This is a genomic window from Streptomyces sp. NPDC056480 (assembly GCF_042795405.1).
GTDB lineage: Bacteria > Actinomycetota > Actinomycetes > Streptomycetales > Streptomycetaceae > Streptomyces.
Genome location: NZ_JBHTSA010000052.1, coordinates 1 through 57440, shown reverse-complemented (window position 1 = coordinate 57440; position 57440 = coordinate 1). Strand labels below are relative to the sequence as shown.

The 57440-nt window shown below is 69.7% G+C and carries 40 protein-coding genes and 1 pseudogene; 24 read left to right on the top strand and 17 right to left on the bottom strand.

What is annotated here, in order from left to right; translation table 11 throughout:
• The first annotated feature begins 564 nt into the window (after positions 1-564).
• The 4 genes from kdpB (at position 565) to ACFQ79_RS22775 (ending at position 4865) form a co-directional block, all read left to right on the top strand.
• The gene (gene kdpB, locus ACFQ79_RS22790; RefSeq protein WP_383586288.1) at positions 565-2775 is read left to right on the top strand and encodes a potassium-transporting ATPase subunit KdpB; all 2211 of its coding nucleotides are present in this window, start codon (positions 565-567) and stop codon (positions 2773-2775) included.
• Between the two features lie 262 nt (positions 2776-3037).
• Positions 3038-3847 carry an SDR family NAD(P)-dependent oxidoreductase gene (locus ACFQ79_RS22785; protein ID WP_383586286.1) on the top strand — a complete coding sequence of 270 codons (810 nt, stop codon included), beginning with the start codon at positions 3038-3040 and terminating at the stop codon, positions 3845-3847.
• A 38-nt stretch (positions 3848-3885) separates the two neighbouring features.
• Complete coding sequence (locus ACFQ79_RS22780) at positions 3886-3963, top strand: 50S ribosomal protein bL37 (RefSeq protein WP_383380455.1); 78 nt, start codon at positions 3886-3888, stop codon at positions 3961-3963.
• 65 nt (positions 3964-4028) lie between these two features.
• Complete coding sequence (locus tag ACFQ79_RS22775; RefSeq protein ID WP_383586284.1) at positions 4029-4865, top strand: GNAT family N-acetyltransferase; 837 nt, start codon at positions 4029-4031, stop codon at positions 4863-4865.
• Here ACFQ79_RS22775 and ACFQ79_RS22770 read toward each other — a convergent pair.
• Both ACFQ79_RS22770 and ACFQ79_RS22765 read right to left on the bottom strand, forming a co-directional pair.
• A complete protein-coding gene (locus ACFQ79_RS22770; protein ID WP_383586282.1) occupies positions 4811-5569 on the bottom strand; it encodes a DUF4118 domain-containing protein in 759 nt (252 codons plus the stop codon). The two genes, ACFQ79_RS22775 and ACFQ79_RS22770, sit on opposite strands and share 55 nt — an antisense overlap.
• A 125-nt stretch (positions 5570-5694) precedes the next feature.
• Entirely contained in the window at positions 5695-7533 is a 1839-nt protein-coding gene (locus tag ACFQ79_RS22765) for an APC family permease (protein ID WP_383586280.1), read from the bottom strand.
• Positions 7534-7693: 160 nt separating this feature from the next.
• On the opposite strand from ACFQ79_RS22765, the gene ACFQ79_RS22760 reads away from it, so the two are divergent.
• A complete protein-coding gene (locus ACFQ79_RS22760) occupies positions 7694-7876 on the top strand; it encodes a hypothetical protein (protein WP_383586278.1) in 183 nt (60 codons plus the stop codon).
• Between the two features lie 246 nt (positions 7877-8122).
• Positions 8123-10078 (top strand): amino acid transporter, encoded by a 1956-nt coding sequence (locus ACFQ79_RS22755; RefSeq protein WP_383586277.1) that lies wholly within the window; start codon positions 8123-8125, stop codon positions 10076-10078.
• Between the two features lie 146 nt (positions 10079-10224).
• Here ACFQ79_RS22755 and ACFQ79_RS22750 read toward each other — a convergent pair whose 3' ends face one another.
• Positions 10225-10641 (bottom strand): arsenate reductase ArsC, encoded by a 417-nt coding sequence (locus ACFQ79_RS22750; RefSeq protein WP_383586275.1) that lies wholly within the window; start codon positions 10639-10641, stop codon positions 10225-10227.
• A 149-nt stretch (positions 10642-10790) separates the two neighbouring features.
• Between ACFQ79_RS22750 and ACFQ79_RS22745 the strand changes: the two genes are divergently transcribed.
• Together ACFQ79_RS22745 and ACFQ79_RS22740 are read left to right on the top strand one after the other, a co-directional pair.
• On the top strand, positions 10791-11099 hold the full coding sequence (locus tag ACFQ79_RS22745) for an ArsR/SmtB family transcription factor (RefSeq protein ID WP_383586273.1): 309 nt from the start codon (positions 10791-10793) through the stop codon (positions 11097-11099).
• Between the two features lie 34 nt (positions 11100-11133).
• Positions 11134-11904, top strand: a complete 771-nt coding sequence (locus tag ACFQ79_RS22740) for an aquaporin (RefSeq protein ID WP_383586271.1) — start codon at positions 11134-11136, stop codon at positions 11902-11904.
• A gap of 217 nt (positions 11905-12121) precedes the next feature.
• Here the strand turns inward: ACFQ79_RS22740 and ACFQ79_RS22735 are convergent, their stop codons facing one another.
• From ACFQ79_RS22735 to ACFQ79_RS22715, 5 genes are all read right to left on the bottom strand, one after another.
• Positions 12122-12439 carry an ArsR/SmtB family transcription factor gene (locus ACFQ79_RS22735; RefSeq protein WP_383586269.1) on the bottom strand — a complete coding sequence of 106 codons (318 nt, stop codon included), beginning with the start codon at positions 12437-12439 and terminating at the stop codon, positions 12122-12124.
• 282 nt (positions 12440-12721) lie between these two features.
• Positions 12722-13294: a GNAT family N-acetyltransferase gene (locus tag ACFQ79_RS22730; RefSeq protein WP_383586267.1), complete on the bottom strand. Its 573-nt coding sequence runs from the start codon at positions 13292-13294 to the stop codon at positions 12722-12724.
• A gap of 92 nt (positions 13295-13386) precedes the next feature.
• Positions 13387-15111, bottom strand: coding sequence for a pentapeptide repeat-containing protein (locus ACFQ79_RS22725; RefSeq protein WP_383586265.1), 1725 nt, complete (start codon positions 15109-15111; stop codon positions 13387-13389).
• Positions 15112-15440: 329 nt separating this feature from the next.
• Positions 15441-16850: an esterase/lipase family protein gene (locus ACFQ79_RS22720; RefSeq protein WP_383586263.1), complete on the bottom strand. Its 1410-nt coding sequence runs from the start codon at positions 16848-16850 to the stop codon at positions 15441-15443.
• Between the two features lie 77 nt (positions 16851-16927).
• Positions 16928-21496, bottom strand: coding sequence for a peptidase C14 caspase catalytic subunit p20 (locus tag ACFQ79_RS22715; protein WP_383586261.1), 4569 nt, complete (start codon positions 21494-21496; stop codon positions 16928-16930).
• Positions 21497-21571: 75 nt separating this feature from the next.
• Between ACFQ79_RS22715 and ACFQ79_RS22710 the strand changes: the two genes are divergently transcribed.
• Positions 21572-22567: a translation initiation factor 2 gene (locus tag ACFQ79_RS22710; protein ID WP_383586259.1), complete on the top strand. Its 996-nt coding sequence runs from the start codon at positions 21572-21574 to the stop codon at positions 22565-22567.
• 212 nt (positions 22568-22779) lie between these two features.
• Entirely contained in the window at positions 22780-23697 is a 918-nt protein-coding gene (locus ACFQ79_RS22705; protein ID WP_383586257.1) for a YncE family protein, read from the top strand.
• A 98-nt stretch (positions 23698-23795) separates the two neighbouring features.
• Here ACFQ79_RS22705 and ACFQ79_RS22700 read toward each other — a convergent pair whose 3' ends face one another.
• The 3 genes from ACFQ79_RS22700 to ACFQ79_RS22690 form a co-directional block, all read right to left on the bottom strand.
• Positions 23796-25061 carry an acyltransferase gene (locus ACFQ79_RS22700; protein WP_383586255.1) on the bottom strand — a complete coding sequence of 422 codons (1266 nt, stop codon included), beginning with the start codon at positions 25059-25061 and terminating at the stop codon, positions 23796-23798.
• A gap of 2 nt (positions 25062-25063) precedes the next feature.
• Positions 25064-27139: a bifunctional polysaccharide deacetylase/glycosyltransferase family 2 protein gene (locus ACFQ79_RS22695; protein WP_383586296.1), complete on the bottom strand. Its 2076-nt coding sequence runs from the start codon at positions 27137-27139 to the stop codon at positions 25064-25066.
• 234 nt (positions 27140-27373) lie between these two features.
• On the bottom strand, positions 27374-27607 hold the full coding sequence (locus ACFQ79_RS22690) for a hypothetical protein (RefSeq protein ID WP_383586254.1): 234 nt from the start codon (positions 27605-27607) through the stop codon (positions 27374-27376).
• A 352-nt stretch (positions 27608-27959) separates the two neighbouring features.
• On the opposite strand from ACFQ79_RS22690, the gene ACFQ79_RS22685 reads away from it, so the two are divergent.
• Positions 27960-28922, top strand: a complete 963-nt coding sequence (locus ACFQ79_RS22685; RefSeq protein WP_383586252.1) for a glycoside hydrolase family 16 protein — start codon at positions 27960-27962, stop codon at positions 28920-28922.
• On the opposite strand, the gene ACFQ79_RS22680 is transcribed toward ACFQ79_RS22685, so the two are convergent.
• Positions 28895-29422, bottom strand: a complete 528-nt coding sequence (locus ACFQ79_RS22680; protein ID WP_383586250.1) for a contact-dependent growth inhibition system immunity protein — start codon at positions 29420-29422, stop codon at positions 28895-28897. The genes ACFQ79_RS22685 and ACFQ79_RS22680 overlap by 28 nt on opposite strands.
• A 524-nt stretch (positions 29423-29946) precedes the next feature.
• On the opposite strand from ACFQ79_RS22680, the gene ACFQ79_RS22675 reads away from it, so the two are divergent.
• Both ACFQ79_RS22675 and ACFQ79_RS22670 read left to right on the top strand, forming a co-directional pair.
• Entirely contained in the window at positions 29947-34731 is a 4785-nt protein-coding gene (locus ACFQ79_RS22675) for a DUF6531 domain-containing protein (RefSeq protein ID WP_383586248.1), read from the top strand.
• 30 nt (positions 34732-34761) lie between these two features.
• Positions 34762-35841, top strand: coding sequence for a hypothetical protein (locus tag ACFQ79_RS22670; RefSeq protein ID WP_383586246.1), 1080 nt, complete (start codon positions 34762-34764; stop codon positions 35839-35841).
• 661 nt (positions 35842-36502) lie between these two features.
• On the opposite strand, the gene ACFQ79_RS22665 is transcribed toward ACFQ79_RS22670, so the two are convergent.
• Complete coding sequence (locus ACFQ79_RS22665) at positions 36503-37252, bottom strand: transposase family protein (protein WP_383586294.1); 750 nt, start codon at positions 37250-37252, stop codon at positions 36503-36505.
• A gap of 94 nt (positions 37253-37346) precedes the next feature.
• On the opposite strand from ACFQ79_RS22665, the gene ACFQ79_RS22660 reads away from it, so the two are divergent.
• Positions 37347-37688, top strand: coding sequence for a hypothetical protein (locus ACFQ79_RS22660; protein ID WP_383586244.1), 342 nt, complete (start codon positions 37347-37349; stop codon positions 37686-37688).
• 380 nt (positions 37689-38068) lie between these two features.
• Here the strand turns inward: ACFQ79_RS22660 and ACFQ79_RS22655 are convergent, their stop codons facing one another.
• Both ACFQ79_RS22655 and ACFQ79_RS22650 read right to left on the bottom strand, forming a co-directional pair.
• Entirely contained in the window at positions 38069-41518 is a 3450-nt protein-coding gene (locus ACFQ79_RS22655; RefSeq protein ID WP_383586242.1) for an AAA family ATPase, read from the bottom strand.
• 80 nt (positions 41519-41598) lie between these two features.
• Positions 41599-42948: an esterase/lipase family protein gene (locus ACFQ79_RS22650; RefSeq protein ID WP_383586240.1), complete on the bottom strand. Its 1350-nt coding sequence runs from the start codon at positions 42946-42948 to the stop codon at positions 41599-41601.
• A 373-nt stretch (positions 42949-43321) separates the two neighbouring features.
• On the opposite strand from ACFQ79_RS22650, the gene xerC reads away from it, so the two are divergent.
• From xerC to ACFQ79_RS22630, 4 genes are all read left to right on the top strand, one after another.
• Positions 43322-44134: a tyrosine recombinase XerC gene (gene xerC, locus ACFQ79_RS22645; RefSeq protein WP_383586238.1), complete on the top strand. Its 813-nt coding sequence runs from the start codon at positions 43322-43324 to the stop codon at positions 44132-44134.
• Position 44135: 1 nt separating this feature from the next.
• Positions 44136-44513, top strand: a complete 378-nt coding sequence (locus ACFQ79_RS22640; RefSeq protein WP_383586292.1) for a hypothetical protein — start codon at positions 44136-44138, stop codon at positions 44511-44513.
• A 457-nt stretch (positions 44514-44970) separates the two neighbouring features.
• Positions 44971-48129, top strand: a complete 3159-nt coding sequence (locus ACFQ79_RS22635; protein WP_383586236.1) for an ATP-binding protein — start codon at positions 44971-44973, stop codon at positions 48127-48129.
• A 417-nt stretch (positions 48130-48546) separates the two neighbouring features.
• Positions 48547-48864 (top strand): hypothetical protein, encoded by a 318-nt coding sequence (locus ACFQ79_RS22630; protein WP_383586234.1) that lies wholly within the window; start codon positions 48547-48549, stop codon positions 48862-48864.
• A gap of 316 nt (positions 48865-49180) precedes the next feature.
• Here the strand turns inward: ACFQ79_RS22630 and ACFQ79_RS22625 are convergent, their stop codons facing one another.
• Positions 49181-49672: a hypothetical protein gene (locus tag ACFQ79_RS22625; RefSeq protein ID WP_383586232.1), complete on the bottom strand. Its 492-nt coding sequence runs from the start codon at positions 49670-49672 to the stop codon at positions 49181-49183.
• Between the two features lie 316 nt (positions 49673-49988).
• Between ACFQ79_RS22625 and ACFQ79_RS22620 the strand changes: the two genes are divergently transcribed.
• On the top strand, positions 49989-50558 hold the full coding sequence (locus tag ACFQ79_RS22620) for a hypothetical protein (protein ID WP_383586230.1): 570 nt from the start codon (positions 49989-49991) through the stop codon (positions 50556-50558).
• Positions 50559-50577: 19 nt separating this feature from the next.
• Here the strand turns inward: ACFQ79_RS22620 and ACFQ79_RS22615 are convergent, their stop codons facing one another.
• Entirely contained in the window at positions 50578-51162 is a 585-nt protein-coding gene (locus ACFQ79_RS22615) for a hypothetical protein (RefSeq protein ID WP_383586228.1), read from the bottom strand.
• 713 nt (positions 51163-51875) lie between these two features.
• Here ACFQ79_RS22615 and ACFQ79_RS22610 point away from each other — a divergent pair.
• The 5 genes and pseudogenes from ACFQ79_RS22610 to ACFQ79_RS22590 all read left to right on the top strand — a co-directional run bounded on the left by ACFQ79_RS22610 (position 51876) and on the right by ACFQ79_RS22590 (position 57381).
• Complete coding sequence (locus ACFQ79_RS22610; RefSeq protein WP_383586226.1) at positions 51876-53276, top strand: tyrosine-type recombinase/integrase; 1401 nt, start codon at positions 51876-51878, stop codon at positions 53274-53276.
• Positions 53277-53803: 527 nt separating this feature from the next.
• The gene (locus tag ACFQ79_RS22605; protein WP_383586224.1) at positions 53804-54772 is read left to right on the top strand and encodes a hypothetical protein; all 969 of its coding nucleotides are present in this window, start codon (positions 53804-53806) and stop codon (positions 54770-54772) included.
• Between the two features lie 714 nt (positions 54773-55486).
• Positions 55487-56143 (top strand): annotated as a pseudogene (locus tag ACFQ79_RS22600) (hypothetical protein); the annotation flags it as partial.
• Positions 56144-56293: 150 nt separating this feature from the next.
• On the top strand, positions 56294-56992 hold the full coding sequence (locus ACFQ79_RS22595) for a caspase domain-containing protein (protein ID WP_383586290.1): 699 nt from the start codon (positions 56294-56296) through the stop codon (positions 56990-56992).
• Positions 56989-57381, top strand: a complete 393-nt coding sequence (locus ACFQ79_RS22590; protein ID WP_383586222.1) for a hypothetical protein — start codon at positions 56989-56991, stop codon at positions 57379-57381. The genes ACFQ79_RS22595 and ACFQ79_RS22590 overlap by 4 nt, the downstream gene beginning before the upstream one ends.
• Positions 57382-57440 lie beyond the last annotated feature (59 nt).

The window sequence follows — 57440 nt, the reverse complement described above, 5'->3', positions numbered from 1 at the left end:
GTCGCGGACCGGGACGGCCCACCGGTCGCACAACCGTCGTGGGTGTCGTGGTGGCGGTCCCGGCCGTCGTGTCCGGACCGTGCGTGCCACCGGTGGCGGTCGACACGCATCCCTCCCACCCCGACGCCTCGGACGGTTGTCCGATCCCCCGCAGTGAGGAGTCTGTGGTTCGTTTCGGGCTCCGCCCGACGGTGTTGACGTGGTCCTGACGCTCCGTCGGTCCGATTTGACGGGCCTTTGACGACCGGGACCGACACCCGTCAGAGAGACGTCAATTCGGGCGTCCCGGTGCCGCCGACGGCTTCCCGTGCGCCTAGTTTTCTTCTCGGTCGCTCACCGGCCCGTGGACGTCAGTGGCCTGATCGTCCCTGGACCGCGGGGGCACGGCAGTCCTCCCATCCGACTCCTGTGCCCCCGCTCCGCGAGCGACGCTGTCCGTCCACAGCCGTCCTGTGGGAGCCGGAGGTCTTCTCCGGCACCCACGGACGCGGACGAGGGCGGCCCTGCCGTGCTCTCCCGGCCTGCGCCGATCGGGCGGCCGGGCTATTCAGAAGGTCTTCCGCGATGCATTTCCGCGCGCCCCAGCAGGCGCCCTCCGCTCCTCCGACGCCGACGCCGACGCCGACCGATCCGACAGCACCGAGGACTCCGACCGCTCCGGCCGCTCCGCCCCACAACCCGGCCGCCGCACCCCAACGGCGACGCTCGGCACAGGGCGGGCTGCTCGACCCCGTACAGCTGGTGAAGTGCTTCCCGGAGGCCGTACGCAAGCTGCATCCGCGGGCCCTGGTACGGAATCCGGTGCTGTTCGTCGTCGGCGTCGGCTCGGTGCTCACGACACTGTCGGCGGTCTTCGACCCGTCCGTGTTCACCTGGGTGATCAGCGCCTGGCTGTGGCTGACGGTGGTCTTCGCCAACCTCGCCGAGGCCGTGGCGGAGGGCCGCGGGAAGGCTCAGGCCGCATCGCTGCGCAAGGCGCGTACGGACACGGTGGCGCTGCGGCTGAGGCACTGGCGGTACGGCACGGACCTCGACCGGGCCGAGACGGAGGCCGTGGCCGCCACCGACCTCCGGCTGTTCGACTTCGTGCTCGTCGAGGCGGGCGAGCTGATCCCCGCCGACGGCGATGTCGTCGACGGCGTCGCGGCGGTCGACGAGTCCGCCGTCACCGGCGAGTCCGCGCCGGTGATCCGCGAGTCGGGCGGCGACCGGACGGGAGTGACGGGCGGGACGACGGTGCTGTCGGACCGGATCGTCGTACGGGTCACCTCGCGCCCCGGCCACTCCTTCATGGACCGGATGATCGCCCTGGTCGAGGGCGCCTCCCGGCAGAAGACGCCGAACGAGATCGCGCTGAACATCCTGCTCGCCGCGCTCACCGTCGTCTTCGTCCTGGTCGTCGTCGCGATCCAGCCCATGGCCGCCTACGCCGGCGCCGCCCCCTCCACCACCGTCCTCGTCGCCCTGCTCGTGACCCTGATCCCGACGACGATCGGCGCGCTGCTGTCCGCGATCGGCATCGCGGGCATGGACCGGCTCGTGCAGCGCAACGTCCTGGCCATGTCGGGCCGCGCGGTCGAGGCCGCGGGCGACATCGACACCCTCCTCCTCGACAAGACCGGCACCATCACCCTCGGCAACCGCGAGGCCGCCGACTTCGTCCCGCTGCCCGGTGTCGAGGAGGCGCAGCTCGCGAACGCCGCGCAGCTGGCCTCGCTGGCCGACGAGACGCCCGAGGGCCGGTCCGTGGTGATCCTCGCGAAGGTGAGGTTCGGTCTGCGGGCCCCGGCCGAGGGCGAGTTGGCGAACGCCCGGTTCGTGGAGTTCAGCGCACAGACCCGGATGAGCGGTATCGACCTGCGCTGGGACAACGGCGCCGCCTGCCACATCCGCAAGGGTGCGACGGCGCAGGTGATCGCCTGGGTCGAGATGTACGGCGGTACGGTGCCGGGCGAGGCGCGCGCCTGGAGCGACCAGATCTCGGCGGCCGGCGGCACTCCCCTCCTGGTCGCCGTCAACGACTGGGACGGCCCCCGCGTCCTCGGCATCGTCCACCTCAAGGACGTGGTGAAGGACGGCATCAAGGAGCGGTTCGCGGAACTGCGCCGTATGGGCATCCGTACGGTCATGATCACCGGCGACAACCCGCTGACCGCGCGCGCCATCGCCCACGAGGCCGGGGTCGACGACTACCTGGCCGAGGCGACCCCCGAGGACAAGCTGGCGCTGATCAAGAAGGAGCAGGCGGGCGGGAAGCTCGTCGCGATGACCGGCGACGGCACGAACGACGCGCCCGCGCTCGCGCAGGCCGACGTCGGTGTCGCGATGAACACGGGCACGTCGGCCGCGAAGGAGGCCGGCAACATGGTCGACCTCGACTCCAACCCGACCAAGCTCATCGAGATCGTCGAGATCGGCAAGCAACTCCTCATCACCCGGGGCGCCCTGACCACCTTCTCGATCACCAACGACGTCGCGAAGTACTTCGCGATCATCCCGGCCATGTTCACGGGCGCCCATCCGGGCCTGGAGGCGCTGAACATCATGGGGTTGCACAGCCCGACCTCGGCGATCACCTCGGCCATCATCTTCAACGCCCTGATCATCGTGGCCCTGATCCCCCTCGCCCTGCGCGGCGTCCGCTACCGGCCCGCCTCCGCGCACCACCTGCTCCGCCGCAACCTCACGGTGTACGGCCTCGGGGGACTCGTCCTGCCCTTCCTCGGCATCAAGGCCATCGACCTGATCGTCTCCACCGTCCCCGGCCTCGGGTGACCACTCGTCAGGAGGGCGTCAGGGAACCGCCGTTCGCCTTGCCCGGGGCGTCCGTCGCGGGTTCGATGGGAAGCATGAACAGCGCATGGCTCCTGCTCGACCGGCCGCCCCATCGGGCGCCCCGTCGTGAGCCCCGCTGTCCGGAGACGTCCGCCCACCGCTGACGTGCCTCCGCTTCGCCCCGGGGCGTCGTGACATCCCCTGTCCGGCGCCCCTTCCTCGTACCCGTACACACCTTTCACTCCTGAGGGACTGACCCGTCATGTCCGTATCCGACCTTTCCTCCCGTACCGTCCTGGTCACCGGTGCCACTTCCGGCATCGGCCACCAGACCGCCCGGCTGCTCGCCGAGCGCGGGGCCACGGTGCTCGTCCACGGCCGCACCGCCGAGGAGGCGCTCGCCGCCACCGACCGGCTCGTCACCCTCGCCGGCGTCGACGGGTCCCGACTGTGCGCGTTCGGCGCGGACTTCACCCGCCTGGAGGAGGTCGAGCAGCTCGCCGTCAGGGTCCTGGCCGAGCACCCGCGCCTCGACGTCCTCGTCAACAACGCGGGCATGGCCGCGCCCGAGCGGCACACCGTGACGGCCGACGGCAACGAGATCGCCTTCCAGGTCAACTTCCTCGCCCACTACCTGCTCACCCACCTCCTGGAGCCGGCCCTCACCGGAGGGAGGGGCGGTCGAGTGGTGAACGTCTCCTCCTCTCTCCACCGCAGCGGCTCCATCCAGTGGAACGACCCCCAGCGGGCCCGCCGCTACTCGCGCCTCGCCGCCTACGCCCAGTCGCAGCTGGCCCTGACGGTCTTCGCCGCCGACCCGCGGGTCACCGCCGTCTCCGTGCACCCGGGCGTCTGCACGACCAGCCTCCTCTCCCTGTACGCCCACGAGGGCGTCGCTCCGGCCGAGGGCGCGGCGCATGTCGTACGGCTCTGCGACCCGGCCGTCGAGATCGTCAACGGCGCCTACTACGACCGCGAACACCGCGTCGCCCCCGCGCCCGCCGCCTCCGAGGAGCGCACCGTCAAGCGCCTCACCAAGCTCGCCGACCTCCTCGTCGGCCAGAGCGCCTGACTCGTCGGCCGGAGCACCCGAAAGGAACGACACCACTCATGTCCAAGCGCGCCCGCAAGAAGAAGGACCGCCGCAGGAAGAAGGCGAACCACGGCCGCAGGGCCGGCGCCCGCTGAACCCCCGGGGGCGGCCCACACCCGGGCCGCCCCCTTCCTCGTCCTCTCCCGCACCAGGAGCTGCCGTGATCCCGCACCCGCCCCACCAGCCTCCCGCCCCCGCCCGCGTGTTCCTGTCCGGCGCACCCGGCGCCAGGGCACTCGCCGAGCACGTCCTCACCACCGGCCACGGCCAGTGGTGGACCGACCGCGCCCGGGAGCCGCGCGTCGTGGCGGTGACCTGCGGCGGACACGCCCTCCTCGCCGGCGACCCCAGCGCCGTCACCCCGGACGAGCTGGCCCCGCTCGCCGGGCACTACGTCGAGACGCCGGGCCGCTTCCTCCCCGTCCTCGGAGCCGCCTTCGAGCAGCTCGTCCCCTGGGACCGGATGCACTACGTCCACCGCGCCTCGGCCGTCGCGCCCCGCGTCCCCCGGGGCGTCGTCATCCGCAGGCTCTCCCCCGAGGACGCCCCGGCGCTCGCGGCGCTCGACCCGGCCATGGCCTGGATCCACCAGAGCTGGGAAGGACCCGCCGCCCTCGCCGCCTCGGGACTCGGCTGGATCGCGACACGCAGGGGAAGGGTCCTCGCAGTGGCCTGCTCCCGGTACCTCGGCAGCCGCTCCGAGGACGTCGCCTGCGCCACCGCGCCCGACGAACGCCGTCAGCACCTGGCCCTGGCCTGCGTCGCCGCACTGACCGCCGACATCGCGGCCCGCGGCCACCGCGCCGGCTGGAGCTGCTCCCGCGACAACCGCCCGAGCCGCCTCCTCGCCTGGACCGCCGGCTTCCGCCTCGACCACGAGTACGTCCACCACGTCGCCGGCCCCGTCAGCCGCGCGTCACGGTTGCCCGAGGGCCTCCGTCCTCACGGTCTGCGGCCCGCACCGACGCTGTCGTCGTCCAGCGCGGCGGCGGCCTGAGCGGCCAGGTCGGCCGCGACCAGGCGCGCCTCCAACGACGGTGGTGCGCAGCCCGGTTCGGGGCTCAGCAGGAAGCGGCCCTGGTACCGGCCGCGGACGACGGCGCGCAGCTCGATCTCGCCCTCCGGCCAGCCCTGGCGCTCCAGGTCCCAGATCCAGCCGTCCACCTTCACCGTCCCGTCCGGGTCCAGCCGCGGCGGACGCCCGATGAGCGTGCCGTACTCGAAACGGCACGCCCTCAGCTCCAGCACCTCGATCAGCTCGTCCCGCACCCGTCGGAGGATGTCGTCCGAGGAGGAGGTGCCGGTCCGGGCCAGGCGGGTCGTGCCGTGCAGCCGCTCCAGGTGCGTGGCGTCGGTGACCGCCACCCGCCTCATCGTCCGGGCGTGCGCGGCCAGCTGGGAGACGATCAGGCCGACGACCAGGAGGAGGACGGCGGTCTCGACGTCCGCCCGGTCCTCGATGTGGAAGCTCCCGTACGGCTCGGTGTGGAAGAAGTCGAACCACGCGGCGGCCGACAGCGCGGCGAGCGCGCCCGCGAACCGGTTGCCGAACGCCGACACGGCGACGACCACGACGACCAGCAGCAGCGCGAGATTGGTGTGCGTGACGGACGCCCGCAGCGGCATCAGCACAAGAGCCGCGGCGAACGGTGCCAGGACTCCGGCGGCGACGGCGGCCGTGTCCCGAAGCGGAAGCCTCATGATCCACCTCGCAGGATCCAGCCCCCCGCGATCCCCCTCCGACACGTCAAGCCTCCGCCCGGTGCGGCGTGGGGGGCACCGGGCGGAGGGGTCTCATACGGATTCCTGACGGTCGGCGGACGTGGTCAGCAGCGGAAGCGGAGCCGGCAGACGACGGCGTTCGTGTCGCGGCGGACGGCGTGGGCGACGACCGCGCCCCGCTGGTTCTGCAGGGCCCGCTGCCACAGGTGCTCGGGTTCGGCCTCGGGGACGAGGACGGTGACGCGGGTGCCCGGTTCGGTCGCCGCCAGGTCGCGTACGTACGCGGTGATGGGCCGGCCGAGCGAGCGGCGCTCGGAGGGGAGCCGGACGAGCGGGACGCCCGGGTTCCACAGGGCCCAGTCGCGTTCGAGGGCCTCGGTGACGGCCACGTCCTCGGGGTCCGGGTGGCAGACGGTGACCGCGCGGACCTCGTCGCCGAGGGAGACGGCGGCTGTCAGGGCCTCGCTGGTGAGGCGGGTGAGGGACGAGACCGGGACGAGGACGAGAGAGCGTTCGCGGTGCGGGGGTTCGGGGATCCGGCCGACGCCGAGACGCTCGCCGATCCGCCCGTACGCCCGGTGCACGGCCTCGAAGGCGAGGACGAGGACCGGCAGGGCGATGACGATCAGCCAGGCCCCGTCGTGGAACTTGGTGGCGGTGACGACGACCGCGGAGACACCGGTGAGAACGGCGCCGAGACCGTTGAGCAGGGCCTTGGCGGCCCACCGGGGGCCGCGCTCGCGGCGCCAGTGCAGGACCATGCCGGTCTGGGCGATCGTGAAGCCGACGAAGACGCCGATCGCGAAGAGCGGCACGAGCGTGTTCGTGTCGCCGCCGGAGAAGACGAGCAGACCGGCCGAGACGACGGCGAGCCAGACGACACCGTGACGGTGGACCTGACGGTCGGCCTTCAGACCGAAGACGTGCGGCAGGTAGTTGTCGCGGGCCAGGAGCTTCAGCAGGACCGGAAGGCCGCCGAAGGAGGTGTTCGCGGAGAGCGCCAGCAGCACCATGGTGGCGAACTGCACGACGTAGAAAGCCCAGTTGTGACCGAGGGAGGCGTCGGCGAGCTGGGCGAGGACGGTGACGCCCTCGACCGGCTGGAGCCCGAAGCGGGAGATCAGGACGGACAGGCCGATCAGCATCACACCGAGCAGCGCGCCGAGCGCGACCTCCGCGCGCATCGCCCGGCGGGCCGCAGGGGCGCGGAACGAGGGCACGGCGTTGGCGATCGCCTCGACGCCGGTGAGCGCCGAGCAGCCCGAGGCGAAGGCCTTCAGCAGGAGCAGGGCGCCGACGGTGGTGGCGTTGTCGGCGAGGACGGAGGCGTGTCCGGCGGACGCGGCCGTGGAGACGGGGGCGTCGCGGAAGAGGCCGACGACGATCAGCACCAGGATCGCGCCGATGAAGACGGCGGTCGGGGCGATGAACGCGCGGGCCGAGTCGACGATCCCGCGCAGGTTCACCCCCGTGATCAGCACGAGGACCGCCAGGCAGATCCACAGCCGGTCGCCGTACAGCTCGGGGAAGGCCGAGGTCAGGGCGGCGACACCGGCCGTCACGGCGACCGCCACGTTCAGGACGTAGTCGAGGACGAGCGACCCCGCCGCGACCAGGCTGGTGCGACGACCGAGGTGCGCCTTGGCGACCGCGTACGAACCGCCGCCGTCGGGGAACGCGGCGATGACCTGCCGGTACGAGGCCACGAGGACGGCCAGCAGGCCCGCGATGGCCAGCGTGACCGGGAGCGTGAAGCCGAGCCCGTATCCGCCGGCCGCCGCGAGGACCAGGACGATGGCCTCGGGGCCGTACGCCACCGAGGCCATCGCGTCGAGCGAGAGCGCGGCGAGTCCGGTGACGGCCGTCAGCTTGTGGCGCGCACCGGTGTCCGGCGGTTCCCCGACGACGGGTGTGGCACCGTTCTCGGTGGTCAGTGCGGACATGCGAGTGTTCTCCTTCGTGCTCAGGTCCGCTCAGGGTGTGCCCTGGTCAGGGCCCTCCCAGGAGTTCCTGGCGCGTTCTTGGCGCCCGACGGCACTCTCTTCACACCTTCTTGACGCGAGTGCCCGGGAACACGGGCGTCCACGGCGCTACGGTCGTGCCATGAGCCGAAACAGCGCGCGGACACCCGCCGACAGCCGCGTGCGACGCATGTCGATGTCGCTCGCCGCCGCGGCTCTGCCCGTGTGCGTCCTCGGCGTGTTCCACGACGCCCTGTGGCTGCTCGGCGCCGGAGCCTGGCTCCTCATCGCGGCCTTCCTGATCGAGCTCGTCTACCGCCCGTGACCGCTCCGGCGGCGCCCTGCCGTCCGTGTCGGCACGCTCCCTCGGAGGCACGGGGCGTCGTCTCCCGGTCGCACTGAGCGCCCGCTCCCCCACTCGGTCGATCCCGGGGATGAGCCCGACCGGTGCATCTTGACGCTTTCCTGACGCGCCCGGCCCGATCGGTCGTTGACGCGTTGCTTACGCTGGCCCGGCCCGTCCGCACGACGGGCGGAACCCCTCATCCAGCAGCAGCTCAGGAGCACCCCCATGGCCACCACACCGGACGCGCGCACCGGACGACTGCGCGCGTGGATGCTGGAGGGCCTCTCCGACATGGGGAAGGGCAAGCCCTCCCGGCCCAAGGAGTCGGCGCCGGACGCCGGCCACAAGGGGCAGCGCTGGTGGCGGGTCATGTGCCTGACGGGCGTGGACTACTTCTCGACCCTCGGCTACCAGCCGGGCATCGCGGCCCTGGCCGCCGGTCTGCTCTCCCCCATCGCCACCATCGTCCTGGTGATCGTCACCCTGGCCGGCGCGCTCCCCGTGTACCGGCGCGTGGCGGAGGAGAGCCCGCACGGCGAGGGCTCGATCGCGATGCTGTCGCGGCTGCTGTCCTTCTGGAAGGGCAAGCTGTTCGTCCTGACCCTGCTCGGCTTCGCCGCGACCGACTTCCTCATCACGATCACCCTGTCGGCGGCCGACGCCTCCACCCACCTGGTGGAGAACCCGCATCTGGAAGAGGCCCTGCACGACAAGCAGGTCCTGATCACCATGATCCTGATCGCGATGCTCGGCGCGGTGTTCCTCAAGGGGTTCCTGGAGGCGATCGGCGTCGCCGTCGTCCTCGTGGGCATCTACCTCTCCCTCAACGCGGTCGTCGTCGTGACCGGCCTGTGGCACGTCCTGACCGAGGGTCATGTGGTCACGGACTGGACGGCCGCACTGACCGCCGAGCACGGCAACGTCTTCGCCATGATCGGCGTCGCCCTGCTCGTCTTCCCGAAGCTCGCGCTGGGCCTCTCCGGCTTCGAGACGGGTGTGGCGGTCATGCCGCACGTCCAGGGCGAGCCGGGCGACACGGAGGAGAAGCCCGCCGGACGCATCCGGGGGACGAAGAAGCTGCTGACGACGGCCGCGCTCATCATGAGCGTCTTCCTGATCTGCACCAGCTTCATCACCACCGTCCTCATCCCGCACGAGGAGTTCGAGTCCGGCGGCAAGGCCAACGGCCGCGCCCTCGCCTATCTGGCGCACGAGTACCTCGGCAACGCGTTCGGCACCGTCTACGACGTGTCGACCATCCTGATCCTGTGGTTCGCTGGCGCCTCGGCGATGGCCGGCCTGCTCAACCTGATGCCGCGCTACCTGCCGAAGTACGGCATGGCCCCGCACTGGGCCCGTGCCGTCCGCCCCATGGTCATCGTCTTCACGCTGGTCGCGTTCCTCGTGACATGGATCTTCGACGCGGACGTCGACGCCCAGGGCGGTGCGTACGCCACCGGTGTCCTCGTCCTGATCTGCTCGGCCGCGATCGCGGTGACCATCGCGGCCCGCAAGGCCGGCCAGCGGGGCTGGACCATCGGCTTCGGCGTCATCTCCGCCGTCTTCCTCTACACCACCGTCGTCAACGTCATCGAGCGCCCCGACGGTGTGAAGATCGGCGCCTGCTTCATCGCCGGCATCATCCTCATCTCGCTTCTCTCCCGCCTCGGCCGGGCCTTCGAGCTCCGCGTCACCCACGTCGAGCTCGACGAGATGGCCCAGCGCTTCATCCAGGACATCTCCCGCCGCACCCCGCGCTTCATCGCCAACGAACCCGACAACCGTGACATCGCCGAGTACCGCGACAAGATCGAGCAGATCCGCGCCGACAACGACCTGCCGACCACCGAGGACTTCGTCTTCGTCGAGGTGACGGTCACCGACCCCTCGGAGTTCGAGGCGGGCCTGACGGTGCGGGGCGAGGTCCTCCACGACCGCTTCCGCGTCCTCACCGTGGAATCCTCCTCCGTCCCCAACGCACTGGCCGCCCTGCTCCTCCACTCCCGCGACATGACGGGCGTCAGCCCCCACATCTACTTCGAGTGGACCGAGGGCAACCCCTTCGCCAACTTCCTCCGCTTCTTCCTCCTCGGCCAGGGCGAGGTCGCCCCGGTCACCCGCGAGGTCCTGCGCGAGGCGGAGCCCGACCGGAACCGCCGCCCCCGCGTCCACGTCGGCTGAGACACGCGCCGGCCCGCGGCGGCAAGAGGGAGCGGAAGCCGGTGGGGCCCCTGGGGCGTGCCCAGGGGCCCCACCGGCCGAGAGCCGCTCTCAGCTTCGCGCTGTCGCGGGGGTCGGTGCCGTGCGGACGGCGGCTTCGATCCGGGTCACCGCTCCCGCTTCGCGTCGATCTCGGCGACGAGGCCCTCGACGAGGGCCTTGATCTCGTCGCGGATCGGGCGGACGGCCTCGACGACCCGGCCGGCCGGGTCGTCGAGGGACCAGTCCAGGTACGTCCTGCCCGGGAAGATCGGGCAGGCGTCGCCGCAGCCCATGGTGATGACGTAGTCCGACGCCTGGACGGCCCCGGTCGTGAGGACCTTCGGCTTCCGGTCGGAGATGTCGACGCCGACCTCGGCCATGGCCTCGACGGCGGCCGGGTTGACCCGGTCACCGGGAATCGAACCCGCGGAGCGGACCTCGATACGGTCCCCGGCCAGGTGGTCGAGGAATCCGGCGGCCATCTGCGAGCGGCCGGCGTTGTGGACGCACACGAAGAGCACGGAGGCGAGCGGAGCGGTCATCGGTTCTTCCTTGGGGGCAGGGACGGCGTCACGGAGGGAACGCGCGAGGACGCGGTCATTCGGCGTCCGCCGGAGGCGAGAACCCCCTTGGACCCGGGGAGGTCAGCCCAGGCTGGTATCAGCCCCGGGTGATGTGACAGTATCAGCCCATGATGACGTCAGTCGATACTGATCTGATCCGGGTGCTCGGAGACCCCCTGCGCCTTCAGATCGTGACCCTGCTCGCCCGCGAGACGCTCTGCACCACCCACCTCGTGGAGGAGACCGGCGCCAAGCAGACCAACCTCTCCAACCACCTGAAGGTGCTGCGCGAGGCCGGCGTCGTCGAGACCGAGCCCTGCGGCCGGTTCACCTACTACCGGCTCAAGCCCGAGGTCATCGAGCAGCTCGCGGGACAGTTCGCCGCCCTGGCCGCGACCGCCCGCGCCAACGCCGACACCAAGAGAGCCTGCCCGTAACCTCTCGCCCCCGCCTGCCGAGGAGCATCCGCCCGTGACCGCCACCGAGCCCGCTGCGGGCGAGGTCATAGCCGACGGCACATCGCCGCGGCCCGTGCCCGCCGCCGCCCCGTCCCGTACCCCGCTCGCCGCACGAGCCGCCGCGGAACTCGTGGGCACCGCCGCCCTGGTCGCGATCGTCGTCGGCTCCGGCATCCAGGCCACCCGGCTCACCGACGACGTCGCGCTGCGGCTCCTCGCCAACTCCACCGCCACCGTCTTCGGCCTCGGCGTCCTCATCACCCTGCTCGGGCCGGTCTCCGGCGCGCACTTCAACCCGGCCGTCACCCTGGCCGAGTGGTGGACCGCCAGGCGCGGCGGTGCGGGTGTGAACGCCCGTGAGCTCGCCGTCTACGTCCCGTCCCAGACCGTCGGCGCGATCGCGGGCGCGATCCTGGCGGACGCGATGTTCGGCGAGCCGCTGGTGAAGTGGTCCACGCACGACCGCTCGGCCGGGAACCTCCTCCTCGGCGAGGCCGTCGCGACGGCCGGCCTGATCCTGCTGATCTTCGGCCTGGCCCGTACCGACCGACTCCGCTTCGCGCCCGTGGCCGTCGCCTCGTACATCGGCGCGGCCTACTGGTTCACCTCGTCGACCTCGTTCGCGAACCCGGCCGTGACGATCGGCCGCGCCTTCACCGACACCTTCGCGGGCATCGCGCCCGCCTCCGTGCCGGCGTTCGTCGGCTCGCAGATCATCGGAGCGGCCGTGGGTCTCGCCCTGGTCGCGGTCATCTTCACGCGAGGGAAGGCGGCCGCCGAGTGACCGGCGGCGTTGCGGCGGCCATCAGTCGACACGGGGGCTGCGGCGTTCGACCAGGACGGTGATCGCCAGAACCTGCGCGGCGTGGTCGGCGGTCGGCGGCGCCACGGAGATCGCAAGCACGGGGGCGCTCCTCATACGACGGAGCCCGGTGCAGGCTTCCGGTACCCGGCAGTCAAGGTGACCCCTTCCGTCGACGTCGGCGACGCCCCTGCCGGGACTACGCGGTGGCGGCCTTGGTGAGGAGCGCGCCCATCGCGGCGAGGACGGCGGGCTCGACGCGGTAGTAGACCCAGGTGCCCCGCCGCTCGGAGGAGAGCAGCCCGGCCTCCTTGAGCTTCCTCAGGTGGTGGGAGACGGTCGGCTGGGAGACGCCGACGTCGGAGAGGGAACCGCCATGAATCGGCGCCCGGGTCACCGGCGTCTCCCGCTCGGGCCTCGACCGGATCGTCGACGCCGACCGCGAGACCCGGCCCTCCGCCGTCCACGTCACCCACGCCGACGGCCGCGAAGAGCGGATCCTCGCCCACGCCGTCATCGACGCCTCCGGCACCTGGGCCCTACCGGGCCCGGCCGGCGGTGACGGGCTCCCGGCGCTCGGGGAGCGCGCGGCGTCCGACCGGATCTCGTACCGCGTCCCGGACCTCGACGACAGCGCGGTCCGCGCCCGTTACACCGGCAGGCACACGGCCGTCATGGGCTCCGGGGCCTCCGTCTTCACCGCACTCGCCTCCCTCGCCGACCTGTCGAGGTCCGAGAACGGCAAGGGCACGCACACCGCTCCGACGCCACCCGCACAGCAGGAGCGCGGGCGGTTCCGTCAGCGCAGGTCGAGTCGCACCAGGACCCGGGGGTGGCCGGCGAGCACCGATGTGGTGTCGGCGGCGTGGGTGAACCCGGCGCGTTCGAAGTTCTTCCGGATCCCGGCGTACGCCATCGTCATGTCGACCTTGGCGCCACCGCTTTCGATCGGGTACGCCTCGATCGCCGGCGCGCCGTTGTCGCGGGCGAACTCGACCGCACCGGCGATGAGCGCGTGCGAGATCCCCTTCTTGCGATGACCCGGGCGGACGCGGATGCACCACAGCGACCAGACCGGCAGGTCGTCGACGTGCGGGATCTTACGGCTGCGCGCGAAGGAGGTGTCCGAGCGCGGCGCCACGGCGGCCCATCCGACCGGCTCGTCACCGTCGTACGCGAGCACGCCCGGAGGCGGTGTCGACCGGCACAGCTCGGCGACGTACTCACCGCGGGCCGGCCCACGGAGCTCGTTGTTGAGCTTGGACGGGATCCGGTAGCTCAGGCACCAGCAGACGTTGGCACCGGGCGACTTCGGACCGACCAGGGTGCGGACGTCCTCGAAGGCGGAAGCCGGGCGAACCACGATGCTCATGCCACCCACGATGTCACGGGCACGGGTCGGGCGCCGCTCAACGGTCCGGTGTCGTTCCGCTGCCGCTGCCGCCACCACGACCGCCACCGCCGCTACCGCTTCACGCGACTGCGCACCGCGAGGACGGTGAGGCCGATCAGGGCGGGTTCGAGGATGCGGGAGGTCATCTCGATGTAGGTTCCGGCGGCGGTCAGGTCCTGACCGGAGGACCGGAAGACCACGGAGTTGATGACCACCCTCAGAGCCTTCTCGAACCGTTCGTCCGACAGGCGCCGGCCGTACGGGCCTTGCGGGTTGACGGGATCCGCCGTGTCCGTGGTCACGGTGAAGCCGGTGCCGGTGATCTGCCCGGTGCTCCGCGCCGTGGGGTCGTCCTTCGGCAGGCCCCACACCATCATCGCCAGTACGGTCGCGGTCATCGCCAGCAGCAGCCAGCCCAGCGCGCGCGTCGCCCGCAGGCCGTACCCGGAGGCCGCCCAGTACAGCAGGAGCAGTGCCCTTTCGCCCCGCGGCGATTCGCGGTCGTGGCGCCGCATCTCCATCTCGCCGTAGTAGAAGTCGGCGGCTCCCGGTTCGTTCTTCCCGTCCTCGAGGGCCTTGCGGAGCTGGCGGTAGACCGGCGCCACGGCCGCGGGTTCGCGCACGTCCGTGCCCGCGGGTGCCGGCGTCCATCCGTCCGTGTGCCGCCTGGCGGCTCTCCAGTGGTGCTCCTCGATCAGGGTCCTTCGGCGCGTCCAGCGCACGGGCAGCCAACCGCGCCGCTGGATCCCCGCCGGGACCTCGGGGAGGGGGCAGCGTCCCGCCAGTCCGAGCTGGTCGAGGTGCACGGTCTCGGCGAACAGACACCCCGTCAGGTCCACGTCCGCGAGGACCAGGTGTGCGGCGTCGGTGCCCCGGAGGGAGGTGACGCGGACCCGTGGATCGGTGAGACCGGACTCCTCCGGCTGCGTGCCGTCGTCCGAGACGAACGGGCGGGAACGGCCCGCGATGCTCACCGGGAACTCCAGGACGGCGTCGCCGAAGTCCACCGTGGCATGACGGAGCCGGAGCGCCGCGGTCGATCCCCATCGGGTCCGCCGGCAGCGCAGCTCCTTCACCGCCGCCTCGATCGTCACCGCGGAGTGGAAGGAGGCCTCGGACAGGTCGAGCAGTCCCGCGAACACCAGCGGTCCCAGCCGCGCCGTGCGCAGGAAGGTCGCCTTCCGGAAGACGACGTCGCCCACGATGCCGGTCCGGTGGAACTCCGCGTCGCCCCCGATCGTCACCTCGCGGAACCCCGCGCCTCGCTCGAAGCGCGCGTCGCCGAAGGAGACGTCCTGCCCCAGCGTCGCCCCGGCGAAGTCGGCGGCCTGCCGGAACACGGCCCCGTCGAACCACGCCTTCCGGGCGATGCCGGCCCCGTCGAACCGTGCCTCCTTGTGGAACACCGTCCCGTCGAACCAGGCTTCGCCGTCGACGGCCACCCCGCTGAACCCGGCGACCTCCCGGAACTCTACGCCGGTGAACTCGACGTCCCCGGCCGCGGTCAGCCCGTCGAAGACGGCGCGGCCGCCGACCTCCGCGACCTGGAACCGCAGGGCGGCGCCGAGGACGGCCTGACGGAACCAGACTCCGGCGCACAGGTCCGATCCGTCGAACCAGGTGTCTTCCGCGACCGTCGTCTCCCCGAAACGGGCGTCCGATCCGAAGCGGGTCGCGCGGAAACACACGCCTCCGTCGAAGCGCGCTCGCCCGAAGGACACCACGTCGGTGAAATCGACCTGGTCGAACTGCACGTCCCCGCTGAACCTCGCCTCGTCGAACTCGGCGCGCCCCACGAGGCACCGCCCGCTCACCGGGTCCCGGAGGGCGCCGAGGAGTTCGTCCAGGAGGCTCTGTGTGAAGGGCGTGCCCCGGTGGTCCAGGTCGGCGCCGGGTGCCAGGGCCGCGTGGTGCGCGACGCGCTGGACGGCGTCGAGGTGCGCGAGGCACGTCGCATGAGGTTCGGTCCTGCGGCCTCGGCACCGGCCCGTGGCACCGTGGTGGTCGCACTGGGGCCAGTCGGGTCCGTCGGTGGCCGTGGCGTTCGATGGCGTGGCGATGTCTGCGCTCCTTCGGCTGCGGACCCGGATGCGGCGTGGACGTACCGGACCCCGGTGGTGGCGACTCAGTGGGCGAAGAGGGTGACGAGTCTGCGGTCCGTCCGGCTCGGGCTGTCGGCCATGGCCTGCACCACCCATTTCCCGGGGCCGGCTTCGAGTTCCGCCCCGAAGAGGTCGGGCCGGGTCGCGGTGAAGGCGACCGGCTGCTTGACGTTCCGTCCGACGCGCCACATGACGGCGCGTACGTTCCGCTCCTGGAGGCCGGTCCCGACGACGGAGACCCTGAACGGTTCGCCGGCGAGTGCCGATTCGGGGGCGTAGACGGAGATCTGTTCGTCTCCGGCGAGCATGCCGCCCGGCGGGTCGCCCTTCCGGACGGCGGCGAGGATCTCGCCGACAGCGGCGGCACTCGCCATGTCGCCGTGCCGGCATTCGATCCAGTGCGTCGCCGTCCCGTCCTGGACGGCCCACTCCGCGACGGCCGAGTCGCCGGGCACGGTTCCGTCGCCGGGCGCGACGAGGCCGTCGTCGTGCCGCGTGACCAACCGGGCTCCGTCGGAGGAGAGCCGCACGGTCCGTACGGTGGTGAACGCCCTGCTGCCCACGGTGTGGACCCGGTAGGGGAGGCGGCCGTCGGTGTCGGTGTGACGATGCGCCTCGCGTGCCTCGTGGAACCGCCGGTCGAAGGACAAGGCGTCCTCGACCAGAGCGGTGGGCAGGTCGGGAACGGGATACCGGCGGTCGTCGACGGTCCGTGGCCGGCTCTTCCCCTCGACGCGCACCGCTTCGTAGACCGGGAGGAGCTGCGCCATCGACGGCAGGGTGAGGGCGAGGTCGCGCAACGCCTCGTTCACCGGCCGGGCGGCCACTCCCGGCGCCTCGTCGTCCCCGATCGCGTGGCCGGTCAGGAGCCGGAGGGCCTGCGCCAGGCCCCGCTGGGGCGTCCCCAGCGTGACGAGTGCGCGGGCGGTCTCCCGCCCGCCGGCGCACTCGAGGTAGGTGCGGCCGATCAGCCCTCCCGTGGAGTGACAGACGAGCAGGACCTTCGGTTCGTCGGGGCGGTCCGGATAGTGACGGTCGACCTGCTCGCGCCACCGGGCCAGTTCCCGCTGGACCCGTACCTTCAGAAGGCCGGCCACAAGGCGGTGGGACAGGCGCCAGTCGTACGGGAAGGGGAGGTACTGGCCTTCGACGGGATCGCCGAGGGCGGCGCGCAGGTCCGGATACCCCATGCAGGAGAGGAGTCCGGGCATCGCGTCGGGCACCGTGAGGAGCTCGTCCGCCGTCAGCCGGAACCGCTCGTCGGGCAGTGCGTCGCCGAGGCCGGCGGGGAGGGCCAGCGCAGCAAGGGCCGGTGCGGCGGGCGGCCCGGAACCGAGCAGGGCCTCGCCGTACTCGCCCCAGACGTCCCTGCCGTCCCTCCGCAGCCGTGTGCCGAGCAATCCCGGCACGAACACCACCAGGTCGTGCTCCATCGCGTCCTCCTCGGTCCTGCGTGGGGTACGGGTGTGCTGCTCCTGTGCCGCCCTGCGCGCGGCTTCCGTGCGCCGTCTCACGGCCGGTCGCGGTGGCGGGCCGTCCCGTGCGTGAGGGCCGTCCCGTGCGTGAGCAAGGTGCCGGGCAACCGGATCAGATCGCAGCGGTCCCGCCCCTGGAGCGCCACGACCGGGCCCGCGGGATCCTGGGCGGCGTCCACCGCGTGCACGGCGTATCCCCGCCATGGGACGCCCTGTTCGCTCGACCACCTCCGCGCGGTCACGTCCCAGACGCGCGGTGCCGTCCGTTCGTCGCACACCAGCAGTACGGGATGCTCCGGAGGACCGGCGAACGCCAGTGCCGTCACCTTGGACACCCCGCCCGGCAACCGCTGGGGGGCCATCCCGAATCCGGCCGAGCAGTCCTTCACGTAGACGCCGCCGTCCGCCCAGGCCAGTACGGGGAAGGACTCCTCGTCCTCGGGGTCGTACCGCTCCCCCAGCGTCAGATGGGCCGGTCGGAAGGACGTGAGGGGATGCTCCGTCGTGCGGCGCTCCTCACCGGACTTCCACAGGCGCAGTCCGTCACTGAGGTCGGTGGCCAGCCAGTACGTCCCGTCCCGCATGACTCGGGTGTCGACCCCGAGACACTGCAGCCCCACCCACATCGGTTTCCCCTCGCTCCACCCTGCCGAGCCGTCGGCCGGCGCGTCCGCGTGGACGACGCTCCCTCCGTCCGGCACACAGAGCCGGAGCTTGGCCGATGCGGGGTCGACCACGAGCCCGAGGGAGGGGACCTGATCCCCGGCGTCCCCTCCGAGCCGGAGGTCGTACCGGGCACCGGTCGACCGTGCGTCCTCGGACAGCCGCCACATCCGTACGGTGCGCTCCGCGGCGGCGACGACCGCCCACCCGCCCGCGGTGTGGACCGCCGCGAGGGCGGTCACCAGCCCCCGGTGGGTGAGCGTGGTGACCGGGGCGCCGGCCGGAGCGCCCTGCTCCGGGCGGGACACCAGGACGCGGTCGCCCCAGGTGCGGCACAGGAGCGGCGGCCCGTGCGGCGCCTCGGCCAACACGACCGCCGGGCTCTGGTTGCTCGGGCGCCGCCGGGTCCCGTGCCCGGTGTGCAGCGCCGAGGCCACGTCGAGCATGCGGATGTCGGGGCCGTCGGCGACGGCGAGGAGTCCCCGGCCGTGGGGCTCGAAGGCCATGGCTCCGTCCCGGGGCGCGTCCAGGGGGAAGGCGGCTTCCCGCTGCGTCCCGCCGACCTCCCAGACCCGGACGGCGACCTCCTCGTATCCGGCGATGAGGAGTTCGGCGTCGTGGCGCCCGAAGACGAGCCCCCGGGCGGGGGATTCGAGTTCCCGGACGAGCCGTACCGTGGGCGGCGCGAGGGGCGCCGCCGGGTGCGTCTCGCAGCACCAGACGCGGATGCGCCGTCCGTCGGCGACCGCGATCCAGCCCTGTCGTGCCTCGCCCCGCACCCCTCCTGCCGACGGTCCGCGCAACGCCCGGGAGGGCACAGGCGCGGCGAACGCCGTGGCGGCACGGGCGGGCTCGTCGAGGGCGCCGAGATCCGTCCGTGCCTGAAGCCTGTCGGCCCCGGTGCCCGCCGGACGGACTTCGAACAGCTCGGCCCGGCTTCCTGCGGCCAGGACGAACAGACGGGATCCGATGGGCAGGGCGGCGAGCCGGTCGACGTCCATACGGCGGATGTCCGTCAGGGGACTGCCGTGCCGGGGCAGGTCGCTCTTCCAGGACCACATCCACATCCGCCGCCCGTCCGCCGCGAGCACGACGGTCTCCGACGCCCGCTCGCCCGCGGCGAGGGCGCCGACGGCACCACCCCAGCGATAGACCTGGTCGGGCAGACGGGATCCGGAACCCCAGAAGTACACGGCCTCCGCGTCACGGGCGACGGTCGTCCGGTGCGCTCCCGTCCCCACCTCCCGCGCCTCGGTCAGGGCGCTCTCCCGTGCGCCCGCCGATCCCCGGGCACGACGGGTCATCAGCCGGGCGCCGGTCTCCGGGTGCAGGACCAGGAGTTCCCCGCGTCCGCCGGCGGTCAGCGTGTCACCGGGCATGGGGTCCCCCGCTCCCGTGCGGGCGCGCCAGCTCAGCGTCATGGCCCCGCCCTGGGGTGCGGCACGCCGCCATTCCACCGGTTCGGGATTCCTGTCCGTCCAGTACTCCTGCCAGGGGAGGAATCCGCCTGCCGCCGACAGTGCCCGGTAGGCCCCGTCCCGGTGGCTGACGAAGGCGGTGGCGCTCAGCAGTGACCTGCGGGCCAGCAGGGCGTCCGGGGAGGGCGGGTACGACGTGGAGCCGAAGGAGCCGGCGACCCGGCCGTAGAGGGCGGCCTCGTCGCAGTCCCTGGCGAGGGCGGCCACGAACGGGACCATCACGTCGGGGTCGGTCCGCAGCAGGAACTCCACGTCCTCGAACAGGCTGTACAGCTCCTCCCGCCCCGCCTGCGCCGCGTGGGACCCCAGGTAGGCGGCGGTGTACGCGTCCGCGTCGCCCCAGTCGCCCGCGACGTGGTCGCGGAGTGCCTCGAGGACCTTCCGATGGGCTTCCCGGGTGCCGAGCCCGGCGCCGGTGAGGAAGAACTCGCCGTAGCCGGGATGGGCCAGCTGATGGATCGTGTACGCCGTCCCGTCGGCGTGCCGAGCCGTCTGCGGGGCGACGATGCCGCCGCCCGCGCTCGCGCACACCTCCCGCAGATCGCCGAGGGTGATCTCCGGGGTGCGCGGTTCCCGCAGGGCGTTGGCCATCGCCAGCCAGGTCCGCCCCGGCGGCAGACCCGGCCCTTGGAGCACGGCCAGGGCCCGGAGCACTTCGTGCGCGCGTCTCGCGCCGGGCTGCTCCCGGAGGTGGCGGACCTCCACGGCGAGACGCTCGTGCAGGTCCATTCCGCCGGAACCCATCCAGGACGCCAGGTCCCGCTCGGTGACGGCCCGCGGCCGGCGGGCGAGTTCCGCCGCGGCCAGTCGTGCCACGAGGAACGAGCCGTGGCTGCCCTCGGCGATGAGCCGGGCGGTCGTGTCCCGGGTGTCGGTCCTGTCCCGCCCCTCGTAGGGAGAGCCTTCCGTGTCGAGCACCGACCGGGCCATGGCGGTGATGCTCCGCCGTGCCTCCTCGTCGTCCCCGAGGACCACGGGGTCGACGGTCTGGTCCAGCGTGTCGAGGAGCGATTCCTCCTCGGTGGGCGCGGTGGTACGTCTCCTGGGCTGCGCCCGGGTTCCCACGACGACGCGGACGCCCGGGAGTCCGGCCAGCGGGTTGAGCAGGTGCCGGGCGATCTCGTGGGCCTGGTCCGGAAGCGCTTCGTCGAGGGCGTCGAAGAGCAGATTCAGCGAGCCGGCCCTGGCCACGAGACGGTCGACGGCGCGACGGCACTGCTCGGGCGTGACCGGCCCTTCGGACGACGGCGGCGCCTCCATCTCCTCGAAGTGCGACAGCACCTGCCACAGCGCCGTGGTCAGTGAGTGGACCGAGCGGCCCCGGCAGCTCAGGGCGGCGTGCACCGTGCCCGTCCTCGGCAGTGTCGCGGGGTCGGTCTCCGCCCCGAGGGCCTCCCGCCGTTCCGGCGTCGAGGTCAGGGCGAGGCGCCCGAGCAGAGCGGTCTTCCCCGCCCCCGCCAGGCCCGTCACGGCCAGCAGCCCCTGCGGGTGGGTGTCCATCCACCGTACGATCCGCGCCAGGGCCCGCTGTCTGCCCGCGAAGTGGCGGCGGAGGTGGCCGTCCTCCCCGAGTCCGAACTGCTCGGTCTCGTCCCAGGGTCTCCGTCCCACCAGCGTCGCGGGGGTGTAGATCCGGCGCTCGGCGTCCCGGAAGTGCGGGTTGAGGAGGAAGCTGTTGGGCAGCGAACGCACCTCGGTGAATCCCGGGCGCTGCGTCGGCTCGTCCAGCCCGGAGGCCGCCGCCTCGGCGTCCACGGCCTCCCGTAGGTACGGCAGGGGCAGGTAGAGGGCCGAGGGCTCGAAGGGGCGGGCGTAGTCCGGTGCGACGAAGTCCGGTGTGACCAGGGCCTCTTTCAGCCACCTCACCCATCGGCCTTCGGCGACCTGCGCGTCCAGTCCCGAGGTTCCGATGACGGCGAACCCGGCACGGCGATGCCGCCGCGCCCAGCTCACACTCCCCTGCTCCAGGCCGAGCGCGTGGCGCAGCGCGGCGGTGAGGTGGTCGTGGGAGGAGCAGGCGTCGATGATCAGAAGGGTGTCGGTCTCGCAGTCGGGACGCAGCAGACGGTCCACCAGGTCCGTGACGGACAGGGCACGTTCGGGGGCGAAGCGGCCGGACTCCCAGGAGTCCGCGCAGGCGAGGAAGTACCCCTCGGGCCCCCGGTGGACACCGTGCCCCGTCCAGTAGAGGATCTTGCGCTCGGCGTCGTGGGCGAGGAAGTCCTCGAGCCCGTCCCAGATGCGCCGGCGCTCGGTCCCGCCTCCGTCGATGGCCAGATGGCTGCCGAAACCCAGTTGTTCCCGGGCGATGCCGGCGAACTCGTCGCGGACGTCCGCGAGGTACGGCCGGCTCAGCTCCTGCCGCCTGCCCTCGTCGGGATGCGCGTAGCCGGACACCGCCACGGTGCCCACCAGCGAGGAGGACTGCCGCGCGGACCTGACCGACGACAAGTGGGTGACCACACCACTCCGTATCATGAAGATGCTTGCGACCGTGGCTCAGTGCAGTGTCAACGGAGCTTACTTGAGGGGAAGTTGATGATGAACAGGGATAGGTTCACCGTGGTCTCCCGGGAGACCGGCTGTCACATCTACGAGGGTGACGGTACCCGTCCCATCCTGGAGGAGAACGTCCGCGTCAGGTACCGGCCACAACGCGTCGAGTTCCCGGGCGAGATCGGCGACTGGCGGCATGCCGTCGAGGCGGAGGAACTGCGCAAGGCGGCTCGCGGGCTGCCGCATCGCTGGAACAACGACCGCTTCGCCGTCGAGCGGGTGGTCGTGACGCGGACCCATCTGGACGAGGAGGCCGTCGTCACCCTGTCCCTGCAGGACGCCGACTACTACGACTTCCTCACCACGTCGCTCAACCTCGGGCGTCGCCAGGACAACGGCCGCACCCTGCGCGAGCAGTACCTCGAGAGCCAGGACCCGGCCCACGCGCCGGCCTGGATGAACTGCAGCTTCGGAGTCAACGTGGCCGTGGAGACGGGCAAGGACGGCAGGATGCTGTTCTCCCGGCGCAGCAGCCATGTGGCCGGGCCGAACAGTTCGCGGTGGAACTCGTCCGCCAACGAAGGTCTGGCCCGTCAGCACGACCTGCCCGAGGACGGCCGTCCGGTCAGCCTGCACGCCGTGGCCCGGCGGGCCCTGAACGAGGAACTCGCCGTCCTCGCCACCGACACGCTCGACCTCGAACTCCTCGGCTTCGGTCTCGACCTGGACAACCACCAGTGGGCGGCCTTCTTCCGAGCGGTGCTGCCCGACCTCGACGAGAAGGCATTGCGGCTCCGCTGGACACGGGGCGTCACCGACAAGTGGGAGCACGACCGCTTCGAGTTCGTGCCCGCCGACCCGGCCTCCGTGCTCGGTTTCATCGCCGACGAGCCCGAGGAGCGATGGTCTCCCTGCGCACCGGCCCTCTTCTACCTCGCTCTGGTACGCGGTGCCGTACGGCGCGAAGGGGGCGACTCCACCGCACGCTTCGCGGTCGAGCGGGCAGAACAGGAGGTCATCGAGGCCAGGAACCTGTGAGCGGGTTCCCCGCCTGACCGGACCGTCCCCGCCTGACCGAACCGTCCCCGGAAACGCGATCCGACTCGCAGGGCGCAACGTTCGCGCCCATACTTGAATGCAGGGTCTGATGTGGACCACTGGCGACCGGGGGCGGTCGGGGCGGCGGTCGGGTCAGCGGTCGGGTCCATGCGTTCGCCCGGGGTCGTCGGGGTCACGAAGGTCATGTGGTGATGAACGTGCCCAACGCCGAAGAGCTGCGTGTCGTAGCCGACATCCCGGTGGGAGCGAAGCCGGCCGGAGTGGCCGTGAGTGTCCACGACCGCGTCTTCGTGACCAACAGCGGCGCCGACACCGTCTCGGTCATCGACTCCTCGACCAACACGGTGACCGCCACCATCGATGTCGGAAGGCGCCCGGAGAGCGTCGCGACCGATCCTCAGTTCGGCGTCTGCGTGGCCAACGGCGGCGACAACACGGTGACGATGATCGACAGACTCAACGCCGTCATCGGCACCGTCAGCGTCGAAGGCCCGTTCCACCCGCCACCCGCCGTGGTGGGGGTGGCGACCGATCACCAGCTCAGTCGCGCGTACGTGACCAACCGCGGCTTCGGCAGGGTGTCGATCATCGACATCAGCGGCGCGCCGCCCCCGTTCGCGCCCCACTTCATCGAGGTCCCCGGTGCCCTCGGCGTGGCGGTCGACTCCGTGAGTCACCTCGCCTTCGTCACCCGGCCCGACTTCGACAGCGTGGCGGTGATCGACCCCGCGACCGACGGGGTCGTGGCGACCGTCCCGGTACGCCGGCAGCCCACCGGCATCGTGGTGGACGCCCAGAGGCATCGTGTCCTCGTCGCCAACTCGGGCTTCGACACGGTGTCGGTGATCGATGCCGGTGGGGGTGGCGTCGCCGATGTCGACGTGGCAGCGGGGCCCGTGGGCGTGACGGTCGACTCTCGAGGCAACGCGTATGTCACTCACGTCGACGGTACGGTGCAGGTGATCGACGCCGCGTCCCACAGCGTGAGCGCCACCCTCCCGGTGGGCTCCCGACCAGAGGGCCTGGCCTTCGAGCCCCACAGCGATCGCGTCTATGTCGCCAACAGCGGCGACGACACCGTTTCGGTCATCGATCTCGCCGCCGGTTAGACGTCGCCTCATGCCGCCGACCCCTCCGGGGGGGACGGCGTCATCTAGGTCGCCCCGGCCCGCGTCAGCCGCAGGCCCGCGTCGGCAGACGGCCCGCGTCAGGCGCCGGCCCGGCGCCTGCCCCGCACGCGGCGCGAGTACGGGAAGAGCCGCGGAGAGCGCTTCGCTGCCACGTCCTCGACCCAGCCGAAGGTCAGCACCAGCAGTCCGGTCAGCGGGATCGCCACCAGCAGCGGGAACCACGGGCTCATCAGCAGCCACTGGAAGTGCTCGTAGAAGAAGCCGACGGACCAGAGGGGGTCGATCAGCGGGATGGCGGCCACCAGCGCGGCCTGGTGCCAGAGGTAGACGCTGACCGCGCGTGCGTTGAGCAGGCTGATCAGACCGTTCCAGCGTTCCAGCGGTCGGGGCCACTGTTCCCAGGAGGGACTGACGTGGAGCAGGATCGCGACGAAGCCGAAGGACCACAGTGCCTGGGCGATCGGCCAGCTCTCGATGTCGGTGGGCACGGTCGGGTCGACCGGTCGGGTCTGCAGGTACCACCAGCCGGCCACCATGATCAGCGGCGCGACGGACGGCACGATGTACTGAGGGATCTTCTTGAGCAGACCTTCCTGGTGAGCCATGCCGAGGATCCAGCAGGAGCCGAACATGGCGAAGTCGCTGAGGTTCTCCCAGACCCGGCCGTAGAGGAACTCCTGGTCGGTGAAGAACGTGTTCATCGCGATCGTCGCCGCGAGCGGCACGGACAGCGTCACCACCGGCATCCGCCGCAGCGCCCACAGCATCAACGGGGAGAGCAGGACGTACCAGAGGTACGCGCGGAGGTACCAGAGCGGGACGACGACCTGCACCGCCCAGCCCTGCCCCACGAGGTGGTCGAACCCGTTCAGCGATTCGGCGTACGGCGGGGTGCTCAGCGGCACGAGCCAGAAGAGCAGCTTGCCCCACCACCAGTCGGGGTGTCCCTCGGCCTCGGGCCCCCAGCCGTCGACGATCTGGAGGGTGAGGACGACCGCGCCGAACAGCCACATCGGCGGCAGCAGCCGGCGCATGCGGCCCCGGATGACGCCGAGGGCGGGCCGGCTGAGGGACCGGGCCATCAGCGACCCGGCCAGCGCGAACATCACGCCCATCGACGGGAAGACGACGGGCAGCCAGAACCAGCCGAAGTTGTGGTAGAGCACCACGCGAACCAGTGCCAGGGCGCGCAGCAGGTCGAGATAGCGGTCCCGGCCGCCCTTGGCCCTGGACGGTGCCGTGGGGTCCGGCTCCGGCTCGCGCGCCGGTTCCCGCCGCAGAGCGGCGGGGACGCGCAGCCGGAGGGTCTCCTGGTTGCCCCCGAACTCGAAGGACGCGGTCATGGTCAGGCCTCCACCGGTGCGGCGACCTCGCCGGTGCGCCGGAGCTTCTGCCAGCGCAGTCGGCCACCGGTCAGCGCCGTGATCGTGGACTGCAGCAGGACGATGTACATCAGCTGCCGGTAGACCAGTTGCTGGATCGGCAGGCTGATCAGATGCAGGGTCTTCTCGCCGTCGAGCCGGAAGGCGTACCAGGACAGCGCGGCCTGGAGCAGGATGAAGCCGCCCCAGCTGGCGAGGGTGATCGGGGCGTCCGCGAACAGCACGCCGTACAGCAGGAACATGTCGACCAGCGGCGCGAGCAGCGGGGCGACCACGCCGAACATCACGACGAGCGGCAGCCCGAGGCGGCCGAAGCGTCCGGCCGGGCCGCTGGAGATCACGGCGCGGCGGTGCTTCCACATCGCCTGCATGGAGCCGTAGCTCCAGCGGTACCGCTGGGACCAGAGCTGCTGGAGGCTTGCGGGGGCCTCGGTCCAGGCACGGGCGCGCTCGGCGTAGACGATCCGCCAGCCGTCGCAGAGCACGGCCATGGTGATGTCGGTGTCCTCGGCGAGGGTGTCGTCGCTCATTCCGCCCACCCGCCGCAGGGCCTCCTTGCGGAAGGCGCCGACCGCGCCGGGGATGGTCGGGATGACGTTGAGCATGTCGTACATCCGGCGGTCCAGGTTGTGGCCGAGGACGTACTCGATGTGCTGCCAGGCGCCGATGAGGCTGTCGCGGTTGCCGACCTTGGCGTTGCCCGCGACCGCGCCGATCCCCCGGTCGCCGAACGGCTGGACCAGCTCGCGCACGGTGGACGGCTCGAAGACGGTGTCGCCGTCCATCATCACGATGATGTCGTACGACGCGGCCGCGATGCCGACGTTGAGCGCGGTGGACTTGCCTCCGTTGGCCTTGCGGATCAGCCGGACGAACGGCAGTCCCATCTCCTCGACGATGTCCGCGGTGCCGTCCGTCGAGCCGTCGTCGACGACGATCACCTCGATCGGATAGTCGCTGGCGGCGAGGGAGTTCAGGGTGTTCGCGATGCACTCGCGCTCGTTGTAGGCCGGGACGAGGACGGTGACCGGCTCGGTGACCGGCGGTCCCCACGCGTCCCGCCGCCGGGAGCGCCGGGCGTGGAGCGGTGCGAGGACGAGCATCAGCGCGAACCGTCCGAAGTTGAGGAAGCCGACGACGGCCAGGAGCGCGACCAGCACCGGCAGGGTGAGCACGGCGGCCTGGGTGGCCCAGATGAAGCACTTGCCCGCCCACAGCTGGTAGCCGTGCACCGGCACGGTGGCGTTGGTGGCGCCGAGTGCCTCGGAGATGGTGGCGAAGCGGTACCCCTCGCCCTGCAGCTTCTCGATGATCTGCTCGAGCGCGGCAAGGGTCTCGGTACGGTCGCCACCCGCGTCGTGCAGCAGGATCAGCTCGCCCGCGCCGGGCTTGCGCGGCATCGCCGCCTTGACGATCGCGTCGACGCCGGGGCGCTTCCAGTCGTGGGTGTCGCGGTCGATGAACGCGGTGAGGTAGCCGTGGGAACCCACGTACTTGATCACCGGGTAGTTCCAGTCGTCGAGCGCCGAGGCGTCGGAGGAGTACGGAGGGCGGAACAGCGCACTGTGGACGCCCGCGACGCCGGCCAGGGCCAGCTGCGTCTGCGCCAGCTCCCAGCTGATCCGGGCTTCGGACTGGTACACGAGATCGGGGTGGGTGAAGGTGTGCACGCCGATCTCGTGGCCGCCCGCGACGATCTGCCGGATCAGCTCCGGGTGGCGCGTGGTCATCGCGCCGGTCACGAAGAAGTCCGCGCGGATGTCGTGGGCCGCGAGCACGTCCAGGATCTTCGGGGTCCACTCCGGCGAGGGGCCGTCGTCGAAGCTCAGGACCACGGTGCGGTCGGGGATCCGGTAACTCACGGGGCGCTCGTTCCTGGCGCCGCGCGCGTCGATGATCGGGCCGCCCTTGAGCAGGTTCTCCGGCACGGTCGTCTTGTCGACCGAGGTCGCGATCCGGGTGTCGTGGAACGCCTCGTTGGTGGCGAGGCCCCGCAGGACGAGGAGCGCGAGCAAGCAGGCCAGCAGGGACAGCGGCATGAAGAAGCGCAGCGGTGGCGCAGCCAGTCGGCGCGGTCTCAGCAGGGACTGCCGACGACGCTGGTGGCGGGACAAGGGCGCTCCTGGAGATGGGTGGTGCGGACGATCAGGCGCGCTCGGCCCGGCCCGCAGGTGTTGCTCCGGGCGGCACGATGGTCGCCGTATGCCATGGAATGTCGCGATGTCCGGCGTGATGCCCGAACGTCTGGGGTGGGGTGTCGCAGACCGCGCCCTCTAGGAGGAGGGCGACAGGGGCCCCGTGGCGGGCAGGTAGGAGGGCTTCGGCGGTATCCCCATCGCCGGGGCGTCGGACTGCACGCCGATGAGGCTGCCGCCCATGGCGGCCGCCAGGATCGCGCCGACCACGGAGACCGGCCAGCCGAAGCGCCGCAGCAGACGGCTGCGCAGACCGGACTGGTCGACGAACACCGGTGCCGGAGCGGGCTCCACCTGACGTGATTCGGCCACGCCGGGCTGTGCCGGGTGGACCGATCCGCGCCGGGAAGATGTGGCGGCATGGCGCATTGATTGTGGCCTTTTTGTGCAGGGTGTGGAGACCGCTGAAGCGTAGAGCGGACCGTAGCGCATGACCCGAATCGATTGGCGCACGATGTGCGTATTTGGCATATTCCGATCGGGCGCCGTAACCGGATCGGTATGTCGACGAGCAGGTCCCGACCCTTGGGTGACCGGGTCGCGAACACGAGGCGGGATGGCTTGAATCCTTCGCTAGGATGACCGCTCGATTCATGCGGCCGGCGATCGCTCCGCATGACAACGGGCGTGTCCAGTCACCGCCTCTACGCCCCAAGGAGCCCGTGTGAGCCAGTCCCGTCGCACCTCTCGTCGCGCCTCCCGCCGCCGAGCATGGACCGCGCTCACGCTGCCCGCCGTCCTGTGCGTGCTCGCCGCGTGTTCCGCCACCCCCGCGACCGGCGGGGGCACCGACGCCGCCGGGCCCGCGCCGACCGCCTCACCGACGCCCACCGGACCGCCGGGCACCCTGTTCGACACCTTCGACTACACCGGCGTCGACGACCCCTCCCTCGCCGCGCACGGCTGGGAGATCCGTACCGGCGGGGGCGGCCCGGGGATCAAGGACACCTGGAGCGCCGACGGCGCCGCCTTCCCCTCCGACCCGACGGCCAAGGGGGGCAAGGTCCTACGACTGCGCTCCTCCACCGACGGCACCGCGCAGGGCACCACGCAGGCCGAGGTGCAGACCACGAGCCGGAACTTCTTCACGGGAACCTACGCCGCCCGGGTCCACCTCAGCGACAAGCCCACGAGCGGACGCGACGGCGACCACGTCGTCCAGACCTTCTTCCCGATCTCCCCCGCGGACTCCTCGGAGAACTACAGCGAACTCGACTTCGAGTACCTGCCGAACGGCGGCTGGGGTTCGGTGGGTCCGCAGCTCGACAACGTCAGCTGGTTCAAGGCCGACCCGCCGGACCGGGTCCACAACACCCTCAAGCGGCGCCTCGGGGGCTGGCACACCATGGTGATCACCGCCATGGACGGAAAGGTCACCTACTCCCTGGACGGCGAGGAGCTCTTCACCAGCTCCGGCAGGTACGTCCCGCGCGAGCGGATGGACATCCATTTCAGCAACTGGTTCATCGACCTCCCCTTCGCCGGTGGCCCGCGCAGCTGGGACATGAAGGTCGACTGGGTCTACTACAAGGCCGAAGAGGCCGTCTCCCCGTCGGACGTCCAGAAGACGGTGAACGGCTTCCACAGCACCGGCACCGCCTACATCGACACGGTCCCGAAGCCCTGACCCCACCCGCCGCAGCACGGCCGTTCCCCTCGACGTGCCGGGGGTTCCGCCGGACCGTCCTCGTCGCGACCGAGGGCGAGGAGGTCGTGCAACTCCCCCGCCAGCCGGGCGACGAGCCCCCTGCCGGTGCCCGCCGGGTAGTCGGCGAGCGCGGCCTCGTGGTCGCCGAACTCGTCCGGCACGTCCTGCGAGAACCACCCGCCGAGCAGCTGCGCCGGCGCGGGGAAGCGGGCCCGCCACTCCCAGGACGTCGCGGGCGCGGCAGGCGGTGGCGCCTGTCCGTTCGCCAGGCTCCCGTAGAGCCGGCCGGCGAGGCCCGTGAGCCGGTCCCGGATCTCCTCGGGCGGTGGCCCCACGTCGGGCAGCCGGTCGTACTCACCGAGCCGCAGCCGCAGCCGCAGCCGCCCCGGCGGACTGTCCGCGTACACGCGCAGCTGCTCGGCCGCGACGGCGATCGCCCAGGGTCGGGTGCGCCACGTCTGCCGCAGGTAGCCGGCCACCGCCTCGGGAGCGTACGGTCCGAGGCCGAAGTGGGCGCGGACGAACCGGAGTTGGCGTGCCCCGTGATGACCACGGCATGCGGCCACTTCTGCGCGGCCTGCAGATCCTCCATCTGCCGTTCCCAGCGGTCGAGTTCGCCCACGAAGGCCTCGCGGGCCTCGCCCTGCCGGGCCAGGACGACCGGCACCGTGCGGTCATAGAGCGCGGTCAGGCGCTCGTTGAGCGTCTTCACGATGTCCTCGAGGTCGCCGCCCATCCGGTACGCCGCCGCCTCGCTGCGCCACCGCGCCTCGGCCCGGCCGACGATCGCGTCCGGCCGGCCCTCCGGCGTGAACTCACTGTCCTGGAACGGGTCTCCCCATGGACCGGCTTCGGCGGCGCGGAAGCAGGCCGAGCTGCCCGACACCGCGGCGGTGGGAGCCGATTCGGCCGAGACGTCGCGTTGTTCGACGGCGGCTCCCCATGGCAAGGTATTCGCACTCGCATTCTGCGAACAGGCTTGCGCACGGGGGGATTCTCGAACATGGCTGTCACGGTCCCGGACTGGGCGGACACGCTTCTGGATCTGGTGGGGGTGAACTGGCCCAACGTCGACGAGGACGCCTACCGCGAGATGGCGGATGCCCTGCGCGAGTTCGCGGACGACCTCGCCGATGACGGCCAGCTCGCCAACAACCACATGGAACGCCTGCTGTCGTCGGGGCACGGCGAGGCCATGGACGCGCTGAACGAGCACTGGGGCAAAGTCAAGGGCAAACACCTGAAGGACATGGTGTCCGCGGCCCGGACGATCGCCGGTGCACTCGACATGGCGGCCGGTGCCATCGAGGGCATGAAGTGGAAGGCGGTCGCGGAGCTCGGGGTCCTGGCCGGCCAGACCGGTCTCGCCATGGCGCTGATCCCGGTGACCGGTGGCCTCTCCGCCTTGCTGGGTGCCGGAGCGATCGCCTTCACGAAGAAGCAGCTGCTGAAGCTCATCACCGGTGCGATGGAGGAGGCGGTCGGTCACATCGTCGGGGTGATGACCGAGCCGGCCGTCTCCGCGCTGGAGAACATGGCGGCGGATCTCGTGGTCCAGATCGGCATGGATGCCCTGGGCGTGCAGAACGGTGTGAACCTCGACCAGACGAAGCAGGCCGGCAAGGACGGTTTCGACGAGGGTGTGCAGGGCGCGAAGGAGGGCCTGAACCTCGCCTCGGCAGGAGGAAGCGGCGCTCGCCCCGGCGGCAAGGGCTTCCACATCGAGCACGACGAGCACGACAGCGCCGGTACGAGACTGAACGGCGTGAGCGCCGGCATCCACGGCAGGACGACCGGCAGACTGACGAAGGCGAAGACCGCTCAGGGACGCAACAAGGGCCGCGACGACATCGCCGACGCCCTCGACCCTGTCATCGAGAAGGCCATGGGCGCCCTTGTGAAGTCCGCCAAGGCCATGGGCGACCACGTCGGCAGGACGCTGCCGAAGGCCGTGAAGCAGATATCCGTCGACCACAAGAACAACGACGACGCCATCCGCGACCGCCTCGCCCGGCAAGGCGGGAAGGGTGACGCCGACGACCGCGAACGCCCCGCGGGGAGCCGCGGACCCCGCCGCGACGACCCCGGTCACGACACACGGACGCGGCCGAACTCGGTGCGCGACGCGGCGGACGATCCGCGCCGCAACAGCGTCTCGCTGGACAAGACGGTCTGCAAGAACGACCCCGTGGACGTCGCCACCGGCAAGATGCTGCTCCCGCAGACCGATCTCACCCTGCCCGGCGTCCTGCCGCTCACCTTGCGCCGTACGCACCTGTCGACCTACCGCTACGGCCACTGGTTCGGCCGGAGTTGGGCCTCCACCCTCGACGAGCGCATCGAGGCGGGGCAGGCCGGCGAGGGAGCGATATGGGTGCGTGAGGACGGTTCCCTGCTCTTGTACCCCCGCCTGCCACGGCCCGACGGTGAGAAGGTGCTGCCGGTCGAGGGCGACAGACTCCCGCTGGTGCACGGCGGCCTGGCCGGCGACGAGACCTCGTACGAGATCAGCGATCCGCACACCGGCCTGGTGCGCACGTTCACCTCCAGCCCCTACCGCGGCTCGACCGCGTACTGGCTCAGCGCGATCCAGGACCGCAACGACAACCGTGTCGAATTCTCGCGCCGCCCCGACGGCGCACCCACCGCCGTGTCGCACTCGGGCGGCTACGTCGTCCAGGTCACGGCCGACGACTCACGGGTCGCCTCGCTGGCCGTGCGTGGGCCTGAGGGACCGGTCACGGTCGTCGGCTACGGCTACGACCCGGCCGGCGATCTCACCGGCCTGACCGGTCCGGAGGGACCGGACGGGCCCGCCATGTCCTTCGCCTACGATCGGGACGGCCGCGTCACCTCCTGGACCGACCGCAACGGCGCCACGTTCCAGTACGTGTACGACGCCGAGGGCCGTGTGTCCCGCACCGTCGGACCCGATGGCATTCTCTCCTCGCACTTCTCCTACGGCACGCACCCCGAGACCGGGCACCACATCACCCGGTACACCGACTCCACCGGCGCCACGTCTCTCCTCCACCTCAACGACCGGCTCCAGGTCGTCGCCGAGACCGACCCGCTCGGGCACACGACCCATCTGACCTGGGACGCCTACGACTGCCCGCTCAGCCGCACCGACCCGCTCGGCCACACCACCGAGCTCACCTGGGACGAGGCCGGCAACCTCACCGCCGTCCGGCTGCCCGACGGCAGCACCGCCACCGCTCGCTACGACGACCGGAACCTTCCGGTGGAGGTGACCACCGTCGACGGCGCCGTATGGCGGCAGACCTTCGACGACCGCGGCAACTGCACGGGCACCCTGGGCCCGGACGGGGCGCTCACCCGGTTCACCCACGATCGCACCGGAGCGGTCGCGACCGTCTCCGATCCCCTGGGGGACACGACCACGATCCGCTCCGACCGCGCCGGGCTGCCCGTGGACATCACCAACCCCGACGGCGGAGTCACGCGCGTCGAACGCGATCACCGCGGCCGGCCCACCCGCGTCATCGACCCCCTCGGAGCGGTGGAGAAGTTCGACTGGGACGCGGACGACCGTCTTCTGGCCCGCACGGGCGCCGACGGCAGCCGCGAGACCTGGGCCTACGACCCGGAGGGCAACTGCCTGACGTACACCGACGCCGCCGGAGGACGCTGGGCGACCGAGTACGGCCCCTTCGACAAGCCGCTCGCCCGCATCGCGCCCGACGGTGCCCGCCAACAGCTGCGCTACGACACGGAACTCCGCCTCGCCCAGGTGACGAACCCGCTCGGCCAGAACTGGCACTACGGCTACGACGCGGCCGGACGACTCGTCGTGGAGACGGACTTCGAGGGCCGCTCCACCCACTACGCCTACGACGCGGCCAACCGCCTGACCGAGCGGACCACCGCGCTCGGCCGGACCATCACCTACTCCTGGGACGCCATGGACCGCATGGTCGCCCGCGACGCGGACGGGCGCGTGACCCGGTACGGCTACGACCGCGCCGGCGCCCTGACCGAAGCCAGGACCGCCGCCTCCACCCTGACGATGGAGCGGGACGTCATGGGCCGGCTCATCGCCGAGACGCTCGACGGCCGCACCCTCCGCCACACCTACGACCTGGTCGGCCAGCGCACCTCGAGCACCACCCCCACCGGCGTCCTCACCCGGCTGTCCTACGACGTGTCAGGCCACCGCACGTCCCTGACGATCGGCGGCCACGCCCTCGACTTCACCCATGACGGACTCGGCCGGGAGCTGACCCGCACCTGGGGAAGTCCAGGCTCCGCCACGACCCTCACGACCGTGTGGGACCAGGTCGGCAGGCCCCTCACCCAGACGCTGACCGGGCCCGGCGGAGAAGGTCCGCTGCGCACACGGGACTACGCCTACCGCCCGGACGGATACCCGGTCTCCCTCGGCGAACGACCGTCCGGCGCCGAGCGCCGTGACAAGCGGATCTCGCTCGACCCGGTGGGCAGGCCACTGATCGTGGAGGCACCCGGCTGGACCGAGAGCTACGCCTACGACGGCGCCGGAAACCAGACCGCCGCCCACTGGCCCGACGCGGCCGGGCACGCCGATGCCCGCGGCTCACGCGTCTACGACGGCGGCCGGCTCGTCTCCGCGGGCGCTGTCCGCTACGAGTACGACGCCGCGGGCCGGGTCGTCGAGCGCCGCCGGTCCCGCATCTCGCGCAAGCCCGACGTCTGGCAGTACGCGTACGACGCCGAGGATCGCCTGGTCTCCTGCACCACGCCCGACGGCACCCTGTGGACGTACGCCTACGACCCGCTCGGGCGGCGCAGCGCCAAGCACCGCATGTCCTCCGACGGCTCCACCGTCGTCGGGACCGTCCGGTTCACCTGGGACGGGCCGCTGCTCGTCGAGCAGTACGACGAGTCCACCGAAACCGTCCTCACCTGGGCGTACGAGGGCCACCGTCCGCTCACGCAGTACGAGCGCAAGACGCTGAGCGACCAGGAGGTCGACGCCCGCTTCTTCGCCATCGTCACGGACCTCGTCGGCACCCCCACCGAACTCGTCACCCCTGCCGGGGAGACGGCCTGGCGCAGCCGGTCCACCTGCTGGGGGACCACCGGGTGGAACACCTCCGCCACCGCGTACACCCCGCTGCGCTTCCCGGGCCAGTACGCGGACACGGAAACCGGTCTGCACTACAACTACTTCCGCCACTACGATCCCGACACCGCCCGGTACACCAGCCCCGACCCGCTCGGACTCGCCCCGGCGCCCAACCCCACCACGTACGTCGTCAACCCCTGGGCGTGGACCGACCCGCTGGGTCTGGCGCCCAAGCGCTGCCAGATGGACGCCTACGACTGGGACGGCAGCATCCGCTACGGCCGCCTCGACCATCTGGGCCGTCCCACAGGCGTGTACGCCTGCCTGCGCCCCGACATCATCGATGCCAAGAAGGGGACGGAAGCGGGCAGGCTTCGGCCCCCCGGCTGGCGCGGTGACGGCAACGCGTTCAACGAGGCCCGCGGCCATCTGCTGGCCGACAGGCTGGGCGGCGCGGGCAAGGGACGGCTGGCCTGGCACAACCTGGTGACGCAGACCAACAACCCGACGAATTCCCCGGACCAGCGCGACCAGGTCGAACAGGTCATCTACGACCAGGTGAACAAGCACAAGGAAGTCGTCCAGTACCACATCAAGCCGATCTACGAGGGCACCAACCCGATCCCGATCAGATTGGAGTTCACGGCCTTCGGCAACAAGGGCTTCACCTTCAGCCACAGCCTGGAGAACCCCGCCGGCTACGTCAGAACCGGCATATAGCATCGTTGCCGAACCGCCATGGAGGACCGCATGACCCGCACCACACCCCCGCGCCCCGTCGACGTCGAAGCCGTTTTCCCCGCCCTCTCCGCCCACCGGCGCACGGCCACGCGCCTGCATCCCCGCCACGGCGTGGCGAAGGCCGAGGAGAGCTCAGTGGCGGGACCGCTGTTGTGGCCGGCCGACGAGCCGTGGCCGGTGTGCACCACGGTGCACCCCAAGGGCACCGGCCATCGGCTCGACGACGTGCGGCTGAAGCGGCGCATCCTCGCGGAGGCGAGAGGACGCGACTTCTCCGACGAGGAGCGGCGCGTGCTCGACGCCATCACACGGGGACAGCACGCCCCGGATCTCCGGGACGAGGATCCTCTCCCGCTGCTGGCCGTCGCCCAGCTGTACGCCCGGGACATCCCCGACCTCGTCGGCCCGGAAGGCCACGACCTGCTCCAGGTGTTCTGGTGCCCGTTCGAGGTCCATGGCCCCGACCGCACCATCGACGTCGTGCTGCGGTGGCGGCGCTCGCAGGAAGTCGGCGAGGTCCTGACGCACCAGCCCGAGCCCCCGGTGGCGGGCCGCGAGGAGTGCGTCCCCACCCCGTGCGTCCTGCACCCCGAACAGGTCGTCGAGCACGAGTACCTGGGCCTGCTGAGCGAAGAACTCCAGGACGCCATCGCGGACTGGGAGGAGGGCCTGCTGGACGAGGACGACGAGGACGCCGACGACTCCTCCGAGCCGCAGGGCTACGACACCTACGAGGAGTACGAAGCCGCGATGGCCCGGGCGCGGGCGGAGGAGGAGTACGAGGTCGACTACATGGGCGACCTGTCCATCGCCCCGGGATGGAAGGTGGGCGGCTTCGCGTCCTGGCACCTCACCGATCCCGCACCGGTCGACTGCGCGGTCTGCGGCACACCGATGCCTCCCCTGCTCACGGTCGACAAGTGGGAATGCGACGGCGGTTCGAGGAGCTGGCTTCCGCTCGAGGACCGCGATGCGGCCGACGACCCGGACGCGATCGACCCGGTCGGCGTCTACCTCGGCCGCGGCTTGATGCGCGTGCACACCTGCCCCGCCGACCCGACACACCCGCAGCGGCTCAGCTTCCAGTAGGCGCCACCGCATCCGCCGCGACCCGAACGGCACCCGCCGGCGGCACGTGTACGACGTCCTGGGCCGCCGCGCCGCCGAACGGCGCCTCACGGACAACGGGGTCACGGTCCTCGAGGAGACCCACTCCACCGGGGACGGCGACACCCTCCGCCCACGCACCTTGAGCGGGTCAAGGTGCGCTTCGCCCTGGTCAGGTGCGTTGGTCCCCAACTGGCCGCAAATGACACCAACTGGCCCCAGCTTGCCCCAACTGGTCCCAACTGGTCCCAACTGGTCCCCGAAAACGAGTCAGAGGCCGTTTCAGATTGCTCTGAAACGGCCTCTGACCTGCGACTCTTTCGAGTCGGGACGACAGGATTTGAACCTGCGACCCCTTGACCCCCAGGAGTGAGGGTCAAGGGTATTTTCTGGATATAGCGGACTTAATCCGGGCGCATACGGTGCGCATGACGGTTCGTCGTGCACCGTCGCGCACACCGTGTGGTCCCCATCTGGTCCCCAACTCACGTCCGGGCTCAGCCTCATGCCCCTCCGCGATCCGGGCGCCGGCGTGATGAGTGGACCACTACGCCGACGATGAGGGACCCTGCCTCCTCGCCACACCCGTCGGCCAGCCCGTTTCACCCGCCAGCAGAGGATGAAAGAGGCTCATTAAGGATCTTCAGCGTCGCCTCTCGAGGGTGAGGACAGCCTTGGTGATTGACGTGAGTCGGTTGGGGCTGACCCGCGCTTTGCGGAAGATCCGCCATGCCTTGAGTCGGGCGAAGGCGCGCTCGACGGGGAAGCGGAGGCGTGCGTGTGCTCTGTTGACGGCTGCGTGTCTGGTGGTGAGAGGTCGTCCGAGGTGGCGTTTGAACGGCACTTGGAAGGTTCCGCCGGCTCCGGCGTAGGCCCTGTCGGCGAGGACGGGGATCCGCAGTCGTTCACAGATGGTGACGATGCGGTGGGTGCGGGCTGCGGTGATGTCGACAGTGCGGCCGGGCAGTGCGGGTGAGTACCAGATCAGGACGCCCGCGGGATCGGTGACGGCCTGGATGTTCACGCCGTGCCTTCTGGCCTTGCCGGAGTAGTCGCGTTCGTGGTCGCCGACCCGGTCGCACTCGGCGATGGCGCCGTCCACCAGGACGTACTCGGGACATGATCGGCGAAGGGCCCGGGTCAGGGACGGTGCTCTCGAAGCAAGGAGTTTGATCACGGTCTGTACGTAGGCGTGGGCGGTGCCTTCGCTGATCCGGAAGCCCGCGGCGAGCTTTGCGTAGGTGGTGTGCTCGCGCAGGTAGACCAGGGTGATGATGGCGCGTTGCGAGGGACGCAGCTTGCACCGGCGGTCACCCTCGCGGGTGACGATCAGCATCGTGACCCACTCCACAAGCGCATGCGGCAGGTCGAGTGCGGCAGGATAGGGGACCAGCGAGGCCTCCAGTCACAGCGGTTGAGACGTCAGACATCTCGAACCACTGCCCGAAGGCCTCGTCTGCTATCCGCCCTCGGCCATCACCCGATCGGTGACCACTCTGAAGATCCTTATTGAGGTTCCTGCCCCGCCATACCAAGGAGACCTGGACCGCTCCGGTCGCGCGCCCATCAAAATACGAAACGGCCGGGCCGACGAAGCAGTCCGGGGGATCCGGCTCCTCGCCGAGCGGGTCGACATCGATCTGACCTGTCACGGCAAGCACAGCAAGTACGGCGCTGGACATGGCCACGACTTCGACCCGCTCCCTGTTTCTAGGTTCGTGCACATCACCGCCCCGTGGACGGACGCCGATCAAGACGAGTGGGGAGGGGGCGCCTCAGCTCCTTCGGCGAGGAGTTACGCCGACGCCTCCACGCTGGGCATCTCATGAGGTCCGATCCCTCACCGGATTCCCGGCAGCATGGATCAGCTGGTCGTCGAGGCTCCTATAGACACGCCTCCCCATCGCCTCACTGGCCAGGATCAGGCAACCGCTTTCGATGAGAAGAAAAACTTGGTCGATCGGGGCGCTATGCCCATAGAAGGAAGCGAGCAACCGACCAGATCCGTTCCATAGGCGCACAATACGGTCTTCTCCTCCGCTGGCGATGACGACTGAACCCTCATAGAGGGTCACATCGGAACAGCGGACGCGCGTCGGATGTACAAGCGGGACGGGCCTGCGTGACGGATTTCGATCTTCCTTGAACAAGAGGACGCGCCCCTGTCGTGTGAGGTCTGCCGACGGCAAGGAACGTTCCAAGTAGAGATTCAACGATTTCTGCCAGATAATCCTCTCCAACCTCTGCTCAGGTCAAATGCATCCTTGTAGCGCGCGGATCCAACATCACTCTCTAGCGGCGCCGCTGGTCCCTGCCATGTTCTCCAGGTGGTGGCGAGATCACTCTCCTGACGTGGTTGTCCGTGCTGTTTCCCTCTTTGGGCGTCCCAGAGGAAGATGGCACCTTCATCCCCACCAGTGGCTAGGTAATGCCGACCAGCGTGCACTCCGATAGCGACGGCGCGAATGCGCCGTGAATGCCCTTGAAATGTCGCACCGGGTCGCACTTCTCGACTTTTGACGAACATGCGAGCTGTGGCGTCAGCTGTTCCGACGGCAAGCATTGGGACGCCACCGATCACAGCGGAACGTGCGCTCTGGATCGCGCTTCCCAGATCCGAATCGCCGATGCACTTGCGGGTTTCAAGGTCCCAGAGCAAGAGCCGCCCCCCATCCGTTCCAACGGCGATGAAGGTCGCGGAGGGAGTGTCGAGAAATCTGACGGTCCGGCCGGTGCCACTGCCGGGAGGCAACTGCAGTTCTGAATCGAGACAGCCGGTAAGCGGGTTCCACAGTCGGACTGCCGCACGCCGGCCATCGTCTCCGACCGAAGCGAGGAGCAGACGGTCGTCGATACGACCGAAGGCCGTATCGAGCACCCAGCCCCGATGCGCGGGCCTCTCGAACAGCATGCTGCCGTTGCACTCCCAGACCCGAAGCTTGCCGTCGCCGCACGCTGTGGCGAGTAGGCCGGACGGCGCGACGGCCACCGCCCACAAGCGATCGGGATGGGCGAGGACAGCCTGTTGCTCCGCTGTGTCCGGATCCCAGACCCTAGCGGTCCGGTCGAAGCTCGACGTGGCGAGGACCCTGCCGTCCGGGGTCTCGGCGAAGACAACCCCCGTCACCGGTCCCGTATGGCCGGAGATACGTCCCTGCGGGTCTCCCGTGGCAAAGTCCCAGATTCCCACGCTGTGGTCATCGCTGGCGGAGTAAATGACGACGTCGTCCGTGATCGTCTTCCCGAAGGAAAGGGAACGCACGGGTGCGGTGTGGCCAACGATCCGGCGGTGGAACGTGGCTGGGCGCCCGGAATGCGCCAGTGGCAGCCATGGCACGACGGGCATGGCGGAGGAGTGAAGTACGGGCAGGGCATCAGGTTCATCCACCAGTGCCGTGTCCAGGAGCACGGAGGCCCGCTCGTCGACCGTCCGAGTCCGCAGCCGGTCCAGGCAGCGCAGGTAGAGGCGGATCAAGGGGTCGTGACGTGGAGACGTGCGGGTCAGCGCTGGGGCGAGCGTGTCCGGCTGAGCATGGACGAGGAAGCCGGGGTCGTGCACCAGTTCACGGAAGTCGTTCCCACCTGATGGAACGTGGTTGACGAAATGACGCAGAAGGTACAGGTTGGCTAGTCCCCACAGACGCCGTCCCGCCTTGTCCCGCGGGACCGTCCCCATCAGGGCGTGTCGAAGTTTCCGGTTCTTGTCCTCGGCCTCGTCGGGCTCGAGGTCGGCCAGGAAATACGCCGAGAACTCCTGGTGGTAGAGCCGGTAAGTGGTCTGCCCGTCCTCGCCAGACTGAGTAACGTGGGCGCCAGCGTGCTCCAGCACCCAAACGATGTCTTCGTCGGTGTAGGGCCGTTCCGAAAGGGCGTTGGCGGCTGTGAGCCACAACTCGCGTCGAGGCCATCCGTTCCCCTGAGCGTACGCGAGAGCCGCGAGCAGGTCGTGGACGCGTCCCGAATCAGCGCCGTAGCGGTCAAGGTCCGCAGCGAACGCCGGACGGATCTCGGTCTTGATCAGGTTGTCCACCTTCGGGTTTTCGGGGTGGAGCACCTGTCCTTTCCTGACCAGGGCGCGGGTCGCCAACCGGGCGAGGAGGAAATTCCCCTGTGCCATCGCCGCGATCGTCTCGGCCAGGGCCCTGCGCGTCACATCCCACTGGTCGTCGGCATAGGGGCTGCCGGGTAGCTTAGAGAGCCGTAGCGAGGCGTATGCGAGGACGTCGTCATGGGCGTCGAAGTCGTCGACTCGTAGTAGGCGAGCCGGTTTAAGCGTCCGAAGGAGCGGGCCGGGGCTTTGCCGGGTATCGCTGTCGCGGTATGGGCGCCCCGCGAGATCGGGCCGCGTCCCCACGAGGACGAGGGCTGCACCTGATTCAGCCAGAGGCCGCAGCAGGTCACGGGCGATGGGAACAGCGTGCGCGGGACTGGCTTCATCGAGGGCGTCCAGGACGACGTGGAGCTGCTTGCGACGCCGGTCACCGCGCGCTCGAATCACATCGAGGAGCTGCTCGGGGCTTTCCCACCCAGAGGCGGGCGGCGGGATCTGCAGGGCGTGGGCCAGATCCTGGACGCAGTCCAGGACGGTCTTGTTCTTCGCGTGGAGAGCCGCGTCGATCGGCACTTCTCCTCCGCTTGGCCAGGCGCTCTCGGCAGAAGCCTGCGCGCCGAGAACGACCATGCGTCCCAGAAGTGCCGATTTACCGGATCCTGGAGGACCAGTCACCACGAAGACGCCCCGGTGTCGGGGACGACCTGTGAACCAATGGCGCATCTCGGCGAGCGCTTGAGTGCGGCCCGTGAAGTACCAATTGACGTCTATGTGCAACTCGGACGTATCGATACCACGATACTTCGCCAGAAAGTGCTCGTCGATGGGGATCCGGGGCATCTGCAACAGGCGTTCACCGTCGATATTCAACTCGACCGGTCGATAAGCAGGGTTGAGGAGTCGAATCGCGCCTCCTGGGTGGCGACTGATGCCGTCTGTGACGAGCTGCGGCGTCTGCTGAATCGGCTGGCCGGCCAACAAGTGCCGGAGCGCCTGGGTGAGTTCGGTGACCTCGATTTCCCGTTGCTGAGGTCCCCAGAACCCTGGCGGGGGGCCCTGTTCGAGGATACGGCGGAGCGCTGGACCGAACGCCTTCTCCTGCGCGTTCTCGCCCGGCCCGGCGGACGTGATGACAGCGAGGGCGGGCCGCCCGGCGGCTCGGGGCGACGCGTTGGCCTCCGTACGGAAGCCTTCCTGAATCTGGTTGTAGCCACCACCCGATGAACACGCATCGACGATGACGAGTACCTCGTCGGCATCCATGGTGCCGAGCAGAACACCGAGCCACTCACCCGAGAAAGCGGTTAGCTGCAGAGGCCTTCCGGACGGTGTGTCGGACGCGATCAGATAGAAGTCACCGTGATCGAGCTCGCCGTGCCCCGTCCAATAGACGATGAGCTGGCGCGCCTGTGATGGCGTCCAGCTCTTGCTCCACACCTGGATGGCCGAGTGCCCCGTATCAGTGAGTCCTGACGGGGCTAGCTCATATCCGGCCTGGGCGAGGAGCCGGGCGATCGCTTCGACCTGCTCTCGAACGAGGGAGAGTTCCTCGTGACTCTCGTAAGTGTCCACGACCACGGTGGTGAGCAGCCGTCGTTCTTCTGTCATGTTGTGCCTTCTCGGCCACCGGCGCGTAGAACATCAAGCCGCCGACGTGTGGGGTGCGGAGCGGTCGGGGGGAAACAAATCTAGACCAGAGTGATGGGTTGCTGTACGAGGACGTCTGGATTCTTCAGAGACTGACCCTCCAGTATCCAGATTCCCGCAGGGGCCTGTAGCTCGGTGCGGTAATGGCCGCCACCTTGGGGAACGAACTGACGTTGAGCGACGAGCCCCATGTCGCGTGGATCAAGCAGCCTTGCTTGGAAGGCGTGACGTTCGTGATTGCTCAGGGCGCGGACCTCCAGCGGAGCGCCCGACGGCGCGATGTCAGGCAGATCCAGACCCAGTTCGACTGGGACGCTCATCGTGGCTCCCGTCTCCACGGCCAGGATCTTGCACCACACTTGCTCGAGGGAGGACCGCTTGTTGGGGAGCGCGGTGTGCCCGAAGGGCAGGTGGGTCGCGTGCGCATCATCGGGCCATTCCGGAGGGAAGGCCGAGAGCCGAGGGACGGTGCCGTCCCCCGCATATCGCCGGTCCAGCGGACGTTCCGCGTACACCCAGCGGCCACCGGACGTCGCCGCGGCGGCCTGGGGCGTACCCTGCCTGACACCGACGAAGACGTGATGGGTGTACGGCGGCGCCCCGTTGGCGGCAACGGCGTCAGCGATCTCCTTGTGGAATCGCACCGCGTCCGCGAGCTTCCCCGCGTCCAGGCCGGGGAGCCTCGCCTCCGTAAGACCAATGGGGGTATCGGAGCCACTGGGGCTGAAGCAGGGGTAGGTTGGGAGTAGCTGCCACAGCCCCGGCATGCTGACCGCGGCCCGGTGCAGTCCCTCACTCACCCGGCCGGGAACCCACTCCGGCATGTGCCCGGTCACCATGCCCAATGCTTTCACAGACCCCCGGTAAGGCGTCCCCAGGGTGATGAGCCTGCGGACCCGGTCGCGGACGCCGAGCACCTCCAGGCAGTAGCGCGCGACCAGACCCCCCATGGAGTGCGCGACGATCACCGCCTTTGCGTCCGGCTGCTCGCTTTCCTGCCGCCAGTGGCTCAGTTCGTCGTCGATGAAGTCCCTCAGCCGCAGGGCGGTGTACCGGTTGGACAAGCGCCAGTCGTAAGGCATCGTTACGACCTTGACCCGGGATGCCGTCTCCTGCTCCCGGAAGTGATCCAGGAGCTTGGCGTACCCCTCCGCGACGAGAGACCCGGGCCATACGCTCCAACCCCGCATGAGGTACGGAGCCTTCAGCGCTTCCCGACCGTGCGGGGCGCTGTCACCAATGTCGTCAGGCAGGGCGAGACCAGCAAGGGTCTTAGTAATGCCACCGAGCCCGCGGACCAGGGCAGCCGTTTCCGTAGACCACACCGGTTTGCCATCTCGCGACAAGACGCTGCCCATGATGCCCGGCACCACCACCACCAGATCCCGCATGTGACCAGTCCCCTCGAGACGCTCTTGCTCGTCGGCACTGATCATGCCGCGCCCACGTGGCTCGTGTCTCGCAGCAAGAGGGCATCCGATTTTGGTAGTTGGTGTTTAGCGATGTTCTTGTGACTGTAGGCCTTGGCAGTCGTTGCCCGGTATACGAGTGATCGACCTATAGCATAGTGATGCCTCGGATGCCCGCTGGGCGTTGATCGAGCCGGTGTTCGTCGCCTGGCGGGCCGCGCGGTCAGGGCCTGGGACTGCGGGCGACAGCACTCACGGGACCTGGGGGTTCGCCGTCGACGTCCCCGCCCTGGCGCACCGTCGATCGACGGTGCGCCAGGGCGGCTTCGCCAGTCAGGACTCGGCTGAGGATGCCTTGCGCCGGTTCCTCGAGGGTAAGGCCGGCGGGTTCGATGCGGACCCGAACCAGACCGTCGCCGCCTACCTGGACGCCTGGCTGGCGGCGAAGGCGCTGGTGCTGAAGCCGACGACGATGGCCCGGTACCGCGACTACGTGCGCAACGACCTGGTCCCCGCGTTCGGCACCCTCAAGCTCGACCAGCTTGCCCACCGGCACATCACGGCCTTCGTTACCGGCCAGCTCACGGCCGGCCGCGGCCGGACCACCCTCTACCGGTGCCTGGCCACGCTTTCCAGCGCGCTCGGCGACGCCGTCCGCCAGCACCGCCTCCCGCGCAACCCGGCCTCTCCCCCGGTCCTGCGCCGACCGCCGTCGCCGGAGCGGCGGATATGGACCGCGGAGGAGGCGGCCCGCTTCCTCACCCACTGCCACGAGGCCGACCCGGAGATGGCCGACCTGTTCGAGGTGATCATCGGCACCGGCATGCGCAAGGGCGAGGCCCTCGGTCTGCACTGGGACGACGCCCACCTCACCGAGGGCGTGCTCTACATCCGCTGCACGCTCTCCGCCATCGACAACAACCGCCTCGTCATCACCACACCGAAGACCCGGTCGAGCAGAGGCTGGGTCGCCATCTCACCCCGCGTCGCCACCGCCCTCCGCCACCGGGCACGCTCAGCAGCACGGACCCGCGGCGACCCCAACGATCCCTTCGCGGGGCTGGTCTTCTGCCGGCCCGACGGCCGCCCGCTCGGGCCACACCTCGTACTCGACCGGCTCCACCGGCTGTCCGAGGAAGCCGGCGTCCCCCCGGGTCACGGTCCATGACCTGCGCCACCTCGCCGCCACCATCACCATCACCGCCGGCGTCCCGCTCACCGTGGTCTCCAAGACGCTGCGGCACTCCACCCTGTCGACGACCGCGAGCATCTACAGCCACCTCACCCAACAGGCAGCGCACCAGGCCGTCGACACCATTGACCACGTAATCAGCGCCGCCGAGGTGACGGCCAGCCGTACGGACCGGCCCGCATGGCTGCGACCACCGCGCGACCACCTCCACCACCTCCGCGAAGCCCTCGGCCGGCTCCGCTCCCCCGCACCACCCGCCACCAGCACCCTGGCAAACCAGCCCCGGGTCGGTCGTGCGACCACACTGCGACCACCACGCTCCCGAACGCACCAAAGGCCGCCCTCTCACGGATGAGAGAACGACCTCCGACCTGCGTTTCCGCATAGTCGGGACGACAGGATCTGAACCTACGACCCCTTGACCCCCACATGCCGGCCTGTCGTGCACCAGCGCGTACACCGTGTGGTACCCAACTGGTCCCCAGACTCGCTGCACTGGCGACCAGGCTCCTGACTGAACAGTCCACCCCGCGCGTGCGAGGCTGGCGGCCCGTCAGCCCCCTCACCCAGTATCTGAAGAGGAGGCCTTGCGCTTGGCATCGGTAAAGCGGCCCGTCGCTCTGGCGCGAGGGAGCGCTGGTGCCTGTTGTCTTCCAACGAGCAACCGCCTTCGTCGTGAAAGGCCGAGGGACGCTCCGGAGACCGTCCGGTGCGGGCACCACTGTCGGCGCCGCCAGGTACGGTGACGTGGCACGCGATCGTGCACGAGGTGGGGTCGCGGAGTCGTCCGGCGGGCGGGGCAGGGGGAACCGGTGGTACCGAGGCCGGGTGGTGAGACGGACAAGTTCGGCAACCGCTACGAAGGCGCCTGGACGATTAGGCACGCCTTGTACGTCCTCCTGGGGCACGGCGATTCGCTCACCCTTGAGCCGAACGGAATCCTCGGCGAAGGTACCGAGTTCGCGTACCGGCACGGCGGGCGCACCGAGGTGCACCAGGTCAAGCGTCAGAACCGCAACGCCAATAGCTGGAACGTCGCGGCCCTGGACGCGAAGGGGATCTGGCGGCACCTCCGCACCCACGCCGAAGCGGGGCACGACTTCCATTTCGTCTCGATGGTGCCGGCCCGGCCGCTCCAGGAACTGTGTGACCGCACCCGTCGGTCCGACGACTTCTCCTCCTTCGTCCGTGACTGGCTGACGGACGAACTCCGTGCCCCCTTCGACGAACTCGCGGCTCCCCGGATCTACGGCGCACCGGAAACGGCGTGGCGCATGCTCCGCGCCCTGTGGGTGGAGTGGCCTGATGAGCGCGACATGGTTGCCGTGAATACAGCCCTCGCCGAACAGGCCCTGACCGGGGCTCCCGGCCGCCTCGCAGCACTAGCCTTGGGCGACCTTCTCCTCAACTCCCTGGGAACCTGCCTCGACGCGGCATTCTTCGCAGACCGACTCCCGCAGTACGGGCTGCGGCGCGTGATGCCGTCGGAGGACAACGCTGCGGCAGCGTCGGTGGGTGGAGCTGCGCAGGCCGCCCCCGTCCACCTTGGCCGTCGGACCCCCTCCGCCCTCTCGGGACTGCCCGCCCCGTCCGGCACGTTCACCGGCAGGGAGACCGCCGTGAACGGGCTGCTCTCGGTGCTGGACCCAGGTGCCGTCGGCGAGGGACCGTCGGTCCACGTCGTCGCCGGACTCCCCGGCGTCGGAAAGACCGAATTGGTGCGGCAGGTTGCCCATCGTGCCTATGCACGGGACGGATGGTTCGACGGTGTCCTCGCCGTCGAACTCTACGGATACGACCCTGCTCGCCGTCAGGGTCCCGACGAGGCGCTCGCCTTCATGCTGCGGGGCTTGGGCGTCGACCACGAGCACATCCCCGTGTCTCTCGAGGACCGTGCGCGACTGTACCGATCGGCGCTACAGGACCTGGCCAACCAGGGACGACGCACTCTGATCGTCCTCGACGACGCCGTGGACAGCGAGCAGGTACGACTCCTCCTACCGGGTGACGCGCGCACCCCCGTGTTGATCACCTCTCGACACACGCTGTCCGACCTGGACGCCCGCCTGCACGACCTAACGGTCCTCGATCCCGTGGACTCCGTCGACCTGCTACGCCTCGTTCTGCGAGCGAGCCGGGGTGAGGAGGACACGCGGATCGATGATGCCCCGGAGAGGGCCGAGGTCATCGCCCGGCAGTGCGGGCACCTGCCACTGGCGCTGCGGATCGTCGCCGCCCTCTTGGCAGACCAGCCGGCCCGGCCGCTGTCCTCGATGGCCCAGGCTCTGGACGACGAGCATCGCCGCCTGGGCCGGTTGAGTCGGGGGAACCTCGCGGTACGAGCCGCCTTCGAACTGTCCTACCGGCACCTGCCGCAGGACCAGGCACGGCTCTTCCGGCTCTTCGCGCTCAACCCCGGCCCCGACGTCTCCACCGAGTCCGCCGCCCGGCTCTGCGATGTCGACCCGGACACGGCCGAGGAGCTCCTGGAGGCCCTGGGGCGCGGACATCTGGTGCAGAGTACGGCCACCTACGGCCGGTGGCGCATGCACGACCTGATCCGGCTTTACGCGGACGAGACCGGGCGGACGGAGCATACTGCCGAAAGTCGGTCCGCCGCCTTGGAGCGGCTGCTACGCCACTACGCGGACTGTCTGGACGAGGCGCACGACCACCTCTCCCCAGGTCAGTCTCTGGCGCCTAGGTTCTCTGACCGGACCGCCGCACTCTCCTGGCTGGACGAGGAACGGGCGAACCTCGTCGCGGTCCTCACCACCACGCCCGGCACTCACAACCCCTACGTCATCCTGGCGATGGCGGGACGTATCGGCGATTACCTCAAACTGCGTCACGGTTTCGCCGAGTTGGCGGCTGTGTACGACAGCGCACTGGAGCACTGCTCCAAGAACGACCCTGCCGCCTTCCGTGCCGCGTTCCTTGACGCACGGGCATGCGCCCTCAGAGGACTGAGCCGGTTCCCCGAAGCCGTCACCGCACACGAAAAAGCCCTCCGTATCTACACGGCGGAGGGGTCCCTTCTAGGCGAGGCGGAAGTACTGACCAATCTCGGACGCACCCTGCACGAGATGCGTGACATCGAGCGGGCCGTGCCCTTGTTGCAAAGGGCCGTTGTCCTCCAGAGCAAGGCGGGAAATCTCCAGGGTGAGGCTGCCGCGCTCAACAACCTCGGACGCTCGCTGGACGAGTTGGGCCGCTACGAGGAAGCGGTGAGCGCGTACCAGCGAGACATCGAGATCTGCCGTCTCGTTGGTGACTGGCACGGGGAGGCGGTCACCCAGAACAATCTCGGCCTGGCACTCAGAGAACTGGGACGGGCGGGTGAGGCCGCGGCCGCCCACGCGGCTGCACGCGACGCCTTCCATAGGGCCGATGACCGTCATGGAGTCGTCATGGCCCTCACCAATCTGAGCACGGCGCTGCGTGCGGGGGGACTCGGTGACGGGTCAGATGTACTCAAGGAGGCGCTCACCCTCTGTCGCGACCTCGGGGACAAGCGCGGCGAAGGCCTCGCCCTGAACAATCTCGCGACCATCCGACTTCAGACGGGTGAACCGACCGAGGCCGCCCGTCTGCTGACGAAGGCGAGCGACCTACTGAAGGAGGTCGGCGACGCCCACACGCAGGCAAAGGTGCTGATGAACCTCAGCAAGGCGTGGGCGACGCTCAAGCAGCCCGACCGGGCCACCGAGGCAATCCGTGAGGCAATCACGCTCTTCCGGATGGCCCGCGACCGCCATGGGGAGGGAAGGGCACTCTTCCTTCTCTCGTCGGTCGTGTGGGCCACGGACCCGAAGGAGGCCATCTCGCTCTGTACAGCTGCGGTCGCCGCACTCGGCGAGACCGAAGACGAGGCGCTGACCGAACAGGCGACGGCGCTCGTGACCACCATGCGAGACTCCATCGACGGCGGCGGACTCCCTGCGGATACCCGGGCCCGTTTCTCCGAGTGACGCTGCCGGGCGCAGATCTCGAAGTCGTCAAGCGGAAACGGCTCGAAGGCCCGGCGGATCTCGCTGCGCACGGACTTCCCGTACTTGTTGTGCAGGTCGTGGGTCATCGCGCTGAAGAGGAGTCCAGCCCCTACCCGTAGACCTGCCAGGGTTCGCCGGCTGAGAGGTTCACCCCGGCATCGATCTGGCTTTCGGTCCAGCAACGGCCGCGCGAGTTGCGAACGCGATGATATATCGGAGCCGGTAGCCGCCTGGGCTCTCTCAACACTGCCGACCCTTGAATCTACGACTAGCCAAATCGGCCGCTTCAGAGACGACAATCTCGCCGTCTAACACCACGTACATCGCGGACTGGAATCGGCCTAGCCCTAGATCTCTAGCCGGTCACAAAAAGACCGAACGGCGTCGCGAGTCGTCATGGCGGTCCCTATCGCGAAGGTCACCCACCACCTCGTCCAGATCTACGAGCACGTTCTGGAGCAACGCCCGCAGCAGGCCCTCATCGGCGTACGGGACATCCTCACCACGACAGGAACCCAAAGCGGCTACACGGCAGACACTCTCGCCGTCAGCACCTGCGTCAAGTTCGCGGAACGCATCCTCGCCGACCACCGAGACATCCTTAGGGTCCCTGAAAACCTGACTGCCCTACGCGAAATATGCGACATCTTCATCGAGGCCGGATGGCCCCAAGCCCACCAACTCGCCTTCGGAATCAAACAAGCGTTCCGTTGAATCAACTCACGAACACGCAGGGGCCCAGCCGGACGGCTGGCCCCCGTGACGCACTACTGTGCCATTGAACCGATGATGCGTGGCAGATTTCCGCAGGTCGGCGAGACCCCAGAGAGCGGTGGCCTGCCTATGCTCCCGACAGCGAGGTGGTAGTCGGCGGCGGTCACGCCGTGACGGCGCGCCCAGGAGCGGAACGAGTCGGGCTTCATGCCGAGCGAGTGGGCGCCATCGCGGTCGTGACCAGCCGGCGACCGTCTTTACCGAATTCCTTGATCACAGCCTAATTGCGCCGGATCACGGATCTCGCAGCAGGGCATCACCGGTTGCGGATTGTCAGAAGGACTGTAATACCCAAGAGCGCAATCCCAGCCACCTCCAATACGAATCCGCGACGCAACCACACCCCCTTTTCATTGATCGCTTTGGTCGTCTCCTCGAATACGTCCACCTGCGCGTCTGCAATGACGCGCTGAGCCTGCCCCTCGGGGGCTTCCCAGTGTTCCTCAGCGATGATCACTCGGAGATCGCTCGGTTCGATGACGTCAGGTGCGGTCCGCGGCTTGACCACCAAGAGTCCGCAGATGCAGGCGAAGATGAAGGCCGTGAGCGCGCAGGATGCGCTGGCGAGCTGAACAGTCGACAGCTTTCGTCCGGGCGCCAGGATTCCCAAGAACGCGAGTCCGATACTGGCCACAGCACCCGACGTGGTAATGAGCGAAACCGCCCGCGCCTCGATGTTATCGCGGCGCGCCCGGACATACGTCAGCTGCTGAGAGATGAATTCCGCCGCTACCTTCCCGGCAGTCACGCGCCGCCACTTTTCGGCTTCTTGCGCGGATTCGCGCCGGCCGTGAGGCTCTTCAGTGTCAACTTCCTCGGGTAGTCCCGGGTCGTGTCAGAGGTTCCTCCTGCGCCGCTCCCGCTCGAACCGCCGGCTCCGCTCTGTCCGCCTCCGCCGTCCTGAGGCTGGGTGTTGACCATGGTCACGTTGCACTCCTCTGAACGTAGTGTGACAGCAGGCAGCATGCCCTACGGCACTGACAGTCGGCATGCCCCCTGCTGACTCCACAGATGGATCATCGATTCCGCTGCGTCCTGAGGACGAACTGGTGTTGGATGCGGGCATGGTCGAACCAGTCGGAGCCGCCGCCTCCGCAGCATCGCGCGCCCTGGTAGGCGCCGTCACCAAGCAGCTGATGTCACAGACAGGGACCAAGCTCGGGGGCCGGGAAGAACGGCGCCAGGTCTACGCCCGCTTCCAGCAGGCGACCGTAGCCGCGATGGTCGAAGCTCAACATCAGCGACTGCTCGTGAAGGTCGTATACCCCGCCTGGATCAGCCCCAGGAAGGCGCAGGGGATGGTGGAGCCCCTTCACCGATTGCTGACCGAGACACTCCAGACGTACATGGACCTGCGCGTCGTCGCGAACCCGAAGCCTCTCGAGGCAGCCGACGCTGTGCTCACCGCAGTCAACGGCATGTTCGACCTAGTCTCTGGCGACGAGGGTGAGTTCTGGAAGGCAGCCGATCAAGTCGGCGAGGCGCACCGGGCGTTCGTGGACACGGTCAGGGATGACCTCTGGTACCTGCCGCAGTGGTGGCAAGCCTACCGGCCGAGCTGGTGGTCAATTCGCGGGACCAATCGAAGGCGGCGCAAGGCTCTTCGGTCGACACGAGCGGCATTGCCGACGTGACCGGCGCTACCACGGGTGCCTATCTTGGTGCCTCAGTACGCTTCCTGAACTGACGTTCCTTGTAGCGGCGCGCGAACTGCCACCAACTAGGGTTGTACGCGAGGTCGTGCCGTGCCGCCTCCAGGAACTTCCCTCTCGCCCCCCTGGCCACCTCTACCGCCTCCTCATAGGCGGCGTGGTCGTACCCCTCAATCGCGTTCTTCCCCTTCCCTCCGGCCTGGGGGAGCTTGCCGATTTCCTCAGCAAGGTTCCCTGCCGCCTCGATTACGTAGGAGACGCCGCAGAGCTCGATGCCAAGCAGGGCGGAGCTGAAGTCATCCTGTGCCGCCTGAAGGCGCACATGGAGGTCCAGGAGCATCGAATCGGCGGTTCTCCGCACCTCGTCGCTGCCAGGCTCGTCCTTCTCGTACATCATGAAGTGCACGCGGAGTGAAGCGCTGGCGAGACGGGACGCAGCGTCGAGGAACGCGCGATATGCCCCGCCCCGGTCCTCCGGGCTTCCCGTCCTGGGGACCCCGGAGGGTCGGTAGTTGCTGAGCAGCCGCTTGGCACCAGCGCTAGTTGCGCTTCGGCCGACTGCGGCCATGAGGGTCGCGGTTTCCATGACGAGCATGGTGCCGTATGACGGCCTCATTGCGCTCAGCGCTTGATCTGGTGCTGCTCTTCCCAGGGCCAGGCGGCGTCGAGGAGCGGGATCATGCGGAACGCCGCGTAGGTGAGGCCGCCGAGAGCGTGCCGGTTGCCGCTGCCGGACGTCATCGTGGCCCCGCGGTACGCATGGGCGCGATCTGCGGGATGAGATCGTCGATCCGGGTCTCGGGCATTCCTCCGCGGTAGCTCCCGCGTTGGACGGGAGCCAGCCAGGGCGGGTCTGCTCGTCGGTGACGATGACGGCGCGGTCATGCCCGGTGCAGTGCTTCCGGACGGCCGAAGGAATGTCGGTGCCGTCGGTCTAGCAGACCGGCTCGACCAGGCGCAGGATGCTGCCGCCGCGTGGCACGGCAATCGTGCGGGAGTCCCGTCCGAATTCGACGAGGGTGAGCGCTGGCGAATGAAACCTCGCGGCATCGGCGCGGCCAAGATCCGGACCATTCCCGGACCAGACCTCACCCTGGGACCACAAGGCCAGCATCCTGCTGGTCAACGGCTTGGCTCTGATGTACCAGCAGCAGACGAAGAATCTGCTGAGCGTCTGCGGTCCCTTGGCGCGCAGACAAGGGAAATCCGCTGGTCACGACCTCTCTGGCGGGTGTGGCGGTCGCGTGTGGTCGCAGGATGAGGGTGTCGGACCTTTCCCGCCTCGTGGAGGCGATCGCCATGCGTACCAGCGTCGGCCGCGGCCGCATTTACCGCCGCTGTGGCTGCAGAGACACCCAGCGTCACCAGGTAGGTGCCCGCTGCCCTCATCTGCTCGCCGACAGCACCCAGGGGACCTGGACCTTCGCCGTCGACGTCCCCGCCCCGGGCCGCCGTCGGACGACGGTGCGCCGGGGCGGCTTCGCCAACCAGGTCTCGGCCGAAGAGGCACTGCGCCGGTTCCTCGAGGGTGAGGCCGGCGGGTTCGACGCGGACCCGAACCAGACCGTCGCCGCCTACCTGAACGCATGGCTGGCGGCGAAAGCATTGGTACTGAAGCCGACGACGATGGCCCGCTACCGGGACTACGTCCGCAACGATCTCGTCCCCGCGTTCGGCACCCTCAAGCTCGACCAGCTCGCCCACCGCCACATCTCGGCCTTCGCCACCAGCCAGCTCGCCGCCGGCCGCGGCCGTACCACCGTCTACCGGTGCCTGGCCACGCTCTCCAGTGCGCTCAGCGACGCCGTCCGCCAGCACCGCCTCCCCCACAACCCCGCCTCTCCCCCGGTCCTGCGCCGACCGCCGTCGCCGGAGCGACGGATATGGACTGCGCAGGAGGCGGCCCACTTCCTTGCTTACTGCCACCAGGCCGACCCGGAGATGGCCGATCTGTTCGAGGTCCTGATTGGCACCGGCATGCGCAAGGGCGAAGCCCTCGGCCTCCACTGGAACGACGTCTACCTCGACAAGGGCGTGCTCTACGTGCGCTGCACGCTCTCCGCCATCGACAACAACCGCCTGGTCATCACCACGCCGAAGACCCGGTCGAGCAGAGGCTGGATCGCCATCTCACCCCGCGTCGCCACAGCCCTCCGCCGCCGGGCTCGATCCGCTCCAACCCTCCTTGGCGAACCACGTGATCCGTTCACTGGGCTGGTCTTCTGCCGTCCCAACGGCCAGCCGCTCGGACCACACTTGGTGCTCGACCGACTCCACCGGCTGTCCGAGGAAGCCGGCGTCCCCCGGGTCACGGTCCACGACCTGCGCCACCTCGCCGCCACGATCACCATTACAGCGGGCGTCCCGCTGACCGTGGTCTCCAAGACGCTGCGGCATTCCACCCTGTCGACCACCGCGAACCTCTACAGCCACCTCACCCAACAGGCCGCGCACCAGGCCGTCGACACCATCGACCACGTACTCAGCGGAGCCGAACAGACGGATGTCGGTACGGACCGGCCCGCGTGGCTGCGACCACCGCGCGACCACATCCATCGCCTCCATGCAGCCCTCGGCCGGCTCCGCTCCCCCGCACCCCCCGCCGCCAGTGCCGCGGCGAACCGGCCCCGGGCCGGGCGTGCGACCACACTGCGACCACCGCGCCCCCGGACGCACGAAAGGCCGTCCTCTCGTGGATGAGAGAACGGCCTCCGACCTGCGTTTCCGCATGGTCGGGACGACAGGATTTGAACCTGCGACCCCTTGACCCCCAGGGCGCAAGTTGTGCGTGGAAGCAGGCATCGTGCACCACCGCGCGTAGCGTGTGGTCCCCAACTGGTCCCCAGAATCACCGTCCTGGCGACGAGGCACGCTCTGGCATCTCTGGTCCTGCAGGGTGGAGAGGGCGGATTGACCGGCGGACTGTCAGTGCCCACGCATAGCCTGCCGACATGTCCTCGACTCGCGATGAGCTTCGCCACGTCATGCTCGGTTCCCTCTTCACACCTGAGGTTCCCCTGGGACCAGCCCGGGACATACTCCTTGCCTGCCACGTCTCGGCAACAGGCAAGGGCAAGCTCCACGGAAACCCCGAGTGCCGCACTCTGCGGTCAGCCGCCTCTTTGAACCAGATCGACGTCCCATTCGGCGAAGCCGTGGAGCGGCTCTGCGCGAGCTGTCGGTGGCCTCTGCCCACAGACAGCCCCATCCTCCCGCTTGGCGCCGCTGTGAGCGAGGTGGACTCGCTCGCCATCTGGCTCGATCGGGAGTCCAAGGACGAGGAGGACCTCGAGGCCGAACGTGACGCCGCCATCGCTCTCGCCGCCGGCGAGTACCCGCCCCACGCCAGCGCCTCCAGCGACGACGAGGAGGAAGACGACGAGGCCGGGCGCGACGAGGAACGGGAGCGGTACGAGCGCGCCCGCAGCTTCCGCTCCCGACGTCACGAGCACTGGCGTCGGCTGCACTCCTACCTGGCACGGAGCAACGAGGCCGTGGCCGAGTACCCCTTCCTCGCCCCCTGGGCCGATGGCCTGCAGAGTCGCCTCGCCACGGTCCTCGACGAGGAGCGTCGGGCCTTCGCGGCCCTCGTGCAGCCGATCCGCCTGCTGGAGGCGGCTGCCGTACGTGTCCTGCCCACGCCGAAGTTCTCCGACGATCCCGGCTTCGCCGGGTTGGGAGCGGAGGCGGAGAAGACCTTCCGGCGAGCGTGGTACGAGTGGAGCCGGCCAGCCATCTGGTCCTTGCGCCGCCTGGAAGATCACGACTTCTCGGTCTATACCGTCGTCAGCGACGCCTTCGGGCGTCGCCGTAAAGGGAAGCCCGAGGCCCACGCCGTCTTCCGCCGGTTCACCGCCGACTGGATCCGCCAGGCACGCGAAGAAGCCGGCCGCCCCGTCAGTACACAATGGCAGGTGGTGGCGGTAAAGGCGCCCGCCCTCTCCCGTACTCACCACGGCGAGCCGGAACGCGACCCCCTCACCTTGTGGGAAGCAGCGGTCATCGCCACCTACCAGGTGGCCTTCAACCGGCAGGCAGGCACCACAGCCCTACTCGTTCCTCACCTTGTCGGCGAGCAACTGCTCGCATGCGCCTCCGGCGACATGCCGGTCCAGCGCCTGACTCCCGACGGCAGCGCGCTGCCCGCAGAGGTGCTGCTCGAGCAGTGGGACTACGCGGGGCTCACCCTCTCATGACCGCCTTTCCCGAACTCAGTGGAGCCGAGCAGACGGCCGGCCGTACGGGCCGACCCGCATGGCCGCGACCACCCCGTCCCCACATCCACCGCTTCCACGAAGCCCTCCACAAGCTCCACTCCCCCGCACCATCCGCCATAAGCACCACGGCGTACGAGCCCCGGTCCTCGCGTGCGGCCACACTGTGACCACCACGTCTCCAGACACACGGAGGTCGCTCTCCCATGGGATGAGAGAACGGCCTCCGACCTGCGTTTCCGCACGGTCGGGACGACAGGATTTGAACCTGCGACCTCTTGACCCCCAGCATCCGGCGAAGCGTGTGACGCACGGCCTGAGAGCTGCTTATGAAAAGCATCTCGCGGTCGGGTCGGTTGGGACCATACATCGTCGGAACGCCCCTCGCCTCTCGTGCCCTGCCGTGGCAGCCCGCAGGCATCATGATGGCCCGACCGCTGCGCCGATCTGCTGAGGAAGCTCCACAGACCCCGCTGGCGATCCGTGCACACCGAGCTCTTCCCAGAATCTGGTTGAGACGTGGTGAAGGATGAGGACTGCCTTGAAGTTGCTGGCGACCAAGTAGGTAGCGGTAGACAGCCGCGTTGCCGATTTGGACGTCGGCAGCAAGCTGGACGCAGGTGTAGCCAATCGACCTTCGGCCACCAACTGACCCGGTCGAACGGCTGCGTGGGCAGGTCCGCGCCCGGTGGCAGAATGAAGATCAGGACGCCACGAGGGTACGGGGGGTGGAGGGTGTCGGCACGGGCTGACCTGTACACGGAATTGCGGGGACTCCGGGAGCGAGCAGAACGCGCTCGGCGCAGTCACGGCGAACTGGCTGGCGTCGACTCTCTGCTCATCGAGGCCCTGGCCCGAAGCCTGCCCGGCGCGCGGGACCTCAAGGCGCACCGGATACGAGACTGGGCAACTCCCCGATATTCCGACTGCCGCGTTCCCCCACGAAACCGTACACGGGAGGCGCTCGCCGTGGTTACCGTATGGAAGGCATGGGCCGGCGAAGAGCTGAACGAGGCGGAGTGGCTCGGTCTCCTGGACCGAGCACAGCGCGAGAGTGCCGAGGAAGACGCCGCTGTCAGGGCGGTTGACTCTACCGCCGCGCCGCCGGTGTCCAAATTCAGCACTCCCGCGCCGCCACCGCCAGCGTCCAGGCGCATAGCGCCCGCGCCCCCGCCGCAGGTGTCCCGGCGCGACGTCCCGGGTCCTCCACCCCGCCCGTCAACGGAGCAAAGAGACCCGTTCGGCCCTTGGCTGGTCAGGCAGTTGCGACGGGCGGGTGTGACCCAGTCAGGTCTGGCTACGGAACTGGGCGTAACCAGGGCCGCAGTCAGCGCATGGATCACGGGCCGCGCCGAGCCACGAAGCGACATCCGACGACACATAGTCAAGTTCCTCGAGGAGATGGCACCTCAGGATCCGGCACCAGCCTTCGAGGAAGGGCGTACCGCTGCGGCGGAGATACGGCGATTGGGCCCTCTAGAACGGTGGAGGACCGGAGCCGCGGTGCTGATCGGCGTGTCCGACTACACGCACCTGCCCTCCGTGCCCTCCATCAAGAACAATCTGTCGGCGCTCACCGAGGTGGCGTTGACGGGGCTCGGGATCCCGCACGGCAACGTGCACACCGTGGAGAATCCCACGTCGGCGGCGCAGGTACACGAGAAGATCGACCTCGCCATGGACGCCGCCGATTCTCTCTCCGGCGGTCTGTTCATCTACTACGCCGGGCATGGCTGGACCGATCCCCGGAACGGACGCCTCTTGCTCGGTCTGGTCGACTCGAACCAGCACAAAGCATGGACCGCCATGGAGTTCGACCGGATCCGCGAGCAGGTCGCGGACTCCCCGGTCGGCTCGCGGCTACTGGTTCTCGACAGCTGCTACAGCGGGGCGGCGCTCGACACCCTGTCCGCGGGCCTGAGCAGTGCCTCACGGATCGAGGGCACCTACGTGATGACATCCTCCGACGCCACCAACGCGTCACGCGCTCCACGCGGCGACCACTTCACCAGTTTTTCCGGCGAGATCATCCGCTCACTGACCGACGGAATCCAGGGCGGTCCGCCGGTAATCAACACAGACGTACTTTTCCGTCATGTGCGGACCAGTTGCCAGGAGCGGGGCTGGCCCGTGCCGTCGCGACAAATCGGGCGGGACGGAGACCACATGGAACTCATGGTCAACAGATGGGGGCAGTCATGACCGAAGTCCAACTCCGCATCATCACGGAGACCGGCGCGAAGGTTCCGGACGGACTCCGGACCTTCCTCTCCCGGGACGCCGAACTGCGCGGCGTCGGTCGGGCCCGGTGGATCTCGGAGGCACCGAAGGAAGACACGCTCGGGGACGCCCTCGACATTCTGACACTGGTGGTGACCAGCACGCTCGCCCTGCCGTCGGCGATCGAGGCGGTCAGACGATGGTGCGGATCCCGTGGCACCACGGAAGGTGTCGACATTCGCCTGGGATCCCAGAGGATCACTGTTACCGGGACGGAGGACCCTGCGGAAATCCGACGCCTGGCGGACCTGCTGAAGGCGGCGTACCCCGAGAGCACACCGGGGGACGGTAGTAGGGAGCCCGCCTTGTGAACGGCGCGGCCGGATCCGGCTGAACAACCGAATCGGCGCGAGGGCCAGGTCGATGGACC

Coding starts and splice junctions, on each gene's coding strand:
- kdpB (WP_383586288.1), top strand. CDS start 565: ATGCATTTCCGCGCGCCCCAGCAGGCGCCCTCCGCTCCTCCGACGCCG.
- ACFQ79_RS22745 (WP_383586273.1), top strand. CDS start 10,791: ATGATGACGTCAGTCGATACTGATCTGATCCGGGTGCTCGGAGACCCC.
- ACFQ79_RS22710 (WP_383586259.1), top strand. CDS start 21,572: ATGATGAACAGGGATAGGTTCACCGTGGTCTCCCGGGAGACCGGCTGT.
- ACFQ79_RS22730 (WP_383586267.1), bottom strand. CDS start 13,294: ATGAGCATCGTGGTTCGCCCGGCTTCCGCCTTCGAGGACGTCCGCACC.
- ACFQ79_RS22675 (WP_383586248.1), top strand. CDS start 29,947: ATGGCTGTCACGGTCCCGGACTGGGCGGACACGCTTCTGGATCTGGTG.
- ACFQ79_RS22755 (WP_383586277.1), top strand. CDS start 8,123: ATGGCCACCACACCGGACGCGCGCACCGGACGACTGCGCGCGTGGATG.
- ACFQ79_RS22700 (WP_383586255.1), bottom strand. CDS start 25,061: ATGACCGCGTCCTTCGAGTTCGGGGGCAACCAGGAGACCCTCCGGCTG.
- ACFQ79_RS22590 (WP_383586222.1), top strand. CDS start 56,989: ATGACCGAAGTCCAACTCCGCATCATCACGGAGACCGGCGCGAAGGTT.
- ACFQ79_RS22765 (WP_383586280.1), bottom strand. CDS start 7,533: ATGTCCGCACTGACCACCGAGAACGGTGCCACACCCGTCGTCGGGGAA.
- ACFQ79_RS22630 (WP_383586234.1), top strand. CDS start 48,547: ATGGCGGTCCCTATCGCGAAGGTCACCCACCACCTCGTCCAGATCTAC.
- ACFQ79_RS22620 (WP_383586230.1), top strand. CDS start 49,989: ATGGTCGAACCAGTCGGAGCCGCCGCCTCCGCAGCATCGCGCGCCCTG.
- ACFQ79_RS22655 (WP_383586242.1), bottom strand. CDS start 41,518: ATGACAGAAGAACGACGGCTGCTCACCACCGTGGTCGTGGACACTTAC.
- ACFQ79_RS22705 (WP_383586257.1), top strand. CDS start 22,780: ATGAACGTGCCCAACGCCGAAGAGCTGCGTGTCGTAGCCGACATCCCG.
- ACFQ79_RS22770 (WP_383586282.1), bottom strand. CDS start 5,569: ATGAGGCTTCCGCTTCGGGACACGGCCGCCGTCGCCGCCGGAGTCCTG.
- ACFQ79_RS22785 (WP_383586286.1), top strand. CDS start 3,038: ATGTCCGTATCCGACCTTTCCTCCCGTACCGTCCTGGTCACCGGTGCC.
- ACFQ79_RS22670 (WP_383586246.1), top strand. CDS start 34,762: ATGACCCGCACCACACCCCCGCGCCCCGTCGACGTCGAAGCCGTTTTC.
- ACFQ79_RS22735 (WP_383586269.1), bottom strand. CDS start 12,439: ATGACGGCGTGGGCGAGGATCCGCTCTTCGCGGCCGTCGGCGTGGGTG.
- ACFQ79_RS22780 (WP_383380455.1), top strand. CDS start 3,886: ATGTCCAAGCGCGCCCGCAAGAAGAAGGACCGCCGCAGGAAGAAGGCG.
- ACFQ79_RS22720 (WP_383586263.1), bottom strand. CDS start 16,850: ATGGAGCACGACCTGGTGGTGTTCGTGCCGGGATTGCTCGGCACACGG.
- ACFQ79_RS22610 (WP_383586226.1), top strand. CDS start 51,876: ATGCGTACCAGCGTCGGCCGCGGCCGCATTTACCGCCGCTGTGGCTGC.
- ACFQ79_RS22750 (WP_383586275.1), bottom strand. CDS start 10,641: ATGACCGCTCCGCTCGCCTCCGTGCTCTTCGTGTGCGTCCACAACGCC.
- ACFQ79_RS22615 (WP_383586228.1), bottom strand. CDS start 51,162: ATGGAAACCGCGACCCTCATGGCCGCAGTCGGCCGAAGCGCAACTAGC.
- ACFQ79_RS22695 (WP_383586296.1), bottom strand. CDS start 27,139: ATGCCGCTGTCCCTGCTGGCCTGCTTGCTCGCGCTCCTCGTCCTGCGG.
- ACFQ79_RS22760 (WP_383586278.1), top strand. CDS start 7,694: ATGAGCCGAAACAGCGCGCGGACACCCGCCGACAGCCGCGTGCGACGC.
- ACFQ79_RS22650 (WP_383586240.1), bottom strand. CDS start 42,948: ATGCGGGATCTGGTGGTGGTGGTGCCGGGCATCATGGGCAGCGTCTTG.